General features: G+C 65.6%; 54 protein-coding genes (2 of these 54 only partly in view). 22 read left to right on the top strand and 32 right to left on the bottom strand.

What is annotated here, in order from left to right:
* Window positions 1-777 carry the 3' end of a GMC family oxidoreductase gene (locus tag WA237_RS15060; protein WP_336098628.1) on the top strand. Its footprint begins 882 nt before the window's first position, so the window shows 777 of its 1,659 coding nt (coding positions 883-1,659); the start codon falls outside the window, past its left edge; it ends in the stop codon at window positions 775-777.
* A 21-nt stretch (window positions 778-798) separates the two neighbouring features.
* Here WA237_RS15060 and WA237_RS15055 read toward each other — a convergent pair whose 3' ends face one another.
* Window positions 799-1,959, bottom strand: a complete 1,161-nt coding sequence (locus WA237_RS15055) for a mandelate racemase/muconate lactonizing enzyme family protein (RefSeq protein ID WP_336098626.1) — start codon at window positions 1,957-1,959, stop codon at window positions 799-801.
* Between the two features lie 309 nt (window positions 1,960-2,268).
* Between WA237_RS15055 and WA237_RS15050 the strand changes: the two genes are divergently transcribed.
* Complete coding sequence (locus WA237_RS15050) at window positions 2,269-2,772, top strand: hypothetical protein (RefSeq protein WP_336098625.1); 504 nt, start codon at window positions 2,269-2,271, stop codon at window positions 2,770-2,772.
* A gap of 68 nt (window positions 2,773-2,840) precedes the next feature.
* On the opposite strand, the gene WA237_RS15045 is transcribed toward WA237_RS15050, so the two are convergent.
* Window positions 2,841-4,403, bottom strand: a complete 1,563-nt coding sequence (locus tag WA237_RS15045; RefSeq protein WP_336098622.1) for a xanthine/uracil/vitamin C permease — start codon at window positions 4,401-4,403, stop codon at window positions 2,841-2,843.
* Window positions 4,404-4,672: 269 nt separating this feature from the next.
* Between WA237_RS15045 and WA237_RS15040 the strand changes: the two genes are divergently transcribed.
* Window positions 4,673-5,182 carry a c-type cytochrome gene (locus tag WA237_RS15040; protein ID WP_336098620.1) on the top strand — a complete coding sequence of 170 codons (510 nt, stop codon included), beginning with the start codon at window positions 4,673-4,675 and terminating at the stop codon, window positions 5,180-5,182.
* Between the two features lie 34 nt (window positions 5,183-5,216).
* On the opposite strand, the gene WA237_RS15035 is transcribed toward WA237_RS15040, so the two are convergent.
* Window positions 5,217-5,543, bottom strand: coding sequence for an AzlD domain-containing protein (locus WA237_RS15035; protein WP_009814654.1), 327 nt, complete (start codon window positions 5,541-5,543; stop codon window positions 5,217-5,219).
* Window positions 5,540-6,250, bottom strand: coding sequence for an AzlC family ABC transporter permease (locus WA237_RS15030; RefSeq protein WP_009814653.1), 711 nt, complete (start codon window positions 6,248-6,250; stop codon window positions 5,540-5,542). The genes WA237_RS15035 and WA237_RS15030 overlap by 4 nt, the downstream gene beginning before the upstream one ends.
* 76 nt (window positions 6,251-6,326) lie before the next feature.
* Between WA237_RS15030 and fdhD the strand changes: the two genes are divergently transcribed.
* From fdhD to WA237_RS15010, 4 genes are read left to right on the top strand one after another with little or no spacing between them, the layout of a single operon-like run.
* Window positions 6,327-7,214 (top strand): formate dehydrogenase accessory sulfurtransferase FdhD, encoded by an 888-nt coding sequence (gene fdhD / locus WA237_RS15025; protein WP_286905843.1) that lies wholly within the window; start codon window positions 6,327-6,329, stop codon window positions 7,212-7,214.
* On the top strand, window positions 7,211-7,813 hold the full coding sequence (mobA, locus tag WA237_RS15020; RefSeq protein ID WP_336098618.1) for a molybdenum cofactor guanylyltransferase MobA: 603 nt from the start codon (window positions 7,211-7,213) through the stop codon (window positions 7,811-7,813). Before fdhD ends, mobA begins: the two co-directional genes overlap by 4 nt.
* Window positions 7,810-8,313, top strand: coding sequence for a molybdopterin-guanine dinucleotide biosynthesis protein B (mobB, locus tag WA237_RS15015; protein ID WP_336098616.1), 504 nt, complete (start codon window positions 7,810-7,812; stop codon window positions 8,311-8,313). The genes mobA and mobB overlap by 4 nt, the downstream gene beginning before the upstream one ends.
* Complete coding sequence (locus WA237_RS15010; protein WP_336098615.1) at window positions 8,310-9,584, top strand: molybdopterin-binding protein; 1,275 nt, start codon at window positions 8,310-8,312, stop codon at window positions 9,582-9,584. The genes mobB and WA237_RS15010 overlap by 4 nt, the downstream gene beginning before the upstream one ends.
* A gap of 47 nt (window positions 9,585-9,631) precedes the next feature.
* On the opposite strand, the gene WA237_RS15005 is transcribed toward WA237_RS15010, so the two are convergent.
* A complete protein-coding gene (locus WA237_RS15005; RefSeq protein WP_336098613.1) occupies window positions 9,632-10,642 on the bottom strand; it encodes a hypothetical protein in 1,011 nt (336 codons plus the stop codon).
* A 10-nt stretch (window positions 10,643-10,652) separates the two neighbouring features.
* Window positions 10,653-11,123: a transcription elongation factor GreA gene (gene greA, locus WA237_RS15000; RefSeq protein WP_336098655.1), complete on the bottom strand. Its 471-nt coding sequence runs from the start codon at window positions 11,121-11,123 to the stop codon at window positions 10,653-10,655.
* 265 nt (window positions 11,124-11,388) lie between these two features.
* Between greA and WA237_RS14995 the strand changes: the two genes are divergently transcribed.
* The 3 genes from WA237_RS14995 (at window position 11,389) to WA237_RS14985 (ending at window position 15,711) form a co-directional block, all read left to right on the top strand.
* Window positions 11,389-13,035 (top strand): electron transfer flavoprotein-ubiquinone oxidoreductase, encoded by a 1,647-nt coding sequence (locus tag WA237_RS14995; protein ID WP_336098611.1) that lies wholly within the window; start codon window positions 11,389-11,391, stop codon window positions 13,033-13,035.
* A gap of 143 nt (window positions 13,036-13,178) precedes the next feature.
* A complete protein-coding gene (locus WA237_RS14990; protein WP_009814644.1) occupies window positions 13,179-14,894 on the top strand; it encodes a tetratricopeptide repeat protein in 1,716 nt (571 codons plus the stop codon).
* Window positions 14,887-15,711, top strand: a complete 825-nt coding sequence (locus WA237_RS14985) for a 4-(cytidine 5'-diphospho)-2-C-methyl-D-erythritol kinase (RefSeq protein WP_336098609.1) — start codon at window positions 14,887-14,889, stop codon at window positions 15,709-15,711. The genes WA237_RS14990 and WA237_RS14985 overlap by 8 nt, the downstream gene beginning before the upstream one ends.
* Window positions 15,712-15,756: 45 nt before the next feature.
* Here WA237_RS14985 and thyX read toward each other — a convergent pair whose 3' ends face one another.
* The gene (gene thyX, locus WA237_RS14980) at window positions 15,757-16,665 is read right to left on the bottom strand and encodes an FAD-dependent thymidylate synthase (protein WP_336098608.1); all 909 of its coding nucleotides are present in this window, start codon (window positions 16,663-16,665) and stop codon (window positions 15,757-15,759) included.
* Between the two features lie 150 nt (window positions 16,666-16,815).
* On the opposite strand from thyX, the gene WA237_RS14975 reads away from it, so the two are divergent.
* Window positions 16,816-17,244, top strand: coding sequence for a VOC family protein (locus WA237_RS14975; RefSeq protein ID WP_336098606.1), 429 nt, complete (start codon window positions 16,816-16,818; stop codon window positions 17,242-17,244).
* Between the two features lie 26 nt (window positions 17,245-17,270).
* Complete coding sequence (locus WA237_RS14970) at window positions 17,271-18,035, top strand: DUF1194 domain-containing protein (protein ID WP_336098603.1); 765 nt, start codon at window positions 17,271-17,273, stop codon at window positions 18,033-18,035.
* On the opposite strand, the gene WA237_RS14965 is transcribed toward WA237_RS14970, so the two are convergent.
* The 3 genes from WA237_RS14965 to WA237_RS14955 all read right to left on the bottom strand — a co-directional run bounded on the left by WA237_RS14965 (window position 18,029) and on the right by WA237_RS14955 (window position 19,342).
* Entirely contained in the window at window positions 18,029-18,541 is a 513-nt protein-coding gene (locus tag WA237_RS14965; RefSeq protein ID WP_009814639.1) for a MarR family winged helix-turn-helix transcriptional regulator, read from the bottom strand. The two genes, WA237_RS14970 and WA237_RS14965, sit on opposite strands and share 7 nt — an antisense overlap.
* A 142-nt stretch (window positions 18,542-18,683) precedes the next feature.
* A complete protein-coding gene (locus WA237_RS14960; RefSeq protein ID WP_009814638.1) occupies window positions 18,684-18,950 on the bottom strand; it encodes a succinate dehydrogenase assembly factor 2 in 267 nt (88 codons plus the stop codon).
* A complete protein-coding gene (locus WA237_RS14955; protein WP_286905829.1) occupies window positions 18,947-19,342 on the bottom strand; it encodes a helix-turn-helix domain-containing protein in 396 nt (131 codons plus the stop codon). Before WA237_RS14955 ends, WA237_RS14960 begins: the two co-directional genes overlap by 4 nt.
* An 85-nt stretch (window positions 19,343-19,427) precedes the next feature.
* Between WA237_RS14955 and WA237_RS14950 the strand changes: the two genes are divergently transcribed.
* Window positions 19,428-20,630: a pyridoxal phosphate-dependent aminotransferase gene (locus WA237_RS14950; RefSeq protein ID WP_336098602.1), complete on the top strand. Its 1,203-nt coding sequence runs from the start codon at window positions 19,428-19,430 to the stop codon at window positions 20,628-20,630.
* A gap of 133 nt (window positions 20,631-20,763) precedes the next feature.
* The gene (locus WA237_RS14945; protein WP_009814635.1) at window positions 20,764-21,195 is read left to right on the top strand and encodes a hypothetical protein; all 432 of its coding nucleotides are present in this window, start codon (window positions 20,764-20,766) and stop codon (window positions 21,193-21,195) included.
* A 39-nt stretch (window positions 21,196-21,234) separates the two neighbouring features.
* On the opposite strand, the gene WA237_RS14940 is transcribed toward WA237_RS14945, so the two are convergent.
* The 10 genes from WA237_RS14940 to WA237_RS14895 form a co-directional block, all read right to left on the bottom strand.
* The gene (locus WA237_RS14940) at window positions 21,235-22,596 is read right to left on the bottom strand and encodes an MATE family efflux transporter (protein ID WP_336098599.1); all 1,362 of its coding nucleotides are present in this window, start codon (window positions 22,594-22,596) and stop codon (window positions 21,235-21,237) included.
* A gap of 332 nt (window positions 22,597-22,928) precedes the next feature.
* Window positions 22,929-24,233, bottom strand: a complete 1,305-nt coding sequence (locus WA237_RS14935) for an amidase family protein (protein ID WP_336098598.1) — start codon at window positions 24,231-24,233, stop codon at window positions 22,929-22,931.
* Window positions 24,230-25,108, bottom strand: coding sequence for a LysR family transcriptional regulator (locus WA237_RS14930; RefSeq protein WP_336098597.1), 879 nt, complete (start codon window positions 25,106-25,108; stop codon window positions 24,230-24,232). Before WA237_RS14930 ends, WA237_RS14935 begins: the two co-directional genes overlap by 4 nt.
* A gap of 23 nt (window positions 25,109-25,131) precedes the next feature.
* The gene (locus WA237_RS14925) at window positions 25,132-25,785 is read right to left on the bottom strand and encodes a DUF2848 domain-containing protein (protein WP_216016389.1); all 654 of its coding nucleotides are present in this window, start codon (window positions 25,783-25,785) and stop codon (window positions 25,132-25,134) included.
* 21 nt (window positions 25,786-25,806) lie between these two features.
* Complete coding sequence (locus WA237_RS14920; protein WP_336098595.1) at window positions 25,807-27,087, bottom strand: TRAP transporter large permease; 1,281 nt, start codon at window positions 27,085-27,087, stop codon at window positions 25,807-25,809.
* A complete protein-coding gene (locus WA237_RS14915; protein WP_009814629.1) occupies window positions 27,084-27,617 on the bottom strand; it encodes a TRAP transporter small permease subunit in 534 nt (177 codons plus the stop codon). The genes WA237_RS14920 and WA237_RS14915 overlap by 4 nt, the downstream gene beginning before the upstream one ends.
* A 15-nt stretch (window positions 27,618-27,632) precedes the next feature.
* Window positions 27,633-28,670, bottom strand: coding sequence for a TRAP transporter substrate-binding protein (locus tag WA237_RS14910; RefSeq protein WP_336098594.1), 1,038 nt, complete (start codon window positions 28,668-28,670; stop codon window positions 27,633-27,635).
* 67 nt (window positions 28,671-28,737) lie between these two features.
* Entirely contained in the window at window positions 28,738-29,577 is an 840-nt protein-coding gene (locus tag WA237_RS14905; protein ID WP_336098593.1) for a putative hydro-lyase, read from the bottom strand.
* 210 nt (window positions 29,578-29,787) lie between these two features.
* The gene (locus WA237_RS14900; RefSeq protein ID WP_336098591.1) at window positions 29,788-30,705 is read right to left on the bottom strand and encodes an MYG1 family protein; all 918 of its coding nucleotides are present in this window, start codon (window positions 30,703-30,705) and stop codon (window positions 29,788-29,790) included.
* 135 nt (window positions 30,706-30,840) lie between these two features.
* Window positions 30,841-31,152 carry an ETC complex I subunit gene (locus WA237_RS14895; RefSeq protein ID WP_040618074.1) on the bottom strand — a complete coding sequence of 104 codons (312 nt, stop codon included), beginning with the start codon at window positions 31,150-31,152 and terminating at the stop codon, window positions 30,841-30,843.
* A 215-nt stretch (window positions 31,153-31,367) separates the two neighbouring features.
* Between WA237_RS14895 and WA237_RS14890 the strand changes: the two genes are divergently transcribed.
* From WA237_RS14890 to WA237_RS14870, 5 genes are all read left to right on the top strand, one after another.
* Complete coding sequence (locus WA237_RS14890) at window positions 31,368-32,306, top strand: LysR family transcriptional regulator (RefSeq protein WP_336098590.1); 939 nt, start codon at window positions 31,368-31,370, stop codon at window positions 32,304-32,306.
* Between the two features lie 125 nt (window positions 32,307-32,431).
* Window positions 32,432-33,883, top strand: coding sequence for an aldehyde dehydrogenase family protein (locus WA237_RS14885; RefSeq protein ID WP_336098588.1), 1,452 nt, complete (start codon window positions 32,432-32,434; stop codon window positions 33,881-33,883).
* Window positions 33,880-34,866, top strand: a complete 987-nt coding sequence (locus tag WA237_RS14880) for a membrane dipeptidase (RefSeq protein ID WP_009814622.1) — start codon at window positions 33,880-33,882, stop codon at window positions 34,864-34,866. The genes WA237_RS14885 and WA237_RS14880 overlap by 4 nt, the downstream gene beginning before the upstream one ends.
* A gap of 25 nt (window positions 34,867-34,891) precedes the next feature.
* A complete protein-coding gene (locus WA237_RS14875; RefSeq protein ID WP_336098586.1) occupies window positions 34,892-36,634 on the top strand; it encodes a hypothetical protein in 1,743 nt (580 codons plus the stop codon).
* Window positions 36,631-37,278 (top strand): DUF3726 domain-containing protein, encoded by a 648-nt coding sequence (locus tag WA237_RS14870; RefSeq protein ID WP_009814620.1) that lies wholly within the window; start codon window positions 36,631-36,633, stop codon window positions 37,276-37,278. The genes WA237_RS14875 and WA237_RS14870 overlap by 4 nt, the downstream gene beginning before the upstream one ends.
* A gap of 265 nt (window positions 37,279-37,543) precedes the next feature.
* On the opposite strand, the gene WA237_RS14865 is transcribed toward WA237_RS14870, so the two are convergent.
* Window positions 37,544-38,131: a riboflavin synthase gene (locus WA237_RS14865; RefSeq protein WP_009814619.1), complete on the bottom strand. Its 588-nt coding sequence runs from the start codon at window positions 38,129-38,131 to the stop codon at window positions 37,544-37,546.
* A gap of 148 nt (window positions 38,132-38,279) precedes the next feature.
* Between WA237_RS14865 and WA237_RS14860 the strand changes: the two genes are divergently transcribed.
* From WA237_RS14860 to WA237_RS14850, 3 genes are all read left to right on the top strand, one after another.
* Complete coding sequence (locus WA237_RS14860; RefSeq protein WP_009814618.1) at window positions 38,280-39,572, top strand: capsule biosynthesis protein; 1,293 nt, start codon at window positions 38,280-38,282, stop codon at window positions 39,570-39,572.
* Between the two features lie 174 nt (window positions 39,573-39,746).
* Window positions 39,747-40,844 carry a polysaccharide biosynthesis/export family protein gene (locus WA237_RS14855; RefSeq protein WP_009814617.1) on the top strand — a complete coding sequence of 366 codons (1,098 nt, stop codon included), beginning with the start codon at window positions 39,747-39,749 and terminating at the stop codon, window positions 40,842-40,844.
* Window positions 40,841-42,868: a capsular polysaccharide biosynthesis protein gene (locus tag WA237_RS14850; RefSeq protein ID WP_442970270.1), complete on the top strand. Its 2,028-nt coding sequence runs from the start codon at window positions 40,841-40,843 to the stop codon at window positions 42,866-42,868. Before WA237_RS14855 ends, WA237_RS14850 begins: the two co-directional genes overlap by 4 nt.
* 15 nt (window positions 42,869-42,883) lie before the next feature.
* On the opposite strand, the gene ribD is transcribed toward WA237_RS14850, so the two are convergent.
* The 11 genes from ribD to WA237_RS14795 form a co-directional block, all read right to left on the bottom strand.
* A complete protein-coding gene (gene ribD / locus WA237_RS14845) occupies window positions 42,884-43,978 on the bottom strand; it encodes a bifunctional diaminohydroxyphosphoribosylaminopyrimidine deaminase/5-amino-6-(5-phosphoribosylamino)uracil reductase RibD (protein ID WP_336098583.1) in 1,095 nt (364 codons plus the stop codon).
* The gene (gene nrdR / locus WA237_RS14840; RefSeq protein WP_009814614.1) at window positions 43,975-44,457 is read right to left on the bottom strand and encodes a transcriptional regulator NrdR; all 483 of its coding nucleotides are present in this window, start codon (window positions 44,455-44,457) and stop codon (window positions 43,975-43,977) included. The genes ribD and nrdR overlap by 4 nt, the downstream gene beginning before the upstream one ends.
* Before the next feature lie 147 nt (window positions 44,458-44,604).
* Window positions 44,605-46,104, bottom strand: a complete 1,500-nt coding sequence (locus tag WA237_RS14835; protein WP_336098582.1) for an amidohydrolase — start codon at window positions 46,102-46,104, stop codon at window positions 44,605-44,607.
* A gap of 54 nt (window positions 46,105-46,158) precedes the next feature.
* Window positions 46,159-46,581, bottom strand: a complete 423-nt coding sequence (locus WA237_RS14830) for a secondary thiamine-phosphate synthase enzyme YjbQ (protein ID WP_336098580.1) — start codon at window positions 46,579-46,581, stop codon at window positions 46,159-46,161.
* A 187-nt stretch (window positions 46,582-46,768) separates the two neighbouring features.
* Window positions 46,769-48,751, bottom strand: coding sequence for an RNA polymerase sigma factor RpoD (gene rpoD / locus WA237_RS14825; protein ID WP_009814611.1), 1,983 nt, complete (start codon window positions 48,749-48,751; stop codon window positions 46,769-46,771).
* A gap of 130 nt (window positions 48,752-48,881) precedes the next feature.
* The gene (gene dnaG, locus WA237_RS14820; RefSeq protein WP_336098578.1) at window positions 48,882-50,828 is read right to left on the bottom strand and encodes a DNA primase; all 1,947 of its coding nucleotides are present in this window, start codon (window positions 50,826-50,828) and stop codon (window positions 48,882-48,884) included.
* Between the two features lie 133 nt (window positions 50,829-50,961).
* Window positions 50,962-51,300, bottom strand: a complete 339-nt coding sequence (locus tag WA237_RS14815) for a DNA primase (protein ID WP_336098577.1) — start codon at window positions 51,298-51,300, stop codon at window positions 50,962-50,964.
* Between the two features lie 35 nt (window positions 51,301-51,335).
* On the bottom strand, window positions 51,336-51,887 hold the full coding sequence (locus tag WA237_RS14810) for a sarcosine oxidase subunit gamma (protein WP_336098576.1): 552 nt from the start codon (window positions 51,885-51,887) through the stop codon (window positions 51,336-51,338).
* On the bottom strand, window positions 51,880-54,804 hold the full coding sequence (locus tag WA237_RS14805) for a sarcosine oxidase subunit alpha family protein (protein ID WP_336098574.1): 2,925 nt from the start codon (window positions 54,802-54,804) through the stop codon (window positions 51,880-51,882). The genes WA237_RS14810 and WA237_RS14805 overlap by 8 nt, the downstream gene beginning before the upstream one ends.
* Window positions 54,801-55,073, bottom strand: coding sequence for a sarcosine oxidase subunit delta (locus tag WA237_RS14800; protein WP_216016375.1), 273 nt, complete (start codon window positions 55,071-55,073; stop codon window positions 54,801-54,803). Before WA237_RS14800 ends, WA237_RS14805 begins: the two co-directional genes overlap by 4 nt.
* Before the next feature lie 60 nt (window positions 55,074-55,133).
* A protein-coding gene (locus tag WA237_RS14795; protein ID WP_336098572.1) for a sarcosine oxidase subunit beta family protein crosses the window boundary here: on the bottom strand, window positions 55,134-56,288 show its 3' portion. Its footprint extends 99 nt past the window's final position; only the last 1,155 of its 1,254 coding nucleotides appear in the window; its start codon lies off the right edge, out of view — the gene reads right to left on this strand; its stop codon occupies window positions 55,134-55,136.

Genomic DNA, 56,288 nt, shown 5'->3' with positions numbered 1-56,288 from the left:
CAGCACGGCATCGAGGTGCAGCGCGACGCGCCGGTGGGCGAGAACCTGCAGGACCATCTGCAAATCCGCGCGGTGTTCAAGGTCAAGGGCACGGCGACGATGAACACGCTGGCCAATTCATGGCTCGGCAAGGCGAAGATCGGCGCAGAGTATCTGTTCAAGCGCTCCGGTCCGATGAGCATGGCGCCGAGCCAGCTCGGTGCCTTTACCCGCTCGGACCCGTCGCGGCCCCATGCCAATCTCGAATATCATGTGCAGCCGCTGAGCCTTGAGGCCTTTGGCGAGGATCTGCATGCGTTCCCGGCGATGACGGTGAGCGTGTGCAATCTCAACCCGACGAGCCGGGGCCATGTGCGGATTGGCTCTGGCAATTTCCGCGACGCGCCCAAGATCACGCCGAATTACCTCTCGACCGAGGAGGATCGCAAGGTCGCCGCCGACAGTCTGCGGCAGGCGCGCCATATCATGGCGCAGCCCGCGATGCAGGGCTACAGCCCCGAAGAGTTCAAACCGGGGCCGCAATATCAAAGCGATGACGAGCTGGCGCGGCTGGCGGGCGATATTGCCACGACGATCTTTCACCCGGTGGGCACGGTCAAGATGGGCCGGGAGGATGACCCGAGCGCAGTGCTTGACCCGAAGCTGCGGCTCAAGGGGGTGGCGGGGCTGCGGGTGGTGGATGCGAGCGTCATGCCCGAGATCACCAGCGGCAACACCAATTCGCCGACGGTGATGATCGCCGAGAAGGCGGCACGGTGGATGCTGGCCGAGGCGTAAATCCACCGCGCGGGCCTGACCTCAGAGCGTCAGGGTGAGCGTCCGCATCCGGCCAAACCCGTCGCAGGGGCTGTCGAGCCCGAGGCCCGCGCTGCTGCCTGTCCCGTCGCTCAGGCGGAAATCGCCCGCCTGCATCCGGGCGGCGAGCCAGTCGTCCTCGCCGCGCAGAGGGTTCGGATTGACGTCGATCTCGAGCCAGCCGGGGCCGCCCGCCGCCGCCAGAAGTCCTGCCGAAGCCTGCAGCCCGATGAGACCGCCGAGGAAATGCGGGCAATAGGTGGCCCCGGCCCCGAGCACATCGCGGGCGACGCGCAGACAGCCGGTCACCCCGCCCCATTTCGCCACGTCGGGCTGATAGAAGGTGAATTGCCGCCGTGCCAGCGCCTCGGCAAAACCGTCGAACCCGGCGAGGTTTTCGCCCCCGGCGAGCGGGATCTCTGACGCCTCGCGCAGCGCCTGCCAATCGGCCTCGGGCGCGTCGGCGGGGATCGGTTCCTCGATCCAGCCGATGCGCGGGTCGGCCACCGCGTTGATGAAGCGCAGGGCACGGGTGCGATCCCAGGCCTGATTGGCATCCATCATCAAGATCTCGTCCCCCTCGAGCATGTCGAGGCACTCGGCGAGGCGGGCGCGGTCGGCCTCGTCATCAAAGCCCACCTTGACCTTGAACCGATTAAAGCCGAGGGCGCGGGCCTCGGGGATCATCCGTTCGGCGTCGCGGATGGCGATGCCGCTGGCATAGGCCGGCACGGCGTCGGCGGCGCTGTCGGAGAGCATCTGCCGCAGGGGCCGCCCGGCGCGGCGCGCCACGAGATCATGGAGCGCGGTGTCGATCCCGGCGATGACCTGTCGGAACGGGCCCCATTCGCCCGATTGCAGGGCGCGGATATGGGTGGCGCGGGTGAGGCTTTCGAACGCGGCCTCGGGGCTGGCAAAGCTCTGCCCCTTGAGCAGATCGCCCATATCCTCGATCAGCAGGCGGGCGCGGTGTTCGGCCCCGGCGGCGGGCCAATTGGCGAAAATCTCGCCCCAGCCAAAGGCGCCATCCGCCGCCTCGAGCCGCAAAAACACCGCAGGCCGGTCGCGCATCACCCCAAAGGAGGTGGCAACCGGGTGCGAGACCGGGTGGCGATACACCTCGACCTGGGCCCCGGTGATGGTGATCTCTGTGTTGGCGGTCATGATTGGCTCTCTCCTCTTCCCCGGGGCGGAGTTTTGCGCAATCGCCCGGGCGCTGCAACCGGCGTTTCGCTGCGGGCTGTTTCCGATCTGATTTCGGCACATTTCGGAGAGCCATCAAAAATTTCCCTAAACTTTCAATAAAGTAGGGCTTTCGAGAAAATGCCGGGCCCTGCCGCGAAATCGACACAGCCGGGCGTTACCCTATAGGTGAGTAAGGGACGAAACATACAACCCAGGAGGTGACCTATGACCTATAGGACAACATCAAGACAGGGTACGATTTTCGCCAGTACGATTGCAGTATTTACAATGCTGGCCCTGCCAGCGAACGCCCTGGGCGGTGTCGGCGGCGGTGGTGTCGGCGGTGTCGGCGGTGGCAGCTCGGGTGAAAGCGCGGGCAGCGGTGGCAGCAGCGGCGGCAGCAGCGGCGGATCTGCCGGGTCCGGCGGCGTTGGCGGCGGTGTTGGCGCGGGCCTCGGGGTCAGCCATGACCATGGCACGACCAAGGGGCGCGATACCGCCGCCCCCACCACACCGGTGCGCGACACGGCGACGGTGAGCACCCGGTCGTCGACCGCGGCGGTGGCGCAGGCCCTCGTCGGGGTGGTGGTGATGACCCGCGACAACAAGGCGCTGGGCATTGTGCGCTCGGCCACGGCCAAGGCCAATGCGGTGCATGTCTCGATCGAGCTGAATCCCTCCTTCGGCTTCAAGAGCGAGACGGTGACCATGGCCCTGCCGGCGGTCGAGCCGACCAAGGGCATGGTGACCCTCGATGTGCCGATGCGCCGGTTCCGCAAGGATCTCGGCTAGGCTCGGGATAAAACGGGTGCGGCCCCGGGGGTGTCCCGGGGCCGCAGGCAGTGTTTTCTGAGCGAATGTCAGGCGGGGCTGTCCTCGCTGGTCCCCCGCTCGCCCGCCTTGGCATCGACCAGCGGGTAGAGATAGAGGAAGGCGGCGATGATCAGATAGCCCATCGCCACCCGATCGAGCGATGGCCAATGCAGGCTCGCGCCATGGATGATGCCGACCAGCGACATGGCCGAGGCGGCGAGCGCAAAGCCTGCGGCGCGGCGGAACTCGCCATCGATCAGGCTCGCCACGATGGCACCCCAGATCAGACCGGTGATGATCGCGCCCTGGCTCAGCGCCAGATGGCCGGTGTAATGCGCGCCTTGCTGCAGAAGCGCGGCGGTCAGCGCCTCGTCGCCGAGATTGGGCAGGCCCTCGACCCCGGTTTCGCGCAGCGCGTTGAGCAGCGAGCCCCATTTGATCATCAGGAAGGATGACACATGCGGGATCATCGCGATGGTCACGGCGGCGATATGGGCCGGGCGGACCGCGCCTGCGGTGCTGGTCACGAGGCTCAGCGCCACAAAGATCAGGATCGGTGCGGCGGCGGCCAGCGGGATCAGGTTGTTGAGGAAGGCCAGAAGCCCAAGGATCGCCGCCAGCGGGATCACCGCCCCCACCCCGATGATATAGCCGGAGCGCGCGCCCATGCCCTTATAGGCTGGGTGGCCGATATAGGCGGTGGTGGGAAAGGGCGAGCCGAAGAGCGCGCCGAGCATGGTCCCGGCGCCGTCGATCACCTGAGCGGTGGCCACCGGATAGCTGTCGCCCGCGGCTTCGGCGCTTTCCACATTGTTCATGGTCTCGATGAAATTGTAGATCTGCACCGGCACCAGCACGAGGAAAAGCTCGGGCGTTTGCCACAAATAGGCGATGCCGGTCATCAGGTCGCCGATCCACGGCAGCGGCAGGTAGAAGCCGACGCCCTCGGTGCTGATCCGGGCCTCGCCGATGGCCAGCGCCACCAGCGTGCCGACGATGAGCGCCAGCAGACCGGCGGGCATGTTGCCCGGCAGGCGGAAGCGGCCGACCAGCCCCCAGAGGATGATGATCAGCGAGGCAAAGCCGACATAGGGGCTCTCGAAGACTTCGGCCATGGGCACGGTGCCGATGAAGACGAGCGCGATGCCGCAGAGCGTGCCGAGCATGCCGGCGCGCGGTGTCACCCGCTTGAGCCAGGGGCCGATGATCGCGCCGAAGGCCGCGACGATGCCGCCGATAAAGCCCGCGGCGATCCCCACCTGCCAGGCCAGAAGCGCGTCGCCGGTGGACCAGAAGATCGGCCCGATCACGCCAAAGAGATAGACGAACATCACCGGGGTCGAGATGCCATAGGGCATGGCGGTGACCGGCCGGCCATGGGTCTTGGCCGCGCGTTTGGCGAGCCAGACATAGGCCGCGACGCCCGAGACGATGGCGATGGCCGCGCCGGGCAGGATGCGGCCGTAGACGATCTCGGCGGGCATCTGGAAGACGAACTGGCAGACACCGGCCAGCACCATCAGGTTGATCAAATTGTCGGTGAAGAGCGCCCAGAATGCGCTCAGATCCCCGCGCGCGAAAATGCGCTGGTCCATGGATTGGTCCCCCATCCGTCTCTCCTTCGAGCTTTGTCCTTGGAGCGCGGCCTTGAGATCGGGCCGCACCCTGTATCGCAGAGTAGAAGCGTTTTCCTTACACGATCAAGCGAGCTTGGGGAAAGGGCCGTTGCGTCACGGCACGGGGGTCAGGGGTTAGGGCGCGTTGCGCGGGGGTCGGCCCATCGGCGGGCGGCACCGTTGCGCGAGAAATGAGGGGGCGGTAAGCTCGGGCTGGTTGCAGAGGGGCCAGTTGCAAAGGGGCTGGTTGCAGAGGGGGCATGATGCAGAGGGCACGTCTTGTCACGTTTGGGATTGTCGGCCTTGCCGCCATCGGCGGTGCGCTGGTGCTGCGCGCCCTGGTCCCCCCCGGCACGGCGGCCCCTGCCCTGTTGCCCTATACTGATGCGGCGGTGGTGGCGCGCGGGCATGATCTCTACCAAAGGGATTGCGCGGGCTGTCACGGTGCGCTGGATGGCTCGGACGGCCCTCAGGAGGCCAGCGCCCCGCCCCATGATGCGCGGGGGCATACCTGGGAGCATCCCGATTACGCGCTATTTCAACTGACCAAGACCGGCGAAGTGGCCGAGCTCTGCCGGACATTGAACGCAGGTGGGAACGCAGATGGTGACGCGATGCCCCGCTTTGGCGCGGCGCTGAGCGATGGCGAGATTGTCGATGTGCTCTCTTACATCAAATCGACCTGGCCCGAAGAGCTGCGGGCCAAGCAGGAGGCGGTGAACGCGCTCTATGCGGCGCAGAACGCGGCCTATCGCGAGTTGATCCACCGCTAGGAGACGGGCCGGGACATCAGGCCAGAGACCCGGATCAGCCGAGCAGGTATAGCCCGAGATAGAGCATTGCCGCGCCCGCGACGATGGCGCCGATGACATTGCGGGTCCAGAGCCCCACGGCAATGGCTGCAAAAGCCGCCAAGAGCCGCGCCGGGTCCGTCTCGCCGCCCGTCGCCGGGGGCCAGAGCACCAAGGGCGCGATGAGCGCCGGCAGCACCGCCACCGCCGTATAGCGCAGATGCCGCAAGAGCCAGTCGGGCAAAGGCCGGTTGCCGACCACGCCGAGAAAGACAAAGCGCAGGGCGAAACTGCCCAGCCCCAGCGAAATGATCACGGTCCAGAGGGTCGATTGGTCGATCATGTCCAGGTTCCTTTCGCGACCATGCGGCGTTCGACCTCGGCCCCGGCGGCCATGCCGATGAAGCCCGCGACAATCACCCCGAGACTATAGGGCATCCAGGCCAGCGCCAGCGACATGGCGATGGCGACCAGCGCCGCCACCCGGTGCGCGCGGGTGCGCAGGATCGGCGCGACGAGCGCGATAAAGGTGATCGGGATGGCGAAATCCAAAGCCCAGCTTTCGGGGATCGTCGCGCCGACCAGCGAGCCAACGAGCGTAAAGCCGAGCCATGCGGGCAGGATCGGGGTGGCCACGCCAAAGAAATAGGCGAGTTTCTGGCGCAGCTGCCAGTCGGGATTGGCCTCATAGGCCGCGACCGAACAGGCATAGGTCTGATCCACGGTGAAATAGGCCACCAGCGCCCGCAGCCCGACCGGCGCCGCGCCCAGATGCGGCGTCAGCGAGGCGGAATACATCGCCATGCGCAGGTTCACGGTGAGCGCGGCGAGGATGACGATAAAGACCGGGACCTGTTCGCTCATCAATTGCACGGCGGTGAATTGCGCGGCCCCCGCCACCACCACCAGCGACATGGTCAGCGCCTCGAGCACGCTCAGCCCGGCCTCGGTGGCCACGACGCCGAAGAGGGTCGAAAACGGCACCAGAATCAGCACGAAGGGCGCGCCTGCGCCAAAACCTTGCCAGTAGGGTGATTTGGTGGTTTGCATGGGGTTCCCGCCGTACTAATCGAAACTTGAAAATCGAGCTGGCCCAAGGCCTAACCCGATCCCGGAGGTAACGCAATTGTCCGACACGCCGCAGCGCCCCGAATACCTCATCGCGCCCGATCCGGGGCGTGCGGGGCTGACCCGTGCGGTGCGCGGCGTCGATCATATGGGCCAGAGCGCCGAGATTTCGGTGGTCGAGGAACGCCCGCTGACCATTTTCCTCAACGGCCAAGAAATCGTCACCGCCATGACCATCGGCGATTACCCCGAGTATCTGGCGCTCGGGTTTCTGCGCAATCAGGGGATGCTCCGCGATGGCGAGACGGTGACCGGCGTCGATTATGACGAGGATCTCGAGACCGTGGTCGTGCGCACCGATGGGCAGACGAGCTATGAGGAAAAGCTCAGGAAAAAGACCCGGACGAGCGGCTGTGCCGTGGGCACGGTCTTTGGCGACATGATGGAAGGGCTCGAAGAGGTCACCCTGCCCGCGTTGCAGGTCAAGACATCCGATCTCTATCATCTCGCGCGGGTGATCAACACGACGCCCTCGCTCTATCTCGAGGCGGGGGCGATCCATGGCACGGTGCTCTGCCAGGGGGCGCGGCCGCTGGTCTATATGGAGGATGTGGGCCGGCACAACGCGGTGGACAAGATCGCGGGTTGGATGCTCTCGGAGAGGGTGAGCGCCGAGGACAAGATCCTCTACACCACCGGGCGGCTCACCTCGGAGATGGTGATCAAGACCGCGCTGATGGGCATTCCGGTGCTGGCGTCGCGCTCGGGCTTTACCGCCTGGGGGGTCGAGATCGCGCAGGAGGTGGGGCTCACGCTCATCGGGCGGATGCGCGGCAAGCGGTTCATTTGCCTGTCGGGCAACGAGCGGATCAGCCGCGACATCGACCCCGACAGCCTGCCCGATGAGGACCGCAAGCATCGCCGCAAGGGGGCGGAGGACGCATGAAACAGCCCTTTGGCATCATTCTCGCCGGTGGTCTCGCGACACGGATGGGCGGCGGCGACAAGACCATGCTGGCGCTTGGCGGCGTGCCGATCCTGAGCCGCATCATCGACCGGATCGCGCCGCAGGTGGCGGCGCTGGCGCTCAATGCCAATGGCGATGCGGCGCGGTTCGCGGGCCTGGGCCTGCCGGTGCTGGCCGACAGTATCGAGGGCTATGCCGGGCCGCTGGCGGGGGTTCTGGCGGGGCTCGACTGGGCGGCGGAACATGGCGCGGAAACGGTGGTCAGCGTGGCGGGCGACACGCCGTTTTTCCCCTGTGATCTGGTGCCGCGGCTATTGCTGGCGTCAGAAGGCATGGCGCATCCGCTGGTGCTCGCCCGGACGCCGGATGGGCGGCAGCCGACCTTTGGCCTCTGGCCGGTGGCGCTGCGCCATGATCTGCGGGCGGCGCTCGAGGGCGGGCTGCGCAAGGTGGTGATGTGGACCGATGACCATGGCGGGCGCGAGGCGCTGTTCGACGATCCCGGCACGCCGTTTTTCAACGTCAACACGCCCGAGGATCTGGCCCGCGCCCATGCCATGCTGGAGGGCGATGAATGAGGGTCTATGGTGTCACCGGTTGGAAAAACGCCGGCAAGACCGGGCTGATGGAGCGGCTGGTGGCCGAGTTCACCGCGCGGGGGATGAGCGTGTCGACGATCAAACATGCCCATCACGCGGTGGATGTGGATCAGAAGGGCACCGACAGCTATCGCCACCGGGAGGCAGGGGCGCGCGAGGTGGTGCTGGCCTCGGCCAAGCGCTTTGCGGTGATGCATGAGCTGCGCGACGCGGAAGAGCCGACGCTCGAGGCGTTGATCGCGCGGCTGGCGCCGGTCGATCTGGTGCTGGTCGAGGGGTATAAACGGGCCCCGCACCCCAAGATCGAGGCCTATCGCGCGGCGGCGGGCCACCCTCTTATTGCGCCGGAGAGTGCGAGCATCCGCGCCGTGGCTGCCGATTGCGAGGTCAAAGCGCCCTGCCCGGTGCTGCCGCTCGACGACACCGGGGCGATTGCCGATTTCATCCTCGCCGATCTTGGCCTACGGGAGGCGTCATGACCGAGAAGCTGCGCCCGCCACCCCTGCGCGACGATTGTTTTGCCCTGCCTGCCGGGGTCGATTGGACCCCGGTGGACGAGGCGCTGGGGCTGTTGCGGGACCGGTTGGGGCCGGTCTGTGCGGCCTCTCCTGCGCCTCTGAGCGCGGCGCTGGGCCGGGTTCTGGCCGCGCCTGTGGTGGCCGAGCGGGCCAACCCGCCGAGCCCCAATTCGGCGGTGGATGGCTATGGCTTTGCCCATGCGAGCCTTGGCGCGCCCGAGGCGGGAACGGAGATCACCCTGCCCCTGACAGAGGGGCGTGCGGCGGCGGGTGTGCCCTTTGCGGGCCATGTGCCGCCCGGTCAGGCGATCCGGGTGCTCACCGGCGCGGCGCTGCCCGAGGGGGTCGATACCGTGATCCTCGAAGAGGATGTGACAAAGGGCGAGATGGCGATTGCCTTTCGCGCCGGGATCAAGCCCGGGGCAAATACGCGGCGCGCGGGCGAGGATGTGCAGCCGGGGCAGGAAATCCTCTCCCAAGGCCGGGTGGTGACGCCCGCCGATCTGGCGCTGATGGCCTCGGCGGGGGTGTCGCGGCCTATGCTGCGCGACCGGCTGCGGGTGGCGGTGATTTCCACCGGAGATGAGCTTATCGAGCCCGGCATGCCGGCTGGGCCGGGGCAGATTTATGATGCGAACCGGCCGATGCTCTTGGGGCTGTTGCGCAGCTTCGGCTATGAGCCGGTGGATTTGGGCCGGGTGCCGGATGATCGCGAGACGCTGCGCGCCACGCTCGACCGGGCGGCGGAGCAAGCGGATGCGATCCTGACCTCGGGCGGGGCTTCGGCGGGGGATGAGGATCATGTCTCGGCCCTGTTGCAGGAGGCGGGCGCGATGACCCGCTGGCGGATCGCGGTCAAGCCGGGGCGGCCTCTGGCGCTGGCGCTTTGGGGCGGCGTGCCGGTCTTTGGCCTGCCGGGCAACCCGGTGGCGGCGCTGGTCTGCACGCTCATCTTTGCGCGGCCGGCGCTGCGGCTCTTGGCCGGGCAGAGCTGGCAGGCGCCGCAGGGGTTCGACCTGCCTGCCGGGTTTTCGAAACGCAAGAAACCGGGGCGGCGCGAATATCTGCGGGCGCGGATGCGCGATGGCCGGGCCGAGGTCTTTGCCTCGGAAGGCTCGGGCCGGATCAGCGGGCTGAGCTGGGCCGAGGGGCTTGTCGAGCTGCCCGATGGCGAGATCGAGATCGCCCCCGGCGATCCGGTGCGTTTTTACCCTTATGGCAGCTTTCTCTGAGCCCGTGGATCTGGGTATTTGACACCAGAAAGAGGCGCGGGCCGGCCCTAGTCGAAGGTGCCCGCGACCCGCCCCAGAAGCATGAAGGCGCGCGCCGTGCGGGTGTCGGCAAATTCGGTGATGTCGGCATCTTCGGCGATCCCGGCAAAGCGCGTCATCATCCGGTCGAAGAGCCGCAGGAAGTGATGCGCGGCGTCCCGGAAGATCGTGTCATTCTTCATCCGCGCCGCGGTCAGCGCCAGCGACGAGCGGTCGCGAATGCCGCCGAGCGCCGCGATGCTGCGGCCGCGTTCGCCCTCGGCAAAGCGGCGCCAGATTTCCGGGCGCGCCATGTCGGGGCGCAGATCGTCCATATAGATGCCGTCCTGGCTCAGCAGGGTGAGCACGTCCTGGGCCGCCTGAATGAGCTGGGCGGTGGAGCGGTCCTTGAGCGCCCGGCGCAGCGCGTCGAACCCGGCCTTGTCCTGGGCGTTTTCGGGAAAGTTCAGCGCCCGGATCATATCGGCCACCGGCAAGGGCGGCGCGATCTCTTCGGCGGTGGTGCCGAGCGGCAGCGAGACCTGATCATCCTGCCCCGCCGCGGCGGGGGCGGGCGGCGGCGCGAGGCGCGGCAGCGCCGGGCTTGCCTGACGGATGGTCGAGAAGGTGGCGAGCGCGGTTTCGGTCTTGCGCTGGGCGGCGGCGATCTCGTCGAGCTTGCGGCTCACGCTTTGTTCGCCGCCCAAGGCGTCCTGCAGCTTGGACTGGCTCACATAGGTCTTGCGGATGGCGTCGATGGCGGCCTGCAGACGGCGGCTTTCTTCGCGCATGACGCGGGTGGTGCGGGCCGACATGGCGGCGACCCAGATCATCGCCACCGGCAGGAAGATCGCCAGCACCGTCATCACGAAGCCAAAGGCGCCGCCGCCGATGGGACCGGTGCCCATCACCAGAAAGAACAGCGCCGAGGCCAAGAGCCACAGCACCGACAGCGCAATCGCCACGATCTCGATCGTGCTCAGCGTCTCGTGATGCGCCGGGGTCTTGTTCACCGACCGGATCTGTTTGCTGTCGGCCATGTCCAACCCGTTAGATATATTCGATTTTCAGCACTTCGTAAGAGCGTTCGCCGCCCGGCGTGCGGACCTCGACACTGTCGCCTTCGTCCTTGCCGATGAGGGCGCGGGCGATGGGCGATTTGATGTTGAGCAGGCCCTTTTCGATGCTGGCCTCATGTTCGCCGACGATCTGCCAGGTCTTTTCCTCGTCGGTGTCCTCATCGACCAGCGTCACCGTGGCGCCGAATTTGATCGGGCCCGAGAGCTTGGCCGGGTCGAAGACTTCGGCGAGGCTCAGCACGCCCTCGAGTTCCTTGATGCGGCCCTCGATAAAGCTCTGTTTTTCGCGGGCGGAATGATATTCGGCATTTTCCGACAGATCGCCATGTTCGCGCGCCTCGGCAATCGCCCGGATGATCGCCGGACGTTCCTCGGATTTCAGATGTTTCAGTTCTAACTCAAGCGCCTCGTGGCCCCTGCGGGTCATCGGGATTTTTTCCATCGGGTCGAATTCCGTCGTTTGCATGATCCGTGGCGGGCCCAAGCCGCGAGGGCCGCCGTCGAGTTCAGCGCAAATTGCCCCGAAGCCCGGGGCATTTGCAATGCCGAACTGCGGCGCGCCGGGCTTTGGCGGGGGCTTTGGTGGAAATTTGCCGCAAAAGATATGGTTTCACGTCGTGTTTCAATTGACGTTGACGCGCGGGGCGCGATAACCACGTGCGAAACTTTATGACCAGAATGCCACGCCTCGGGAAAGGATCGACTACATGTCCGGGATAGAACGCGAAGCCATGGAATATGATGTCGTGATCGTTGGTGCGGGCCCTGCCGGGCTCTCCGCTGCGATCCGTCTCAAGCAACTCGATGCCGATCTCAATGTTGTCGTGCTCGAAAAAGGGTCGGAAGTGGGGGCGCATATCCTCTCTGGCGCGGTGCTTGATCCCTGTGGTCTCGACAAGCTCATCCCCGACTGGAAAGCCAAGGGCGCGCCGCTCAACGTGCCGGTGAAGGAAGACAATTTCTACATGCTGGGCGAAGCGGGCAAGGTTCGCATCCCCAATTTCCCGATGCCGCCGCTGATGAACAACCACGGCAATTACATCGTGTCGATGGGCAATGTCTGCCGCTGGATGGCCGAACAGGCCGAGGCGCTGGGCGTCGAGATCTTCCCGGGCATGGCCTGTTCCGAGCTGGTCTATGGCGACAATGGCGAAGTCAAAGGCGTCGTCGCCGGGGTGTTTGGCCTCGAGGCCGATGGCTCGATCGGGGACGGCACCGAGCCGGGGATGGAGCTGCATGGCAAATATGTCTTCCTGTCGGAAGGCGTGCGCGGCTCGCTCGCCAAGGAAGTGATCGAGAAATACGATCTCGCCGCGGGCCATGAGCCGCAGAAATTCGGTCTCGGCATGAAAGAGATCTGGGAGATCGACCCGGCCAAGCACAAGGAAGGCTCTGTCACCCATACGATGGGCTGGCCCCTGGGCAGCAATGCCGGCGGCGGGTCGTTCATCTATCACCTCGAGAACAATCAGGTTTACGTGGGCTTCGTGGTCCACCTGAACTACAAGAACCCGCATCTCTTCCCCTATATGGAGTTCCAGCGCTTCAAGCATCACCCGATGGTGGCCGAGCTTCTCGAAGGCGGCAAGCGGGTCGCTTATGGCGCGCGGGCGATCTCTGAGGGGGGCTATCAGTCGATGCCCAAGATGGTCGCGCCGGGCGTGGCGCTGCTGGGCTGTTCGGTGGGCATGGTCAACGTGCCGCGCATCAAGGGCAACCACAACGCGATGCTGTCGGGCATGGCCGCCGCCGAGGCCGCCCATGCCGCCATCGCCGAGGGCCGCGCCAGCGACGAGCTCAGCGCCTATGAGACCGAAGTGCGTCAGGGCGACATCGGGCAGGACCTCAAGAAGGTGCGCAACGTCAAGCCGATGTGGTCGAAATGGGGCCTCGTGCCGAGCCTTGCCCTGGGCGGTCTCGACATGTGGACCAACACGCTCGGCTTTTCGCTCTTTGGCACGCTCAAGCATGGCAAGACCGATGCCAAGGCCACCGAAGAGGCCAGCAAGCACAAGGTGATCGACTATCCCAAGCCCGATGGCAAGCTGAGCTTTGACCGGCTGACCAATGTCAGCTTCTCGATGACCAACCACGAGGAAAGCCAGCCCTGTCACCTCAAGCTCAAGGATCCGAGCATTCCGATCCAGGTCAACCTGCCGAAATATGCCGAACCGGCGCAGCGCTACTGCCCGGCGGGGGTCTATGAGGTGGTCGAAAAGGACGGGCAGCCGGAATTTGTCATCAACTTCCAGAACTGCGTGCACTGCAAGACCTGTGACATCAAGGACCCCGAGCAGAACATCAACTGGACCACGCCGCAGGGCGGCGACGGGCCGAACTACCCCAATATGTAACCGCCCGTCGGCCGCACGCGGCCCATGACGGAATGGTGAAGAATTGCCGGGCGGGGCGGTCATTTGGCCGCCCCGCATTGCGTTGTGCGTCCCGCCGCATTACGTTCTGCCCAAAGACCAAAGACCCGAGGCATCAGCACCGCATGAAGAGATTGCTTTCCACCCTCGCCGCCGCCGCCCTGCTCTCTGGGTCGCTGGGGCTGCCTGCCCTGTCGGACGAGGCCGCCGGCGCCTATCTCGCGGCGCGTCAGGCCCGGTATGAAAGCGATTATGCCGCCGCCGCCGAATATCTGACGCAGGCGCTGATCAAGGACCCGTCAAACCCCGAGCTTCTCGATTTCACCGCCGCGGCCTTTGTGTCGCTGGGCCGGATCGACAAGGCGATTCCCGTGGCCCACCGGGTCGAGAGCATCACCGCAGGCAGCCAGATCGCCAATATGACGCTGGTGGCCGAAATGGTGCGTGAGGGCGATTTCGACGGCGTGCTGCAACGGGTGGCCGACAGCAGCGCGATCAGCCCGCTGGCCGATGGTCTGCTCGCTGCCTGGGCCAATCTCGGCAAAGGTGACATGACCCGCGCGCTCGAACTCTTCGACGCGGTGATGCAGGAGCCGGGGCTCACCGATTTCGCCGCCTATCACAAGGCGCTGGCGCTGGCCTCGGTCGGGGATTTCGAAAGCGCCGCCGCGATCTATTCCGGCGAGGCCAATGGCCCGGTGCAGACGACGCGGCGCGGCACCATCGCCTGGGCCGAGGCGCTGAGCCAGCTGGAGCGCAATGACGACGCGGTCAAGGTGATCGACGACACGTTCGGCGCCGGGCTCGACCCCGAGCTGGCCGATCTTCGGGCCCGGCTCGAGGCCGGGGAACGCCTGCCCTTCAGCATCGTGCGCAGCCCGCAGGATGGCGTGGCCGAGGTGCTCTATTCGCTGGGCCGGGCGCTCTTGCAGGAAACGAGCCCGGAATATGTGCTGATCTACACCCGCTTTGCCGAGTTCATCAGCCCCGATCATATCGACGCCCAGATCATGAGCGCCGAGCTTCTGGAAGAGCTCGACCGCCATGAGCTCGCGACCGAGGCCTATCGCCGGGTGCCGGCGGATCATCCGTCCTTCCACGTGGCGGAAATGGGCCGGGCCGAAGCGCTGCGCCGCTCGGGCAAGGAAGATGCCGCTGTTGAGGTGCTCAAGCAGCTGAGCAAGAGCCATGGCGATCAGCCCGTGGTGCTCGCCGCGACCGCCGATCTGCTGCGACAGCTCGAACGGTTCGACGAGGCGGTGAGCTTTTACGACCGCTCCATCGCGCTCTATGAAGAGCAGGACAGCCCGCGCTGGTACAGCTATTACACCCGCGCCATCGCCCATGAGCGGCTCGGCAACTGGCCCAAGGCCGAGGCCGATTTCCGCCGCGCGCTCGAGCTCAACCCGGATCAGCCGGAAGTGTTGAACTATCTGGGCTATTCCCTTGTGGAAAAACAACAAAATCTCGACGAGGCGCTCGAGATGATCGAACGCGCGGTGGCGGCACGCCCCGAGAGCGGCTTTATCGTCGACAGTCTCGGCTGGGTGCTCTACCGGCTTGGTCGCTATGAAGAGGCGGTCGAGCATATGGAACGCGCGGCCTCGCTCATGGCGGTCGATCCGGTGGTCAATGACCATCTGGGCGATGTGCTCTGGGCGGTTGGGCGCAAGACCGAGGCGCGGTTTCAATGGAAACGCGCGCTGAGCTTTATCACCGAGGACACGCCCGAGCAGGACATCAGCGGCGACCGCATCCGGCGCAAGCTCGAGGTCGGGCTCGACGTGGTTCTCGATGAAGAAGGCGCACCACCGCTCAAGGTGGCCAAGGAAGATGGTTGAGGTTCTTGCCCCGGCCAAGGTGAACCTGACCCTGCATGTCACCGGCCGCCGCGCCGATGGCTATCATCTGCTCGACAGTCTGGTGATGTTTGCCGATATGGGCGACCGTATCCGCGTCCGCGAGGCCGAAGAGAGCACGCTCACCGTGACCGGGCCGATGGCGCGCGGCGTGCCGGTGGACGAACGCAATCTTGTGCTGCAGGCCGCCGCCCTCATGGGCGCGACCGGGGCGTTCACCCTCGACAAACACCTGCCCCATGCGGCGGGGCTTGGCGGCGGCTCGTCCGACGCGGCGGCAACTCTGCGGGCCTTGTCGATGCTCACCGGGCGGCCCCTGCCGGAGGCGCCCGAGACGCTCGGCGCCGATGTGCCGGTATGCCTGTCGGGCGTGTCGGCCCGGATGCGCGGCGTCGGCGAAGAGCTCAGCCCCCTGCCCGGCCTGCCGCGGCTGCATGCGCTTTTGGTCAATCCGAACCTGCCGGTGCTCACCGCCGAAGTGTTCAAGCGGCTCACCAAGACCGACAATCCGCCGATGCCCGAAGAGATCCCGCAAGGGCTCGACCGGGCCGGGATGGTCGCTTGGCTCGCGCGTCAGCGCAATGATCTCGAAGCCGCGGCCATCGCCGCCGAGCCGGTGATTGCACAAGTTTTTCAGACACTTGAGGTGACGCCCGGCTGTCAGCTCACCCGCATGTCGGGCTCGGGCGGCACATGTTTCGGCCTCTATATGGATGCGGAAACCGCCCAGGCTGCCCAAGGCCGCCTGCGCCAGAGCCAGCCCGGCTGGTGGTCGAAAGCGGTGGTGCTGGGGGGCTGAACGCCCCCTGCCCGTTTGCTCTTTGGCAGTCTGCCGTCTGCCCGCTTAGCCCTTCAACGCCGCCTCGAACTCGCGCCATTCGCCCTTGGACATGCCCGAGTTTTCCTGCGTGACCTCTTCGCCCTTGATCATCCGGCGCACACAGTCGAGCGCGCCGGACGACAGGGTCGCACCGCCCATGCGGTAATCCTCGAAGGCCTTATAGGCAAAGGGCACCCAGTCGGCGACGATCTTGCACAGCTCTTCGGCATAGACGCGGATTTCATATTGCGCATGGGCATCGGCCCGCAGCCGCAGGAAATGCAGCAGATTGTGCAGATCGACCTTCCAATACCATTGCGTATAGATATTGGCGGGCAGGTTCATCCGCGCCAATTCGCGGGCAAGCCCCTGCTGGCCGTCCTGGCCGATCATTTCCTCGTAATGGTCATAGGCGCGCATCGCGTCGTCGCGCAGATAGCGCAGCACGCGCTCGGCCTCCTCGCCCTCGAGCGCCTCGCCCCGGCCTTGATTGTTGACCACCGATTGCGCCGCGAGATGTTCCGGCGCGGGGATGTAGAATTCCCGATCGAGGATCGAATAGCGGGCGGAATATTCGTTCACATTGGCGGTGCGGTGGCGGATCCATTGCCGCGCCACGAAGACCGGCAGTTTCACATGCAGCTTCACTTCGCACATCTCGAACGGGGTCGAATGCCAATGGCGCATCAGATAGCGGATCAGCCCCTCGTCATTCTGGACGCTTTTGGTGCCCTTGCCATAGCTGACCCGCGCCGCCTGGGTGATGGCGGCATCGTCGCCCATATAGTCCACCACCCGCACGAACCCGTGGTCGAGCACCGGATAGGCGGTGTAGAGATGCCCCTCCATCCCATCCGAGACGACCCGGCGGGTGGGCCGTGTCTCCGCACGTTGCGCGTCGATTTCGGATTGCTGTTCGGGGCTCAGGGGCATGGGGCATCCTTTCTCTGGGGCATGAATCGCTATCTACTACATCTTGCGGTCGGATGGGATAGTTTTCGCCATATGACGGCAAAATCGCCCCTCGACAGGCGCGATGCGCCCGCTATCCTTTAAGAGAACATCAGGAATAGAAAAGAGGCTTTGCCGGTGAAATATCTGCACACGATGGTCCGCGTGAAGGATCTCGAGGCGTCGATGCGCTTTTACGAATTGCTCGGGCTGCGCGAGACCCGCCGCTATGACAGCGAAGAGGGCCGGTTTTCGCTGATCTTCATGGCGCCGCCGGGACAGGAGGACTGCCCGGTCGAGCTCACTTATAACTGGGATGGCGATGACGCGCTGCCCTCGGACAGCCGCCATTTCGGCCATCTCGCCTATGAGGTCGAAAACATCTATGCCACCTGCCAGCAGCTGCTCGACAATGGGGTGGTGATCAACCGGCCGCCGCGCGATGGGCGGATGGCCTTTGTGCGCAGCCCCGACAATATCTCGATCGAGCTGTTGCAGGCGGGCGATCCGCTGCCCGCCGAGGCGCCGTGGTCGGCGATGGAGAACACCGGACATTGGTGAGGGCGTGGCGCGTCATAGGGCGCGCCTTGTGGCGCGGGCTGGCCGGGCGGGTTCTGCCCTCTGCCCTCGCGCTGGCGCTCGCGGCCTTGCCGCGGGCAGCCCAGGCTGACTGCCGGCTGGCGCTGGCGCTCGGGCTCGATGTCTCGGCCTCGGTCGATGCCGATGAATATGAGCTGCAGCGTCTCGGCCTCGCCGCCGCGCTCGATGCGCCGGATGTGCGCCACGCGATCCTGTCGGGCGCGCCGGGCGATGTGGCGCTGGCGGTGTTCGAATGGAGCGGGTTTTTCCAGCAGACCCTGCATCTCGACTGGACCTGGTTGCGCAGCCATGCCGATATCGACCGGGCGCGCGCCGCGCTGGCGGGCATGGAACGCGGTCATGATGATTTCCCCACCGCCATCGGTCAGGCGCTCGGCTATGGCGGGGCGCTCTTGGCGCGCAGCCCCGATTGTGCGCGCCGGGTGCTCGATCTGTCGGGCGACGGGGTGCATAATCACGGCTATGGGCCGGGGGCGGCCTATCGCAATTTCCCGCTGCGCGAGGTGACGGTGAACGGGCTGGTGATCGGCCCCGATCCCGAGCTGGAGGCCTATTACCGGCGCAATGTTCTCTTTGGGCCGGCCGCCTTCTTGATCCAGACCAGCGATTTCGCCGGGTTCGAGGCGGCCATGACCCGCAAGCTCTATCGCGAGATCAACGACACGATGGTGGGCGGGCTCAGCAGACCCGAACCGCGCCAACTGGCGCTGGCCATGGCGCGGGACCACCGCGCCAACCCGCATCTTCAGTAGATATAGCGGATCTGATCCGACCAGTAGCGTTCGACCCGGCGCAGCGCGGCGGCGATCTGATCGATGCCATCGGCGCCGAGCACGCCCTTGCCGCGCAGCCCCTCGGCATGGCGCGCGAAAAGCCCCGCCACCACATCGCGGATTTCCTTGCCCTTGGGCGTCAGGCGCACCCGCACCGAACGGCGGTCAATCTCGCAGCGCTGATGGTGCATATAGCCCATATCGACGAGCTTCTTGAGGTTGTAGCTCACGTTGCTGCCTTGGTAATAGCCGCGCGTCTTAAGCTCTCCGGCGGTGACTTCATTGTCGCCGATGTTGAACAAGAGCAGCGCCTGAACGGCGTTGATCTCGATCACGCCGACGCGTTCGAACTCATCCTTGATGACATCCAGCAGCAGCCGGTGAAGCCGTTCGACCAATGACAACGCGTCCAGATAGGCGGACATGAAGCCCTGGTCCGAGGCGGGCGGGCTCAGGGGGGTGTGCAAACTCATATCAATCTCCATGCGATCCTGCTCGGGGGGCAAGACTGCGCGAGATTGCCGAATAATCGGTTAAACCCACCCAATAGCTTGTAAAATGCGAGCTATTTTATCACCGCAGCGGGTGCGGAAGGCTTTCTTGCAAAGAAAGCCCTCCGAAATCCTGTCAGGATTTCGCCGCCTCTGACGGGGCGGCGATCTGCGCGATCAGCCCGGCAAAGGGCTCTGGCGCGGGGGTCTGCCCCGTCACCCAAGCATAGAGATCCTGATCGTTTTCCTCGAGCAGCCGATCATAGAGATCGAGCCCCTCTTGCGGCATCGACGCCAGTTCCGCCTCGGCAAAGCGGGTCAGGAGAATGTCCATCTCCTTGATCCCGCGCCGCATCGACCGCATGGTCAGCCGCTTGAGCCGGATATCGCGCGGCTCGCTCATGCGTCGAGCACCGCCGAAATCTGGGTCTCGAGCCGCTCGATCCGCGCCGCGCTGCGGGTGAGCACCGCCTGCACCTGCCGCAGCTCGCGCAACAGATCATCGAGCGTCGCCTCGGAGGCCGCGCTTTCGCCCGGCGCTTCGGGCGCATCGCCATCGCCAGAAATCAGCCACAGGATCGAGACATTGAGCAGCCCCGCCAGCATCGACAGCCGGTTGGCGCGCGGCTCGGAGAGGTCGTTTTCCCATTTCTCGATGGTCTTTTCCTTGACGCCAAGACGCCGCGCCAATTGCGTCTGGGTCATCCCCGAGGCCTCGCGCGCCCCTGCCAGGCGATCCCCGAATGTGGTGGCATCGGGGTCATACCAGGTCTGTTCGCTATCCGTCTCGGTCATGAAATCCTCATCTTTCGTTCTGGCTTGATCAATCATAGGCGCAAACCTATGACAGCGGGAGCGATCTTTCAAACCGGAGTCGATCATGAGCATCCTGTCGGACACACTCGCCCGCGTAAAACCCTCGCCCACCGTGGCGGTCACCACCCTCGCGAACGAGCTCAAGGCCGCCGGCAAGGATGTCATCGGCCTCGGCGCGGGCGAGCCGGATTTCGACACGCCCGAGCATATCCGCGCGGCCGGCAAACGCGCCATCGACGAGGGCAAGACGCGCTACACCGCCCCCGACGGCATTGCCGAGTTGAAACAGGCGATCTGCGACAAGTTCAAACGCGATAACGGGCTCGACTATATGCCGAAACAGGTGTCGGTCGGCACTGGCGGCAAACAGATCCTCTACAATGCGCTGATGGCGACGCTGAACCCCGGCGACGAGGTGGTGATCCCCGCCCCCTATTGGGTGAGCTATCCCGATATGGTGCTGCTCGCCGGTGGCACGCCGGTGGTGGCCGAGGCCTCGCTCGAGAGCCGGTTCAAGCTGACCCCGGACCAGCTCGAGGCGGCGATCACCCCCAAGACCAAATGGTTCATCTTCAACTCGCCGTCGAACCCGACCGGCGCGGGCTATAGCCGTGACGAGCTCAAGGCGCTGACCGATGTGCTCTTGCGGCACCCGCATGTCTGGGTGATGACCGACGACATGTATGAGCATCTCGCCTATGACGGGTTCGAATTCTGCACCCCCGCCGAGGTGGAACCGGCGCTCTATGACCGGACGCTGACCTGCAATGGCGTGTCCAAGGCTTATTGCATGACCGGCTGGCGCATCGGTTATGCCGCCGGGCCCGAGCCGCTCATCTCCGCCATGCGCAAGATCCAGTCGCAGAGCACCTCCAACCCCTGCACCATCTCGCAATGGGCGGCGGTCGAGGCGCTCAACGGCTCGCATGAGTTCATCGCCGCCAATAACGAGGTGTTCAAACGCCGCCGCAACATGGTGGTCGAGCGGCTCAACGCCATCGAGGGCATCACCTGCCCGACGCCCGAGGGCGCGTTCTATGTCTACCCGTCCATCGCCGGGCTGATCGGCAAGGTGACGCAGGGCGGCACCAAGATCGCCGATGACGAAACCTTCGCCAAGGCGCTGTTGGAGGACAAGGGCGTCGCGGTGGTCTTTGGCGCGGCCTTCGGTCTCTCGCCGAATTTCCGGGTGAGCTATGCGACCTCTGACGCGGCGCTCGCCGAGGCCTGCGACCGGATCGAAGCCTTCTGCAAGGGGCTCAGCTGAGCCCCGATCGGGGAGACAGGGTCACGCGTTTTTGACGCGGGGTTAATTTGTTTTTCAGATGCAAACTGCTACAGTTACCGCACCGGCCCCGGCGCGGCTGGACAAACGATGACCCGTCAAGAGGCAACATCACATGAGCGGTGATCTCCCCGAGTATTACTTTCGCGTGCGCGAAAACGGTGCCTTTGTCTATCGCATCGACACCGCAAACCGGCAGCGCCGCATCGACATGGATCAGATCGCCGTGGTCAATATCCGCAACGGCCAGGTCAAGCCGCATGGCGACCGCGAGCTGTCGGATGCGGATATGGCGGCGATCTCCGACTGGATCGAAGAGCGCACAGAGGTGCTCGCCTGGCGCGAGATCGACGACATTCACCGCGCGGTGGATTACCTCAACCTGACGACCCATTGGGCGCAGTCCAAGGCCAATGACGAACAGCTCGAGGCGGTGACTGACGCGCTTTTGCTGGCGATGCATGATCTGCGCGCGGTTCTGGTGCGCAAGAAGGCCGATCGGCTCTTGGCGGAAACCGGCACCGCAGAGGATGACGACGAGGATTAACCCTCTCGCCGACCCCGGCCCTGGCCCTGGCCCCGCCCCTCAGGCGCTGACGCCGCGCCCGGAATAGAGGAAAAAGCGCAAGAGCAGGAAACAGGCCGCCAGCAAGAGGCCCAGCGCCAGCCCGAGCCAGACACCCAAGCCGCCAAAGTCAAAGACAAAGCCCAGCACATAGCTCGCGCTGATCCCCACACCCCAGTAGCAGATGACCGCCAGCACCAGCGGCACCACCGTGTCCTGCACCCCGCGCAAGAGGCCGAGCGCCATGATCTGCGCGCCGTCCACCACCTGAAACAGCGCCGCCCCGAACATGAGCACCACCCCCGCCGCCAGCACCGCGCCGCGGTCCGGCACATCCGAGCCGAGAAAGAGCCCGACGAGCTGTTGCGGCAGGCTCAGAAACAGCGCCACCGCGCCCAGCGCCGCCACCCCGGAGAGCACGAGCGCCACAAGCCCGCCGCGCCGCAGCCCCGGCCCGTCCCGCCGGCCAAGCGCCTGCCCCGCCCGGATCGTCGCCGCATTGCTGAGGCCCACATGCACCATGAAGGTCACCGCCGATATCTGCAGCACGATGCCATGCGCCGCGAGCTGCACGGTCCCGAGCCAGCCCATCATCACCGTGGCGGCGGCAAAGAGCCCCGATTCCATCAGATTGGTGAGGCCGATCGGCGCGCCGATCCGCGCCACATCGCGCAGCGCCCCCCAATCGGGCCGCCAGAACCGGCCAAAGAGATCATGCCCCGCCTGCATCCCCGCCGCATAGAGCATGAGCGCCAGCGCCGAGGCCGCCGCCACCATCACCGAGGCCACCGCCGCGCCGCGCACCCCCAGCTCGGGAAAGCCGAGATTGCCAAAGATCAGCAGCCAGTTGATCGCGATATTGAGCGCCACCGCCGCCAGCGTCACCCAGAGCACGATCTGCGTCCGTTCCAGCGCCGAGAGATAGCTCTTGATCACCATCACCAAAAGCGCCGGGATCAGCCCCCAGCCCGCGAGGCGCAGATAGGCCCCGGCGACGCTGGCGACCGCATCGGTCTGCCCGATGGCGCGCAGGATGCTCTCTGACATGTAGAGCACGGGAATCAACACCGCCGCATAAGCCATTGAAATCCAAAGGCCCATCCGCGTCACCCGGCGCACTTGCAGGGGCTCGTGGCTGGCATGGGCGCGGGCCACCATCGGCATCACCGCCAGCGCAAAGCCCGAGCCCACGATAAAGATCACAAAGAACATCGTGCTGCCGAGCGCCTGCCCCGCCAGCGCCTCGACGCTATAGCGGCCAAGCATCACGGAATCGGTGAGGTGAATGGCGATCTGCGCCAGATGGCTGCCCACCAGAGGCAGCCCCAGCCGCAGCACCTGTGCCGCGTGGTCGCGGTCGCTCAGCGTCTCGATCTGGCTCATGTCCTGCTCCGTCCGGCCCAAATGGGGCGCGCGCCCGCGCGTCTGTGCCCGGCCCTCAATCTCGGGCGCGGGGTGTTACAAAATGAAAGACCCGCCAATGGCGGGCCATCGGACGGGGGGAAATGATCTGGCTGGCGCTGATAGTCTGCAGATGAGAGCTGCGCGTTCCCAAGGATCTCCTTGGGGCGGCGCAGGTGATCTGCCAGGCGGCCCGGATACGAGGCGCAGTTAAGGCCAGACATATTTCAAAGTAAAGACCCGGCCGCACAAATTTTGGGCGGCACGGGTCTCGCGGTCACAGCCGGGTCTCAAGACCGGTCTCAGCTCGGGCCTCAGCCCGCCAGCACCGCCTCGCAAGCTTCGGCCAGATCGAGCAGCGCGGTATCGCGGCCATGGCCTGCGATCATCATCACGCCGATCCAATCGCCCGCATGGGCATAGGGCAGCGAGATCGCACAGCCGTCCATCACATTGGCGATGGTCGGGTTGCGCAGCGCCTGCAGATTGACGCGGCCATAGGTTTCGTCATCTTCCATCGCGGCGAAGCTCGGCGGCAGGATCGGCACCGTCGGCATCAAAAGAACCCGACCGGCGAGCTCGGCCTCAAAGGCCTCGATCAGCGCCGCCCGCTGGTTGAGCGTCTGCCGATAGCCCACCGCGCTCGTCTCTTCGGCGCGCGCCATTCGGCTCGCCACGCGCGGATCGAACAGATCGCGCTGGCTCTGATAGGCGTCGTCATATTCGCCCCGGCATTCCACCGCCGAAAACTGCCAGACCGCCAGCGATTTCATCGCCTCAAGCGATGTGAGGCTGGCGCGGCTGACCTTATGCCCCGCCGCCTCGATCCGTGCCACGGCGGCAGCAAATCCTGTCGCCACCGCAGGTTCCAGATCCTCCATGCCGAAATTCTCGGGGATGACAAATTCACGGACGAGCGCATTGGGCGTGCATTTCGTCGGCTGTTTCAGCGCCTCATAGCCCAGCCGCACATGGGCCACGCTCCGCGCCATCGGCCCGACACTGTCGAGACTGCGCGACAGGGCGAGACAGCCGCGCCGCGACACGCTCGCTTGCGTCGGTTTGAACCCGACGATGCCGTTGAACGCCGCCGGAATGCGCAGCGAGCCGCCGGTATCGGTGCCAATGGCAATGTCGCACAGCCCCTGCGCCACGCTCACCGCGCCGCCCGAGCTCGACCCGCCTGGAATTGCCCCGGGATAGCGCGCGTTTTCCGGCGTGCCGTAATGCGGGTTGAGGCCGAGCCCGGAATAGGCGAGCTCGGTCATATTGGTATGGCCCATGATCACCGCCCCCGCCCGGCGCAGCCGCGCCACCGCCTCGGCATCCTCTTCGGCAGGCGCGTTTTCGGCCATGAACCGGGTGCCGGCGCGGGTCACATGGCCCGCCACATCAAAGAGATCCTTGATCGACACCAGCGCGCCGGCCAGCGGACCGGCCAGCGTACCGGCCTGCGGCCCGGAGGCCTGCGCCGCCGCGTGCGCCGCGTCGCGGGCATCTTCGGCAAAGGTCTGGGTAAAGACATGGCGGGTGTCCGGCCCGCCCGTCTCCACCCGCGCCAGCGCGGCATCAAGACGGGACAGCGCCGTGGCGGGCGACCAGGGGTTTTCTTGGCTCATAGTGTCTTCTCGCTGAGATAATTGGAGGCGCTGGCCACCGCGATATCGGCGGCACGGGCGCAAAGCTCGCTCCGGGGGTCCCCCAGAAACGAGGCGGTAAAATGCAGATCGTCAAGCTTCCAGCCGGGATCAAAGGGAACGATCCGCCCCTGCCGCACAAGCTGTTCGGCAAATTGATGCGGGAAGAGCCCGACCCCGATGCCCGAGGCCACCATCTCAAGCCCGGCATGGATCGAACTGGTGGGGAACATCTGGGTGGAATGGCCATAGCGGTCGATGAGCTGACGGCGCAGGTCGCGATAGGGGCGCGAATTGCGGTTATAGCTCACCACCGGCGTGCTGCGCAGGTCCGGCTCGGGCCGGTTGGCGGGCCGGAACCAGGTGAGCGCCACGGGCGGCAGATCGACATTGTCCACCGTGTGATCGGAAATCGGCCCCATCATCAACGCCAGATCGAGAGACCGCTCCATCAGTTGCTGGCGCAGGTTGACCGAGACATCGACGACGATCTCGACCCGGATGCGCGGATAGGCCTCATAGAGCGCCGACAGGAACTTGGGCAGCCAGAGCTGCACGATGGTCTCTGCCACCCCGATGCGCAGCAGGCTGTCCTCGGCCTCGGGCGGCACCACATCGGCCTTGATCCCTTCGACGAGGTCGACGATCTTTTCCACGTAATCGCGCAGCAACACGCCCTTCTTGGTCAGGGTCACGCCGCGCTGCGCCCGTTCAAAGAGCTGCAGCCCCAGCGATTGTTCGAGCGCCGCAATCCGCCCCGACACCGCCGGTTGCGAAATGTTCATCTCCTGCGCCGCCCGGCGCACCCCGCCAAGCCGCGACACCCATAGAAAGGTGATCAACTGGTCGAGCGTCATGGCGCGGTGCTCCTCTTTTGGGGTCAGGCGACGATTGGCAGCACCCGCACCGCATAGTCAAGGCGGATCGCCTCGCCGGTCTTCGGATCGCTGAGCGACATGCGATAGCGCGCCGCCGGACGCACCCCGCCGCGCGCCCCGAGCGTGCCACAGAGCATCGCCGCATTGCCGCCAAGCCCCGAGCCGCTCAAGAGCTCCGCCAATGGCCGGATCGCGGCCAGCGTGCCCTCCTGATAGGTGACCCATTCGCCACCCTCTTCGATCTCGCAGAGCAGCTGCAACTCATCGAGCCGGTCCTTCACCGCGTCAAACGCCCAGACCTCGCGCGCCATCGGCTTGGCACAGGCCTGTTTCGAGGCGGCCACGGAATAAACCTCGAGATCGCGGTCGGTATGGTCCGACGCCAGCCCGAGCCAGAGCGTGCCGTCTTGCTGGATGAGCAGCGGCTCGACCTCGCCGGAACTGCCCGCGCCCTGCACTTCGATCAGATCCGACTGCGTCAAGAGCCCGTTCGACACCCGGTAATAGAGCGGCACCTGCGACGGCGGCGCCACGCCGAGCGCGGCCAGCTCGTCAATGTGATGCTGCACCGCCGCCGCATCGCGCCCGGTCCAGCCCGCGACATAAAGGTGATCGACCGTCAGCGTGACGGGCTGGCCTGCATGGGTAACTTTCATTCGTTCGGTCCTAATCTGGTCTCAAAGAGTGTTGGGAAGAAACAGCGCAATCGCCGGAAAGAGGATCAGCAGCCCCACCATCACCAGCATCGCCAGCGCATAGGGGATGACGCCCAGCATCACATCGGTGAGCGGTCCCTTCTCGCGCGAGCCTTGCACCACATAGAGGTTGAGCCCCACCGGCGGCGTGATCAGCGCCATTTCGACGAGGATGATCATCAGAATGCCGAACCAGAGCTTGTCATAGCCAAGCTGCTCGACGATCGGCACCACGATCGGGATCGTCGCCACCATGAGCGACAGCGTCTCGATGAAGAAGCCGAGCACGATATAGATCACCACGATCACCAAGAGCGTGGCGAGCGCGCCCATCCCGAGATTGCCGAGGAAATCCTGCAAGGCCCGGCTCACCCCGGCGGCGGTCAGCACAAAGTTGAGCACATAGGCGCCGATCACCACCAGCATGATCATCGCGGTGGTGCGCACTGTGCCCAAGAGGCTCTCGCGCACCATCTCCCAGGTGATCCGCGTCTGGGTCGCGGCAATGGCAAAGGCCATGGCGACGCCGATGGCGGCGGCTTCGGTGGGCGTGGCCCAGCCGGCATAGATCACGCCGACGATGGTGCCAAACAGACCCAGGAGCGGCACGAGATCGACGAGCACCGCCATCCGCTTGCCCCAGGTGGCCGAGATGCCCGGCCCGCCGAGCGACGGTTTGATGACGCAGAAAATCACCGTCACCACCATGAACAAAAGCGCCAGCATCAGCCCCGGCACCAGCCCCGCCAGAAACAGCTTGGGGATCGAGGTCTCGGTCAGAAACCCATAGACGATGAGGTTGATCGAAGGCGGGATCATGATGCCAAGCGTGCCGCCCGCCGCAATCGCGCCCGAGAAAAGCTTGGGATCATAGCCGAGCTTGTCGGCCTGCGGCGTCGCCACCGAGGCCACCGTCGCGGCGGTCGCCACCGACGATCCCGAGGTCGCCGAAAACAGCGTCGCGGTGGCGATATTGGCATGGATCAGCCCACCGGGAAGCCAGGACACCCAGGCCTCGAGCGCCGCATAGGTGCGCCGCGCCACGCCGCTGCGGACAAGGATCTCGCCCAGAAGCACAAAGAAGGGAATGGCGATGAGCGTCGCGCTGTTGGACGACGACCAGACCACCTGCCCGAGCCCCCGCATCAGGGGAAAGGGGCTGAAAAACGCATCAATGCCAAAGGCGAGCAGAAAGAGAACGATGCCGACCGGGATCGACATGGCCAGCAGGGCAAACAGCCCCCCGGATGTAAACAGGATCATATCTCACCTCGCGTTCCGGCGAATTCATCAATTTCCGCATGTTTGCCGCCTGCCAGAAACACACAGACCACCACGGCCAGCACCACGCCCGAGAGCGCGAACCAGAGCCAGCCCGCCATCCAGAGCGACTGTGGAATCCACAGCGGCGTCTCCAGCGTGGTGTTGGCGGTCGAGCCGTTCTTGATCGACTTGGCCAGCACTGGCCAACCGCGATAGCCGATGGTCACCGCCACCGCCGCCAGCGACAGGATCGACACCGCGTCGAACCAGGCCCGCACCGGGGCCGAGCCCCGGGCGCGAACCAGGTCGATCCGCACATGCGTGAGGTTGGTCAGGGCATAGCTCATGCCCCAACTGGTCGCGATGGCCATGGCATAGCCCGACAATTCGTCGGTCCCGCCAAGCGACAGGCCAAGAGGCCTGGCGACGACATCAAACAGGGTGACCGAAACGCTCAGCAACAGCAGCAGACCCGCCGCCAGCGCCAGCCGTTCATTCACCCGCCCGAGCAGGATGAGAAGCTGTGTCATCGCCAGACCCGCCGCTTAGTTGAGCGGGATTTCGACGCCGGCGGTCTTGCCCACGGTGTCGTTCCAGCGTTGACCCCAATCGCCACCGGCGCGCTCGGCCCAGTCGGGCAGCACTTCAGTCACGAGGATGTTGCGCGCGGTCTCGGCATCGGCCGCGGAGGCCTCGACGAGGATCATGTCGCGCGCCTCGGTCGGGCAGTCGCCCTGCCCGGTGAGGCAGGCCACATCGGTGGCAAGCGCATCTTGCGCGCTGGCCCATGCGGGGGCTTCGAGCTCTTCACTCACGGCCTTTTGCACCAGCGCCTTGTCCTCATCGCTGAGCGAATTCCAGCGGTCCATGTTCATCGCGGTGACCACCGGGTCCCAGCCGCCAAGCGGGATGGGCATCAGATGGGTCGACACTTCCCACCAGCCGGCGCTATAGCCCGAACCCGCGCCGGTCACGGCACAATCGACCACGCCTTTTTGCAGCGCGCCCGGCACTTCGCCAAAGCCCACGCTCACCGCTTCGGCGCCCAGCGCCTCGAGAAGCTTGCCGGTCATCCGGCCCGAGGCGCGGATTTTCTTGCCCTTCAGGTCCTCGAGCGAGCCGATCTCGGCGTTGCAGAACACCACCTGCGGCGGATAGGGCGCGACGCCCAGAACCTTGGCGTTGAACACATCGGCATAGATGTCGTCGATCATCGGGCGCGCCGCCTCGACCATCGCCTGCGCCGCTTTGGCATCGGCGGCGATCAGCGGCACATCGAGCCCTTCGAGCGCCGGGGTGTCGGCCACCGCGTAATCGGCCACGGTCATGCCAACGTCGAACACGCCTTCGCCGAGCATCCGGTAGACGTCGCCGCCCTTGATGCCCATCTGGTCATGGGTGGTCAGGTTGGCGCTCATCCGGCCATCGCTCATCGCGGGCAGTTTCTCGGTCCAGAAGGGCTGTTCATATTGCTTGTGCAGCGGCAGGCCGCTCCAGCTGCCGACCACCGAAAATTCTTCGGCCATGGCGGTGCCGCCGGTGACGGCGAGGGTTGCGGCCATCAGGCCCAGTGTCTTTTTCATCTCGTTTCTCCTTGTTGAACCCGTGGTAAAGCGTCGTGTTGAACCGTCTTCGCACTCGCACGCATGGTCACTGTGCCGCCCGGCCCCAGCCCGGCGGCGCTATCTCATCGGCATCGGTGATCAGCATCGCACCGGGCGCATGGGTGATGGCGATCTCCGGCGCGGCCTGGGTCACCGCCATTTGCGAGGTGACGCCACAGCCCCAGAACACCGGCACTTCGCCGGGCTTGAGACTGACCGCATCGCCCCAATCGGGCCGCATCACGTCCTGGATGCCGATGGTGGCCGGATCGCCCGCATGAATGGGCGCGCCATGGGCATGGGGGAACTGACGGCAGATCTCGGCCACCCGGTCGACCTGATCCTCGCGCACCGGCCGCATGCTGACCACGGCCGGGCCGGAAAACACCCCCGACGGCACGGTCGCGATATCGGTGCGATACATCGGCACGGTCACATCTTCCTCGATATGGCGCATGCCGATCCCCTCGCGCATCAGCGCATGTTCAAAGGTGAAGGAACAGCCGATGGCAAAGGCCTGAAAATCGTCGCGCCAGAGCGCCGAAATATCTTGGCGCCGCTCGACCGTCTGACCGGGGCGATAGACGAAGAACAGCGGCAGATCATGGCGCAGGTCGATCTCGGCGCCCAAGGTAGGCAGATGCGGCTGCCCCGGCTCCGACACGCCCAGGAGCGGGCAGAACACCGGGTTTTCTTCGCAAAACGTCTGAAACTCCGCGCCATAAGAGGCGGGGAGGATCACCATATTGCACTGCAGCCGCCCGTCACACAGCCCCGCCGTCGGCCCCGCATAGCGGTTCTCGCGCATCGCGCGGCGCACCTCTGTCAGAGACAGTGGCGCGAGATCGGCATGGCGCAGCTTGGGCAGAGTGATCGGCGATTCCATTCGGGCCTCCTGATAGGTCCCGAAGCATGCCGAATTTCTGGTATAAGATAAAACTGTATTTTTCGATCAATTATGATCGCAATATCCGATCACTTGCCAAACAGCAAACCCCACCGCGTCCGCACCGCTATCCCGCGGCGCAGGCCCAATAGGCAAAAAATCCCGCTATGTAACAGGTTACAGCGCGACGCTCATCCGCCGCGCGGAGGGCTAGCCCGCCTCGGCCACCGCCAGATCGGCCAGCGCCATCACCGCCTCGCGCGTCGCCGCCACGGCAATGAATCGCCCGTTGTGACAGAATTTCGCGCCCGCGACCCCGCTCGCCTCTTCCAGCGCCGCATCGGTGAGCCCGGCCCAGGCCTCGGGCAGATCGGCCCGGTTCTCGAAACTGCCGCCCGATTTGCGAATGGTGGTGAGCGCCCAATCCTCGCCGCGCGGATGCACCACGAACATGAGATGATCCGCCCCCGCCTTCTCGACCGCCGAGCGAAACGGCATCCCCATCGGCAGCTCGAGCACCCGCGACGCCCCCGCCGCGACAATCGCCTCGCTGACCATCGCCTCGGCCCGGCGCTTGGCCGCGCGCGCCCGCACGCCCGCCTCGACAAAGGCCCGCGCCACCGGCAGCGCTTCGGCAAAGGCCCGGTCATCCGCCGCCTCGCCCCGGTCGTCAAACACCGGCTTCAGCGTCTCCAAGAGCTCAGGCAGGGTCATCCCCGCCAGCGCCCCGGCCTCCGAGGGATCAATCGCGCCATTGTCCAAAAGATCGACCGGCAGCACAAAGCCGCGATCAAAGGCGGCATGGACCTCTTCGATATCCGCCTCCGGCACCGCCAGCGCCCGCAGATAATCGCGCCCGTAATGATGCCAGATCAGCCCGAAAGAGCTATAGGGTTGGCCATCCTCGCGCAGCGGGTTGGGCCGCTGATGATGATCGAAGAGCCGCGCCGCGGCGTCATAGCCCCGACCCACGTCATAGATGATCCGCCCCGCCCCCGGCGTGATCCACTCGGCCTCGCGCGACCGAACGATCGTGGCCTCGGGATAGAGCCGGCTGAGCACCACCGAGGACAAGAGCTCATCGGCATGAAACCCGCCGGAATGGGTGACGAGATGGGTGATCTGCATGGCGCAGGCCTTTCGAGACAGGGGACCGCAGGGTGTGGCATCGGTCCCGCCAATGCCTGCGGCTCTGAGAGGGAAATCTTGAAAAGATTTCCATTCGCAGTCTTTTCAAGACTGCGGTGGGCCGGTTACCGGGGCTTAATGGGTCCAGACACCACGCCGGTTGGTGGCGAAATTTTCCCCATAGCCGCCGGGGCGGATGTTGGGCTTGCGCGTCTTGGGCTCTTGCACCACGGCGTCGATCCCATGCTCCTGGGCATAGTCGAGCGCGGCCTCCTTGGTGGGGAAATTGATCCGCACCTGGGCCTGCGTGTCCGCCGAAGAGGTCCAGCCCATGAGCGGGTCCACCGCCCGCGCCTGATCCGCCACATATTCCAGAACCCAATGTTTGGTCTTGGCCGTGCCCGACGACATCGCAGTGCGGGCCGGGCGGAAAATACGTGCAGACATGGCATACTCCTTGATCCAGTCCGGTTATTTCAAATTCCCCGGCCACGGGCAAGATGCGAAATCCCGCGCCGCCCCGGCTCTGACCCCCGGCGCAGTTCTTTTCCAACACGGCTTATGGCAAAGTAAAGGAAATGCCCTTAGCCTGCCCTGAAACCTGCCCAGAGGCCTGCCCCTAGCCTGCCCTGGCACATGCCGCCCCATCCAAGGAGAACGCGATGGCGATCAAGATCGAGATGCTGCGCTGTTTCCGGGCGGTTGCCGATCACGGCAGCCTTGCGGACGCGGCCGATATGCTGGGGCGCACGCCCTCGGCGGTCTCGATGATGCTGCGTCAGTTCGAGGATCACATCGGCGCGCCGCTGTTCGAATCCGCCCGCAAATCGCGGCTCACCCCTCTGGGCGAGCTGATCCGCGCCGAGGCCGAGCGCGAGCTTGATCATTTTGAACGCACCGTGCGCAGCATCGAGAGCCTGTCTCGCGCCGAACATGGCAATGTGCGTCTCTCGGCCACGCCTTCGGTGGCGCAGGTGATCCTGCCGCCGCTGCTCAAATCCTTCATGCAGGAGTTTCCCGGCGTCCGGGTCGAGATCAGCGATACCGATAGCGCCACGATTCAGCGCGACCTTGCCGCCGGGCGCGCCGACATTGCGCTCGCCTCCATCGGCCCGATGCAGGGGTTTGACCGCGAATTGGTGCTGACCGATGCCTTTGGAGTGGTCTGCCCCGTCGATCACCCGCTGGCGCAGAACTGGTCGCGGCTCGACTGGGCCGATCTCGCCGATCACCGCTTTATCGCCAATGGGCTCTGCCAGCATATCCCCGACCCGGGGTTTCAGCCGATCCTCGACGGCTCGACCCTCTTTGTGCGCAACACCGCTTCGATCCTGAGCATGGTGCGCGCCGGGGCGGGCATCTCGATCCTGCCGGAACTGTCGATCCTGCCGGAATTTCTCGATCTCGAATTTCTGCCGCTGCAACAATGCGAGACCCGGCGCGAGGTCTGGATGCTCACCCCGCCGCAGATGATGCAGACCCCGGCCACACGGGCGCTGGTCGCCGCCCTGCGCGCCGCCGATCTCGACCGCGCGACGCTCAAACCCGTGCGCCCGCGCAGCATGTCACCGCGCCCCGGCGGTGGCCCAACTATGGCCTGAGGCTAAAATTCAAATTAACTGAATATTTTTCAAGTTTTTTGCATTTGCCTTAACGGGTCTTTCCGGTCTTGATGTGGGCAACCGCCCTCTTGGGGCGTCTTTCCTTTCATATCGCGGGTGATGTCATGACCGAGCTTCAGAAAAACTATATTGCGGGCCAATGGGTCGCGGGCCAGGACGCGGTCGAGAATCGCAACCCCTCTGACCTGTCGGACCTCGTCGGCACCTATGCGCAGGCCAGCGCCGATCAGCTCGACGCAGCTCTCGACGCCGCCGCCAAGGCGCAGGCGGAATGGGCCGGCTACGGGCTCGAGCGCAAACAGGCGGTGCTCATGGCCATCGGCACCGAGATGATGCAACGCGCCGAAGAGCTCGGCACGCTCTTGAGCCGCGAAGAGGGCAAGCCGCTCGCCGAAGGCCGTGGCGAGGTCTATCGCGCCGGGCAGTTCTTTACCTATTACGCCCATGAAATCCTGCGCCAGATCGGCGAGAACGCCGACAGCGTCCGCCCCGGGGTCGAGGTCGATGTGCGCCGCGAACCGGTCGGCACCGTCGCGGTGATCAGCCCGTGGAACTTCCCCACCGCCACCGCCAGCTGGAAAATCGCCCCGGCGCTCGCCTATGGCAATGCGGTGATCTGGAAACCCGCCAATATCACCCCGGCCTCCGCCGTGGCGCTCACCGAAATCATCGCCCGTCAGGACATCCCCGCCGGTCTCTTCAACCTGGTGATGGGCGCGGGCCGCGATGTCGGCCAGCGCCTGGTGGAAAGCCCCCGCGTCGACGCCATCTCCTTCACCGGCTCGGTGCCGGTGGGCCGGGGCATCGCCTCGGCGGCGGTGGGCAATTTCACCCGCGTACAGATGGAAATGGGTTCGAAAAACGCGCTTGCCGTGATGGATGACGCCAATCTCGATCTGGCGGTGAGCCTGGCGCTCGGCGGCGCTTTTGGCGGCACCGGCCAGAAATGCACCGCCTCGTCGCGGCTCGTTGTCCATGCGGGCATCCATGACGCCTTTGTCGAGAAACTCATCGCCGGGGCCGAGGCGATGAAGGTGGGCCATGCGCTCGCCGAGGGCACGCAGATGGGCCCGGTGGTGAGCCAGCAGCAGCTCGACGAAAACCTCGCCTATGTCGAGCTTGGCCGCTCTGAAGGGGCCGAGCTGGCCTGCGGCGGTCTGCGGCTCGAGCGCGAGACCGAGGGCTATTACATGTCGCCCGGCGTCTTCCTCAACACCCGCAACGACATGCGCATCAACCGCGAGGAAATGTTCGCGCCGCTGACCAGCGTGATCCGCGTCGACAGCTATGACGAGGCGCTGGCCACCGTCAACGACACCAATTTCGGCCTCACCGCCGGGATCGTCACCCAAAGCCTCGCCCGCGCCACCCATTTCCGCCGCAACGTCCGCACCGGCGTGGTGACCGTCAACCTGCCCACCGCTGGCACCGATTACCACGTCCCCTTCGGCGGGCGCGGCGACAGCTCCTTTGGCCCGCGCGAACAGGGCGTGCATGCCCGCGACTTCTACACCGTGGTCAAAACCGCCTATATCGCCGCTGGAGAGCCCGCATGACCTATCGCATCGACTGCGTGCAATATGCCAATTGGTCCGAGAAAATCTTTCGCCAGATGCGCGAAGGCGGCGTCGATGCGGTCAACGCCACGATCTGCTATCACGAGAATTTCCGCGAAACCGTGCAGAACATGGCGCAGTGGAACCGCTGGTTCGAAACCTATCCCGATCTGATCTTCAAGGGCCGCTGGGCCAGCGATGTGAAACTGGCGCGCGACACCGGCCGCACCGCCATCTTCCTGAGCTTCCAGAACGCCTCGCCCATCGAGGATGACATCGGCCTCGTCGAGATCCTGCACGAGCTCGGCGGTCGTTTCATGCAGCTGAGCTACAACAACCAGTCGCTGCTCGCCACCGGCTGCTACGAGGCCGAGGACCCCGGCCTCACCCGCATGGGCAAACAGGTCATCCGCGAAATGAACCGCGTGGGCCTCGTCGTCGACATGAGCCACTCGGCCGACCGCTCGACCATCGAGGCGGCGGATCACTCGGAACGTCCGATCACCATCACCCATGCCAACCTGCACAGCTGGCAACCGGCCCTGCGCAACAAGCGCGACGATGTGGTGCGCGCGGTGACGCAAAACGGCGGCATGATGGGCTTTTCCATGTACCCCCATCACCTCAAGGGCAAAACCGACTGCACGCTCGAGGAGTTCTGCGCCATGATCGCCACCGCCGCCGACCGCTTCGGCGTCGAACATTTCGGCATCGGCTCGGATCTGTGCCAAGATCACCCCGACAGCGTCGTCGAATGGATGCGTGTCGGCCGCTGGTCCAAGGAGATCGACTATGGCGAAGGCTCCGCCGCCGCCCCCGGCTTCCCGGATCAGCCGCATTGGTTCCGCGACAACCGCGACTTTGGCAAGATCGAGGACGGGCTGCGCCAGATCGGCTTTGCCCCCGACGAGGTGGCCGGGCTGATGGGCGGCAATTGGTATCGTTTCTTTGACACCAACTTCACCCCCGCCAAGGCAGCGTAACGGGACATAGGGACAGGATCGCCAGATGACGGGCCAGACCATGACAGCGACAGCCGAGGCCACCCAGGTGCCCAAGCGCGCCCCGCGCGATGTCATGCGTCTCGCCCGGCTCGGGTCCTTCCATCAATCGCGCCTGTCCTTCATGCGCACGCTGCTGCGCCGGCTCCGGGCGGAAAACTGGCGGTTCGAGACCCGGGCCTTCGAGATCGACGCCCGTGGCACCGGCCATGCCATCTATACCGCCCATGGCCCGACCCATTCCTATTCCCTTGTGGCCTTCGCCCATGACCTGCCCGCGCATCTGCGCTCGGACCGGGTGATCGCCACCGCCTGGGACGCGACCTTTACCCTCTTCGACGGCATCCCCACCGAGGCCGACATCATCCGCCTCGCCCGCAATGTCCCGAAACAAGAGGCGGGCCGCATCTCGGATCGCGAATTGTCGCTGAGCCGGGCCAACCGTTCCGTGCGGCTGTGGGACTATGTGGTCGATTGCCTCGCCCAGGGCACGCAGCCCGATCCCGCCCGCATCCATGAGGTGGGCTATCTGATGCGCACCACCGCGGTCTATGGCTCGGGCAAATTCGGCGCCGCCGACCGCGAACAGAGCGCCGCACGTGACGAATGCCGCGGCCCGTTTCAGGTCGAGATGCTCTCGGTCTATCTGACCCGCGCCTTCATCATGGATCTGGTCGAACATATGGCGCGGACCCGGGCGCCCGACACCGCCGTGCCGCTGGCCCCGGCCCTGCGCCGCAGCTTTGGCATCGGCAATTCCACCGGGCTTGGCATGGCGCCCTTTCTCATCCATCACCCGGTGCTCATCCATCAATGGATCAACGCCCGCGAAACCGCGCTGGCGCGCATCCGCTCGCTGCCCGCCGCCGCCCCGGCCGAGGCCGCGGCCTTTCGCGACTATGCCTATCGCGCCCGCCGCCATGCGCAGGACTGGACGTCAGAGCATCCCGTGCAACTGGCGAAACTGGCCGAGCTGCGCGCCGATCTCGACCGGCTCTGCGACTGGCTGCCCGAGGCCGACCTGATCCACGACCGCCCCTGGGACCGGGTGTTTCGCTGGGCCGAAGAGAGCTGTTCGCTCGAAGGTCAGGAACAGATCGCCTCGCTGCTGCTCGAACCCTACGGGCTCTTGGTGGACGAACTGACCTCCACCATGTCCTGCGAGGAACAGGACTGCATGCGTATTCAGGGCGCGATGCCGCTCGCCCAGCTGCGCGCGCTGACCGAGGACATCTACGACTGGGCGCTCGCCATCGACTGGCGGGCGCAAGACCCCCGCGCCCGCGTCTGGTATGTCTCCGAAGCCAAGCTCGAGCCCCGGCTCGGCCAGCGTTTCGAAGAGGATCTCGACGAGTACGAACAGCCGCTCTGCCCGGGGCGCGACGCGGCGCGGCTCCATGCCGATCTCTTGCGCAGCGATGCCGCCACCGTGGCCGAATTCCTGCTCACCCATCCGCAGCACCGCCATATCATCCGCCGGGTGCAGATCACCGGCGATCACCCCTATGCCGAAATCCGCGACAACACGATCGACGCCGGAATGATGCCCATCGACATGCTGCGCGCCAAGCTGAGCTTTTTCGGCGCCTGCCATTTCGATCCGCGCTCCGACCGCTGGCTGCGCATCACCATGTTCCAACACGCCCCCTTCCCCGAAGAGCTCTCCGAGGGCAATGCCGACGATTGGACCTATCCGATGCTCGACGGCAGCACCGTCGACGGGGCCACCGACGCAGAGGATATGGCATGAGCTGGTCGCTGGGCGAAATCGAAGGGCTGGCCAAGAAGGCCACGCGCGGCGCGGGCTATAGCTGGGGCCTCGCCGAAGAGGCAGGCCGCGCCACCCGCTGGCTCTGCGCCATGGGGCTCGACGGGGCGGCGGCGCTGGCGCAGGTGCTCGCCGCCTGCGACCGGGCCGAGCCGTCGATGATCCGCCCCGCCCGGCTCGCCGCGCCCTGGGCCGCCCCCGGCGGGCGGCTCTGCCCGATCAGCGCCGGCGCGACGCTCTGCGATCTGGCCGAGACGCTGGCAGCGGGCGAGGTCATCACGCTTGAGGATGTGATCGAGCCGCTCCTGCTCTACCCTTTCGTGGCCGCCGCCGCCGAGATGACCGGCACCGGGCTGCGGCTGAGCTATGAGGGCGTGACCATCACCCGGTTCGAGCGGTGCTCTTACCTCTCCGCCGCCGATCCGCGCCGGCCCTTGGCGGCGCTGGCCGAGGTCGCGCGCGCGGACAGCGCGCCGCGCGGCCTGCCCGTCCGCCGCGCCTGGCGTGGCCATATCGAGCCGGGCGATGCGGCGCGGCTCGGCGCGATGGCGCATCGCACCTACGCCCCCGACACCGAGGCGAGCCGCCTCGCCGGGGCGGGCGCGGGGCTCACCGATAACGACTGATTTTGGGCGGGGTTTCGGCAGGGTTTCGGCGGGATTTCGGCAGGCATTCCGCCAAAACCCGCACTGTCGCTTTACCGACGCGATACTGACGTGTCACAGACCCGCCGTTTTCGGCGGGTTTGGCCCCGGGAGAAATCTCGCAAATAGGTTAACCCCCGCGCCCCGCGCGGCGCGGGGTCAGATCCCGTACCGTCGCTTTACCGTCGTTATACCGACGTCTCACCGACAGGGCATTTTTCCGGCTTAAGTTGAGTTTTGTAAAAGGTTAATCCGCCTCGTGCAGCCGCGCCACATAGCGCGCCAGCGTGTCGATCTCGAGGTTGACCCGGTCCCCCACCGCGACCCGGCCCCAGGTGGTCACTTCCTTGGTGTGCGGGATAAAATTGATCCCGAAATCGCAGCCCTCAACCTCGTTCACCGTGAGCGACGTACCATTGAGCGCGACCGATCCCTTGGGCGCGATGAACCGCGCCAGAGCCTTTGGCGCGCGCAGGGTCACACGGGTGCTATCCCCTTCATCTTTCACGGAAATCACCTCGGCCACGCCATCGACATGGCCCGATACGATATGCCCGCCAAGCTCGTCCCCGACCTTGAGCGCCCGTTCGAGATTGACCGTGCGGCCCTTGGCCCAGGTGTCGAGATTGGTCTTCGACACGGTCTCTGCCGAGACATCCACATCGAACCAATCCGCCCCCATGGCGACCACCGTCAGACAGACCCCGTCACAGGCAATCGACGCGCCCATATCGACCCCGTCCATGTCATAGTGACAGCCGATCCGCGCCCGCAGATCGCCGCGCTGCTCCAGATCTCTGATCTCGCCCTGATCCGTGATAATACCAGTGAACATCTCTCGCTCCCTCAGGCTTTTCCCTGACCTATCCGCCCCGCCGCGCCATGACAAGAAGCGAGGCGTTTTCACCTTAATTTTGCCTAAATTTCGATCTAGCTTTGCCCCCAGAGATTTGACCCAACCTGATCGGACGCACTTTCAGACAATGGCCTATTCCGCTGGCAAAAAACACGTTTTCCTGTTCCTGCAAGGGCCGCATGGCCCGTTTTTCGCACGGCTGGGCAAAATGCTGACACGCGCCGGCGCCGAGGTCTGGCGCGTGGGCTTCAACATGGGCGACCGGGTGTTCTGGCCGCAATCGGCGAGCTATATCCCCTATGCCGACACGCCCGAAGCCTGGTCCGACCGGCTGCGCGAGATCATCGCCGAGAAGGGCGTCACCGACATCGTTCTCTATGGCGACACCCGCCCGATCCATGCCGAAGCCGTGGCCCAGGCCCGCGCCGCCGGGATCACCATCCATGTCTTTGAAGAGGGCTATCTGCGCCCCTATTGGGTCACCTATGAGCGCGGCGGCAGCAATGGCAATTCGCGGCTGATGGAGATGAGCGTCGCCCAGATGCGCCGCGACCTCGAATTGTCCGATATGGACAGCGCCCTGCCCCCCGCCAGCTGGGGCGACATGCGCCACCACATCTTCTACGGCGCCCTATATCATTGGTTCGTGCTGTTCTGGAATCGCGGCTATCGCGGCTTCCGGCCTCATCGCACGCTCAGCGTCAGCGCCGAATTCGGTTTGTATCTCAAACGCTTGGCCCTGATGCCCTTTCAGGCCATCGACCGGCGCATCGCCACATGGCGCATCCGGCATGGCGGCTTTCCCTATCATCTGGCGCTGTTGCAGCTCGAACATGACAGCAGTTTCCAGATGCATTCGCCCTTCTCCACCATGACCGAATTTCTCGACACCGTGGTCTCCGGCTTTGCCCAAGGCGCCCCCCTGCACCACCACCTCGTCGTCAAGGCCCACCCCCTCGAAGACGGCCGCACCCCCGTCCGCCGCGACCTCCGCGCGCTGGCCCGCAAATACGGCATCAAGGACCGCGTCCACTATGTCCGCGGCGGCAAGCTCGCGGCCCTTCTCGACGAGGCCCGCAGCGCCGTCACGGTGAATTCCACCGCGGCGCAACAGGTACTCTGGCGCGGCATCCCGCTCAAGACCTTCGGCGCGGCGGTCTATGCCAAGCCGGAATTCGTCTCGACCAAACCGCTCGTCGATTTCTTTGCCGGGGCCGAACGCCCCGACCGCAAGGCCTATGCCGATTATCGCCGCTATCTTCTCGAAACGAGCCAGGTGGCGGGCGGGTTCTACTCGTCGCGCGGCCGCCGTCAGGTGCTGCGTCAGACCGTCGACATGATGCTCAGCCCCGACGATCCCTATGACGGGTTGCACAGTGGAAGCGCGGCCCCGAGGCAACAGTTGCGCGCGATCACCTGACCGCCCCCTAACCTAGCGCTGGATTTTCCGATCCTATTTCGGTAGGTTGGACAAAAAACCAAACCTATTCCTATGGGTTGGATAAAACTACTGAGGCAGAATTAATCAGGTCGAGGAGACCGGGCAGTGAAAATCAAGACAACCCGATGGGCGCGATCCGTCGCCCTTTTGGCCATGGTGGCGGTCGTTTCGTCCTGTGGCCTTCCGCGCGTTGGCCCCAACAAACGTGAGATTTATGCAGGGTCGGTGCAACGGTCCGGCGATGCCTTTGTCGTGGCGGTCAACGACCGTGTGACCCGCGCCACCGCCGTGCAGCCCAGCCTCGGCTTTACCGAAGCCTTCCGCAGCGCGGGCAAGCTCGGGTCGGACACGATCCAGCCGGGCGACACGCTCAGCCTGTCGATCTGGGAAAACGTCGATGACGGGCTTCTCGCTAGCGAAGGCACCAGCCAGACGCGGCTCGAAGAGGTGCAGGTCGACGGTTCTGGCCACATTTTCGTGCCCTATGCCGGTCGCATCAAGGCCGCAGGCAACACGCCCGAATCCATTCGCCGCATCATCACCCGCAAGCTCGAAGAGCAGACCCCTGACCCGCAGGTGCAGGTGGCGCGCGTGGCGGGCGATGGCTCGACCGTGACGCTCTCGGGGGCTGTCGGCGGCCAGGGCGTCTATCCGATCGAACGGCCCACCCGCACGCTCTCGGCCATGCTGGCGGCGGCAGGCGGCATCGCCATTTCGCCCGAAGTGGCCCAGATCACCATTCTGCGCGGCAATCAGCGTTCCAAGATCTGGTTCCAGGACCTCTATGAGCATCCCGAATATGACATCGCCCTGCGCGGTGGCGACCGGATCCTCGTGGAACAAGACACCCGCTCCTTCACCGCGCTCGGCGCGACCAACGGGCAAGCGCGCGTCGCCTTTGAAACCCAGACGCTCAGCGCCGTCGAGGCGATTGCGCAGGTCGGTGGCCTCAGCACCGTCAGCGCCGATCCCACCGGTGTTTTCGTGATGCGCAACGAACCTGCCGAGATTGCCAATCAGGTGCTCGGCCGCGACGATCTCGTGGGGGCACAGCGCATGGTTTATGTGCTTGACCTGACGCGGCCCAACGGCATGTTCATGGCGCGCGATTTCTCGATCCGCGACGATGACACGCTCTATGTGACCGAGGCGCCGTTTGCCCAATGGACCAAGGTGATTGCCGCGATGACCGGCACGCTGGGCGCGGTCGGGTCGGTCTCGACGGCCGGCGACACGCTTAGCGGTATATGATCACAGACCCAACGGCTGAACCCGCCGTTCCCTCCGGGGGGCGGCGGGTTCGCTATTTCAACGGCGGCTTTTTGCGGCAAAAACGCCTGCGCCGGATCATGGCGCTGGCGGGCTATCCGCTCTCGCTGGGGCGCGCTGGGCCTGAGGATCGCATCGCGGTCTGGGGCCGCTCGCCCTATGCCGCGCGGGGCGAGGCGGTGTCGGCCAAAACCGGCGCCGGGCTGTTGCGGGTCGAGGATGCGTTCCTGCGCTCGCTCTTTCCCGGCCGCGCGGGCGAGCCGCCGCTCGGTCTGGTGATCGACGAAAGCGGCATTTATTTTGACAGTGACAGCGCGTCCGATCTCGAAACCCTGCTGCGCGAGCATCCGCTCGACGACACGGCGCTGCTCGACCGCGCGCGCGCCGGGATCGCCCGGATGACCGAAGCGCATCTGAGCAAATACTCGGGCTTCGATCCCGACGCCCCCTGCCCCGATCCGGGCTATGTGCTGGTCATCGACCAGACCCGCGGCGACGCCTCCGTCACCCATGGCAAGGCCGATGCCAACAGCTTTCACGAGGCGCTCTACTATGCCCAAGAGGACCACCCCGGCGCGCGCATCCTGATCAAGACCCATCCCGAGACCGCCGCCGGCCACCGGCCCGGTTATTTCGGCCCCGAGGATGAAAGCGACCGGATTTCGCTGTTCTCCGAGGAGGTGAGCCCCTGGCATCTGCTCGAAGGCGCCATCGGCGTCTATGTGGTCACCTCGCAGCTCGGCTTTGAGGCCATTCTCGCCGGTCACCGCCCCCGCGTCTTTGGCCAGCCCTTCTATGCCGGCTGGGGGCTCACCGAGGACCGCCATCCGCTGTCTTTGCCGCGCCGGGGCCGCAACCTCACACGGGCACAGCTCTTTGCCGGGGCCATGCTGCTCTATCCGCATTGGTACGACCCCTGTCACGACCGGCTGTGCAGTTTCGAGGAGACGCTCGCCACGCTCGAGGCGCGGACCCGCGCCTGGCGCGAGGATCGCCGGGGCTGGTGCGCCCATGGCATGCGGCTGTGGAAACGGCCCGCGCTGCAGGGGTTCTTTGGCCGCGAACGCCGGGTGATCTTTGACCGGAGCGCGCCGGACCGCCGCGATATGGTCTGGGCGGGCAAGAGCGACCGCGCCCCCGACACCGCGCTGCGGCTCGAAGATGGGTTCCTGCGCTCACGCGGGCTTGGCGCGGCGCTGACCCCACCCTTGTCCTTGGCGCTCGACGATCTCGGCATCTATTACGACCCGTCACGCCCCTCGCGGCTCGAACGCTGGATCGCGCGGCGCTCGGACCTGCGCCGGGATCAGGCCCGCCGCGCCGAGGATCTGCGCCGCCGCCTGATTGATCTGGGCCTGTCGAAATACAATCAGGGCGAGGCCCCGGCGCTGCCCGAGGATCTGCCCCCCGGGCCGCGCATTCTCGTCCCCGGTCAGGTCGAAGACGATGCCTCGATCCGCCTTGGCGCGGGCGAGGTGCATACCAATCTCGGTCTCTTGGAGGCCGCCCGCGCCGCCCATCCCGAAGCGGTGATCCTCTACAAGCCGCATCCCGATGTGGAGGCCGGGCTGCGCCCCGGCAAGATCGAGGCCGAGGCGCTCACCGGGCTGGCCGATGCGGTGCTGGTCAATGCCGATCCCGCCGCCCTGCTCGGTCAGGTCGATGCGGTCTGGACGATGACCTCGCTCATGGGGTTCGAGGCGCTGCTGCGCGGGCTGCCTGTCACCTGCCTTGGCGCGCCCTTCTATGCGGGCTGGGGGCTCACCACCGATCTTGGGCCGGTGCCCGACCGCCGCGTCGCGCGCCCGACGCTCGACGGGCTGGTGCATGCGGCGCTGATTGATTACCCGCGCTATTGCGATCCGGTGACCGGCCTGCCCTGCCCGGTCGAAGTGGTGGTCGAACGGCTTGCCACAGGCGAGGGGCTCGGCCGTCGCCCGGCCTTGCGGGTGCTGAGCAAGCTACAGGGGGTGTTTGCCTCTTACGCCGGTCTCTGGCGGCGCTAAACCGGGGCTACGGCCTCAGGCGCGGTGCCAGCGGTGCATGATGTCGCCGCCCACCGCCGCCGCTTCGATCAGACGAAAGCGCGGCGCCTCTTCGAGCCGCGCCAGACCCATCGCGCCCACGCCGGGAAGCCCTTCGGCCCCAATCACGACGCCAGCGGTAAAGCCAATCAGCTCATCCACCAGCCCCGCCGACAGAAGCGACGCGGCCAGCGCCCCACCGCCTTCGCAGAAAACCCGCGTCAGCCCCCGTTCGCCCAGCGCCTGCAGCACCGATCCGATCTCGAGCTGTCGGCCATGCAGCCGACATTCGACCAGCTCGGCCCCAAGCCCCTGCCACGCCTCGCGCAGCGAGCGATCGGCATCCGGCCCGTGACACATCCAGACCGGCACTTCGCCCGCGGTGCGCGCCAGTTCCGACATCAGCGGCACATCGAGACGCCGGGATACCACGACCCGCACCGGCTGACGCGGGACATCGAGGCCCCGCACGGTGAGCATGGGATTGTCGGCCCGCGCCGTCCCCGCGCCGACCATGACCGCATCGTGACGGGCGCGGAACTCATGCACGCGCTGCCGCGCCTCAGGCCCGGTGATCCATTGGCTATGACCGCTGGCGGTGGCAATCCGGCCATCGAAACTGCTGGCAAGCTTGAGCGTGACCCAAGGCCGCCCCTCCTCGATCCGGAGGAAAAACCCGGCCAAATCCGTGCGCGCCTCATCCTCGAGAACGCCTTGCACGACCTCGATCCCGGCCTTGCGCAGCATCTCGAGGCCGCGCCCCGAAACCCGCGGATCACTGTCGCCCAAGGCCACCACGAGCCGCGCCACGCCCGCCTTGATCAGCGCCTCGGCGCAGGGCGGCGTCTTGCCGTGATGGGCGCAGGGCTCCAACGTGACATAGGCGGTCGCGCCCCGCGCCGCCGCGCCCGCCTCGGCCAGCGCCTGCGGCTCGGCATGGGGGCGCCCGCCCGGGGCCGTGGCGCCGCGCCCGACGATCTGATCGCCCGCCACGATGACACAACCCACCGCCGGGTTCGGCCAGGCCGATCCCATCGCGCTGCGCCCGAGGCGCAGCGCCTCGCGCATGTGGTGGATGTCTTGCTCGCTCACGCCTCGGTCTTGTCGTCCGTCACCGCATCGCCGGGGCGCAGTTCGCTCACGAATTTGTCGAAATCATCCGCCGCCTGGAAATTCTTGTAGACGCTGGCAAAGCGCACATAGGCCACGGTGTCGATCCGCGCGAGGCTCTCCATGACGATCTCGCCCACGGTTTTCGACGCGATATCCGTCTCGCCCATGCTCTCGAGCCGCCGCACGATGCCAGAGATCATCTGCTCGACGCGCTCGGGCTCTACGGGCCGTTTCTGAAGGGCAATCCGGATCGACCGTTCGAGCTTGTCACGGTCGAAATCCTCGCGCCGGCCGTTCGATTTCACCACCACCAGATCGCGCAGCTGCACGCGTTCATAGGTGGTGAAACGGCCACCACAGGCCGGGCAGAACCGCCGCCTGCGGATCGAGACATGCTCTTCCGCCGGACGCGAGTCCTTGACCTGAGTTTCGATATTTCCACAAAACGGACAGCGCATGGGCTTGCCCCCTCTTCTTCTCTGCCTCAACCGCCATGGGTCTGATGCCCAGTTATCCACAGCCACTATAGGTGGGCCGCAAGGTTTTGGGTAGAGGGGATTTCACGCCGCTAGATGATGCCGCGCGAAACCGTGGCTTCTGGGACTCTATCCGGACAAATGCCAATGCCGCCCGCGCCGCGTCTCGACATATTCGGGCCAGGCCAGATCGACAGGCGGCGCATAATCGCAAAGCGGCGCGATCCAGCGCTCGCCGCCCACGCCGCCGCCGGTGCGCGCCTCGAACTCGGCCCAGGCCGCCGCGCGCGCCCCCGCATCCTGCAAGAGCCGCAGCGCCGACCGCGCAAGAATGCGCGCCGCCGTGGTCACCATCGGATCGACCGTCTCGGGGATGCCGCCCAGCGCATTCATCGCCCAGGCCGGATAGGGCCCGCCACGCAGCGCCGGCCGCGCCACATAGAACCGCGCCAGCGGCGCGTGCCAGCTCATGTCGGTATAATCATCCGATGTCGCGTTCATCTGTTCGGGCGGCAAGGCCCGGCGCAAGATCGCTTCGGCCTCCTGCGGCGCGATGAGCTGCTCACAGGCCTCGAGCAGCGGATCGTCCTCCGAGGTCACGCCACAATTCCTCTGCACCTCGCGCAGGATCTCCCGCGCGCCCGCATCCCAGCTTGGCGCCCCGACCTGCGCCATCTCGTTCCAGACCAACGTCGCCATCGCATGATTGGTCAGCCCCGGGCGCGATTTGCTGACCCAGATCTTCTCGACCTCACAGCCATTGAGCGCCGCCGCCGCCTCGGCAATCCGGTCGAGATGGCCGCTCACCTGCTCGGCCATCTGCAGGTCGGCCACCCGGATCATATATTGCAGATCGGCCTGACGCGCCGGCAGATTGTCCGCCGTCGCCTGCCCCGCCCCAAGGATCGCCTCGGAAATCGACCAGCCGCCGCGATGGGGCAGCATCGCCTCGCGCTGCTGCCGCGCCATCTGATACATGGTCACCAGCGCATCATTGGCCCCCGGCGCGCGAATGTCCGAATGCGATTGCGGGATCGGTGTGCCATCGCGCGCACCCCATGTCTCGGGCCGCAGACAGCGGAAACGATAGACCATGGAATAGGCTGCACCGCATTGCGTGTCCCAGCGCACCGTGTTGCACAGCGGCAGCATGTAGAACGGGTGAAAGGACAGCATCGCCGCCAGCCCATCGTAATAGCCCGCCGCCGCGTGAATGGGCTTCGAGCCCCGCACCTTCTCCGCCGGCTCGCCGGTAAAGCGCAAACCGCCGGGAATGCCGTGACGCTCCATCGCCGCCTTGGTCGCCAAGAGCCCGCCAAGCCCCGCCATACCCAGCCCGGAATGCGGATCGGTATGCCCCGCCGCCAGAAACCCCAAGCCCTCGCGCGGCGCCTCCTGAGCCCCTGCCGCCTGACAATTGCCGGGCACCGCGTCATATTCGGCATACATGCCAATGACCGGCCCCGCCCCGTTCGACCAATTGGCACAAAACGCCGTGGGCATCCCGGCCGAGCCCGCCTCGACGGAAAACCCCTCCGCCCGCAGCCGCGCCACATACCATTCGGCCGAGCGGTATTCGCGCCACGCCGGTTCGCCAAACTCGAAAATCTCGCGACAGCCCGTCGACAAATCGCCCGATGTTCCGCGATCCAGCCCTCTGCCGTCTCCACCGCTGATCCCATGTCACCCTCCCGTCAGATGCGCCACCACCTCGCGGCGATGCGCAGCCTCCCGATGCTCAAACACATAAACGCCCTGCCATGTGCCAAGACACATCGCCCCATCCATCACCGGAATGCCGAGGCTCACCGGCAGTAGCGCCGCCTTGATATGCGCCGGCATATCGTCCGGCCCCTCATAGGTATGGGTGAGATAGCGCATCGACGGGTCGCTGCTCGGCGGCACCAGACGGGCGAAGAAATTGCGCAGATCGGTCCGCACCTCGGGATCGGCATTTTCCTGAATGGTGAGGCTCGCCGAGGTGTGGCGAATGAACAGGGTCAAAAGACCGCTGTCGATCCCCTGCCCGCGCACCCAGGCAGACAGCTCGCGGGTGATCTCATAGAGCCCCGGACCGCGCGTCGTGATCGTGAAAACCTGCTGCATGCCCTATCCGTGACGCAGCCCCGGTGATTTGGCAAGCACGGGCCTCTTTCTGGTGAGAAATACCCAAATCCCCCCGCGCCACCAGAGGCTGGCCTATCGTCGGCCTCACCAAAGCCCACCAAAGCCCCCAAAAGCCAAAGGGCGCGCCAAACTGGCACGCCCTCTCGTTTTGCTTGCGCCCGAGTGCTTACTGGTCGAGGAAACTGCGCAGCTTGCGCGACCGGCTCGGATGTTTGAGCTTGCGCAGCGCCTTGGCTTCGATCTGACGGATCCGTTCCCGGGTCACGCTGAACTGCTGACCGACTTCCTCCAGCGTGTGATCGGTGTTCATGCCAATGCCGAACCGCATCCGCAGAACCCGCTCCTCACGCGGGGTGAGCGACGACAGAACCCGCGTCGTGGTTTCCTTGAGATTGTCCTGAATGGCGCTGTCGAGGGGCAGAACCGCGTTCTTGTCCTCGATGAAATCGCCAAGCTGGCTGTCTTCCTCGTCGCCAATCGGCGTCTCGAGCGAAATCGGCTCCTTGGCGATTTTCATCACCTTGCGGACCTTCTCGAGCGGCATCTGCAGCTTCTCAGCGAGCTCTTCCGGCGTCGGCTCGCGGCCGATCTCATGCAGCATCTGACGACCGGTGCGCACCAGCTTGTTGATCGTCTCGATCATATGCACCGGGATACGGATGGTGCGCGCCTGATCGGCGATCGAACGGGTGATCGCTTGGCGGATCCACCAGGTCGCATAGGTCGAGAACTTATAGCCGCGACGGTATTCGAACTTGTCCACCGCCTTCATCAGGCCGATGTTGCCTTCCTGAATGAGATCGAGGAATTGCAGCCCGCGGTTGGTGTATTTCTTGGCGATCGAGATCACCAGACGCAGGTTCGCTTCGACCATTTCCTTCTTGGCCTGACGCGCCTCTTGCTCACCCTTCTGGACCTGACCCACGATGCGGCGGAATTCGCTGATGTCGAGACCGACATATTGCCCGACCTGGGCCATATCGGCGCGCAGCTCGGCCACTTTCTCGGGCGAGCGCTCCATGAACATCTGCCAGCCCCGGCCCGATTTCGACGCCATATCGTCGAGCCAATTGGGGTCGAGCTCGCGACCGCGATAGGCATCGATGAATTCGCGACGGTTGATGCGCGCCTGATCGGCGAGCTTCACCATCGCGCTGTCGATGGACATGATGCGCTGGTTGATCCCATAGAGCTGGTCGATCAGCGCCTCGATCCGGTTGTTGTGCAGGTGCAGCTCATTCACCAGCTCGACAATCTCCGAACGCAGCTTCTGATAGGTCGCTTCCTGCTTGGCCGAGAACGAGCCATCCTCATTGAGCGTCGCCGAAATCCGGCTGTCCTGCATCTCCGACAGCTTTTCATAATCATTGGCGATCCGGTCCAGCGTCTCGAGAACCCGCGGCTTGAGCGCGGCCTCCATCGCCGCGAGGCTCATATTGGCCTGATCATCCTCGTCCTCGTCATCATCCGACGAGATCGGGTTGCCATCGGCATCGAGCTCTTGGGTGGTCTCGGATTTCTTGCCCGGCGCTTCGCCCACATTGGCGGCGACCACGGGGGCCTCCTCATCCTCGTCATCGCCGAGCTGATTGCCAAAGGTCGCCTCGAGATCGATCACATCGCGCAGCAGAATGTCTTCGGTCAGAAGTTCGTCGCGCCAGATGGTGATCGCCTGAAAGGTCAGCGGGCTTTCGCAGAGCCCGAGGATCATCGTGTTGCGGCCCGCCTCGATGCGCTTGGCAATGGCGATCTCGCCCTCTCGGCTGAGCAGCTCGACCGAGCCCATCTCGCGCAGATACATGCGCACCGGGTCATCCGTCCGGTCGAGCTTTTCTTCCTTGCCGGACCCGAGCGTGACCTCGCCGCGCTTGCCCACCTCGGCGAGCGCCGTCACCCGCTGCTCTTCTTCCTCGACATCCTCGGCCTCGATGATGTTGATGCCCATCTCGCTGAGCATCGACATGACATCTTCGATCTGTTCCGACGACACCTGATCGGGCGGCAGCGCCTGGTTCAGCTGGTCATAGGTGATGTAGCCCTTCTCGCGCGCCTCGGCGATCATCTTCTTGATCGCCGTCTGGCTCAGATCCAGCGAAATCTCGGCATCCTGATCATCGGGTTTTTGATCATCGTTGTCCTTGGCGGCCATGAAATGCTCCTCAGCTGGGGCGCGACGGGTGATTCGCTTCCTACGAATCATCCGCGATGAGCGGTGATTCGCAACCCGTTTACCCTGATTCCTTTACCTTTTCCTCAGCAAAGCGACCAGAGGCCCACGTTCATTGCTTCTTGGAAAAGCCGATTCTGTCCAACAGCGCATCGAATGCGTCACGCTCATCCCGGCTGACACGGGCGCCGTTGGCCGCCGTATCATATTCGGTCTTGTCTTCCTGCTGGCTGCGCAGCGCCCGGTTGCGGGCCTCCGCCGCCTGCCCCAATCGCCAGGTCACCGCCTCATCGGCAACCCCGGCAAGGTCTTCCATCGCTTCGGAAATCTCGACCGCGATGCCCCGCGTCGCGGCGATCTTGGCCAACTCCTCTGCCACCGTCACCCGCGCCAGATCGACGTCGCCGGGGCGCCGCACGGCGGGCACCAATGCCACATGGGGCAGGCTCGTGAGGTTTTCAAGCCCCACCCCGCCGAGCGCATTTTCCGCCGCCTCGACCACCGCCTCGCGGCCCTTGTCGCAATGGCGCAAGATCACATCGCGCAGGAGGCCCAGATCGGGATCGCGACACTCCAGCCGCTCAAGCTGCGCCTCGAATTCGATGGCCACTTCCGGCGTCGCCAGAAGCACCGCAAGGATCGCCGCCTCGCGCAGCCGCTCCTGCGCCGCCACATCCGCCGCCAAGAGCGCCGAGGCCTTGGTGCTCGGCTTCGGCGCCATCTCCATCTGGCCGCGCGGGGTCCATTTGCCGCGCTCCGGCCGTGGCTTGCGCTGCGGCGAGAAAAGCTGCCAGCGCAGATCCTTGATCGCCTGCCCATAATGGCCCCGGATCGACGGATCGGCGATGCGCTTGATCACCTCGCGCAGCACCTTGTCGAGCGCCGCCTTGCGCTCGGGACTGTCGAAACTGCGCCCCTCGGTCTCGCGCCGCCACAACAGCTCCACCATCGGCAGCGCGCCCTCGACCTTCTCGCGCAGCGCCTCGATGCCGCCCTCGCGGATCAGATCATCCGGGTCCTTGCCCTCGGGCATGAGCGCGAACCGCAGGCTCTTGCCCGCCTCCAGAAGCGGCAGCGCCAGGTCGATCACGCGGTAAGCCGCCTGCACGCCCGCCCGGTCGCCATCAAGCGCGATCACCGGCTCATCCGCCACCCGCCAGAGCATCGCCAGCTGGGTCTCGGTCACCGCCGTCCCGAGCGGCGCCACCGCCGCCTCATGGCCCGCCTGCGCCAGCGCGATCACATCCATATAGCCCTCGGCCACCACCAGAGGCTGGCCCTTGCCCGCCGCCTCCCGCGCCGGCCCTAGGTTGAAAAGATTGCGCGACTTGTCAAACAACACCGTCTCCGGCGAGTTGAGGTATTTGGCGTTGTCATTCGGGTCCATCGCCCTCCCGCCAAAGGCGATGCACCGCCCGCGCGCGTCGCGGATCGGGAACATGATGCGGTTGCGGAACACGTCATAGGGCTGCTTGCCCTTGCTGCTTTCGCGCGCGAGCCCACAGTCGAGGATCATCTGCGCCTCGACCCCCTGCCCGCTCAGCGTATCCCACAGCCCCTGCCAGCCCTCGGGGACAAAGCCGATCTCGAACCGCTCCTGCGTCTCGGCGCTGAGCCCGCGCCGCGCCAGATATTCCCGCGCCGCCGCCCCCGCCCCGCCATGAAGCTGCATGCGGAAATAGCGCACCGCCTGCTCCATCACCTCGGCCAGAAGCGTGATCCGATCCGCCTTGGCCTGCGCCTGCGGGTCGCGCTCCGGCAAGGTCATCCCCGCCTCCTGCGCGAGAATGCGCACCGCCTCCATGAATTCGACATTCTCGGTCTCACGGACAAAGCCGATGGCATCGCCCTTCGCATGACAGCCAAAGCAATAGTAATAGCCCTTGCGGTCATCGACGTGAAAACTGGCGGTCTTTTCGTGGTGGAACGGGCATGGCGCCCAGAGATCGCCCTTGCCAGGGTTCGATTTCCGCTTGTCCCACATGACCTTGCGCCCCACGACCTGGGCGATCGAGGTGCGGTTGCGCAGTTCGTCAAGGAAACCGGGTGGCAGACTCATACTCTTCTATATGAGCATCGAGGCCCCAACGCCAAGAGCCACCATCACTCTGGGGCCCAGCCTGTGCCTCTTTCTGGTGTCAAATACCCCCGGACCGACGCCAGCCCGGGGCCGAAGGTTCAGCGTGTCGCGCTCAGGATTTGAATTCCAGGCACTGGGTTTCCATCGCCTTGGCCGCATCCTCGGTGAGATGCGCCTCGTCGAGCGTATAGACCCAGTCGACCAGCATCGGGATGGCGCTGTCGAACTTGTCATCGACCCCCGCCTCGTCAGACGTGAGATAGCCCTGCGCCTGTTCCGAGGATTGGCCCGCTACGCGCTGGGCCACGGCCTCGCGCACGATCTCGGCGGTGGCGGCGCAATTGGCGGCCTTGTCGGCCTCGCTCACGGCCCAGGCCGGCACGGCGCTCAGGCTCGTCGCCGCAACTAAGGCAACCACAGGGACGGCCACTCGGGCGGATCGGATCATCATCTGCAAACACTCCTTTGGAAAGGTCAGCCCATTCATCACGCGCCCGCCCGCGCCGCAACCCCGCGCATGGCGCTGTCGAGATCATGGGCAAGGGTCCGCGCAAAGCTGCGAAAGACCATGATCTGCCAGGCCTCCGACCCAACCCGCGTGATCGAACCCGCCATATGGGCCAGCTCGCTGCGCGCCGTATGGCCGCGCTTGAACACGCCCTCGCGCAGATCGAGCGGCGTCAGCCGGGCCAGCACATCGCGCGCCCCCACGCCCTCGAGCCGCACCACGATCCAGGCATCCGACTGATCGGTGAGCGCGGCATGACGCCCGAGCGCCGCATCGGCCCGTGGCCCGATCAAGAGCGCCGTATCCCGGCCAAACCACAGGGCGCGCGCACCGGCCTTGCCAGTGCTGCGCCCCGGCGCGGGCGGCGCCATGCCATGCGCCGCCTCAAGCGCCGCGCTGACCTCGGCCTCGCGGCCCTTGTAGGGCGCGATGGCGGTCATCGCCTCCGGCGTCTCTTCGCGGGCGGTGATCCCGCCGATCTCGAACGGGAAAATCCCCGCCCCCGGCGTCTTGGCTGTCAACTCAGTCACGCATCCGCCCTCCATCCGCATCGAACTGCACCGGGTCCTGCACCTCGCAGATCGTGTCGACCCCGCGCAGATGATCGACCAGCCTGACCCGCTCGCCATGGCGCGCCCGGCCATTTTTCAAAAAGCCCAGCGCCAGCACGCTCTCGCAGCTCGGCGAATAGCAGCTGCTGGTGACATAGCCCTGATCGTTCTCGGCCACCGCCTCGGCCCCCTCGTCAAAGAGATGCGCCCCTGCGGGAAGCTCCTTGATCTCGCCCAGAGGCCGCAGACCCACGAGCTCTTCGCGGAGATCTTCCGATAGTCCCGGACGCGCCGCCATGGTCTTGCCGACACAATCCTTCTTGGCGCTGACCATGCCGCCCATGCCGATATCCTTGGCGGTCACCCGGCCATGGATTTCCGCATGGGTGATGAAGCCTTTCTCGATGCGCAGCACATTGAGCGCCTCCATCCCATAGGGGCCACCGTCGCGCGCCTCGGCCATCTCGCAGAGCCGCTCAAACAGCGCCGCGCCATAGCGCGCCGGCACCGCGATCTCATAGCCCGCCTCGCCCGAGAACGAGATCCGGAAGAGCCGCGCGTCGATCTCGCCGATCCGCACCGCGCCACAGCCCATGAAGGGCAGATCGACCTGATCCGCGCCCAAAAGCTCGGTCAGAAGATCGCGCGCCTTGGGCCCTGCCACGGCAAACTGCGCCCATTGCTCGGTCACCGAGATGAATCGCACATCCATCTGCGGGCAGAGGCATTGATGCACGAAATCGAGATGCCGCATCACCTGCCCCGCGGCGGCGGTGGTGGTGGTCATCACATAGTGATCCGCGCCCATCCGCGCCGTGGTGCCGTCATCCATGACATAGCCATCTTCGCGCAGCATCAGCCCATAGCGCACCCGGCCCTCTTTGAGGGTCGAGAACATCCCGGTATAAACCATGTCGAGAAACGCGCCCGCATCCGGCCCCTGAATGTCGATCTTGCCGAGCGTGCTCACATCCGAGACACCCACCGCGCGGCGCACCATCTGCACCTCGCGGTCACAGCTCTGCCGCCAATGGGTCTCGCCCGCTTGCGGAAAATAGCTCGGCCGATACCAGAGCCCCGCCTCGATCATCGGCGCGCCCCGCGCCACGCTCGCTTCATGCGAGGTGGTGAAACGCTGCGGCGCAAAGCCCTTGCCCTGCGCGCCCGCCCCCAGCGCCGCGATGCTCACCGGCACGAACGGCGGGCGGAAGGTGGTGGTGCCGGTCTCGGGAATGCCCCGCCCCGTCGCATCCGCCAGCACCGCCAGCGCCGCCACGTTCGAGTTCTTGCCCTGATCGGTCGCCATGCCTTGCGTGGTGTAGCGCTTCATATGCTCGACCGAGCGGAAGTTCTCCACCGCCGCCTGCCGCACATCCTTGACCGTCACATCGTTCTGAAAATCGAGCCAGGCGCGGCCCTTGCCGGGCACCGCCCAGACCGGCCAGATGTCATAGCGCGCGGTCTCCGCCTCGGGCAGATCGACCTCCACCGCTTTGCGCCCCAGCGCCTCAAGGGCCGCGCGCGCCGCGCGACGGCCATCGGCGAGGCAGCCAGCCGTGTCAAAGACACCGCGCGCCGCGCCCGCCACATGCAGCCCCGGCACCGCGCCCGACTGCGGCACAAAGGCGGCAATGTCGCGGTCCCAAACGGGCCGCCCGCCCATATGGCAGGTGAGATGCACATTCGGGTTCCAGCCGCCCGACATGGCCAGACATTCGGCGCGGATCTTCTCGACCCCCTTGGCGGTGCGGATCTCCACCGCCTCGAGCGCCTGACGCCCCTCGGCATTGCTGACCTCGGCGCCTGCGAAGAACGGCACGTCGAGATCACAGGTCGCATGCGGCCGCGCATCGATGAGCGCACTCACATGCAGCCCCGCCGCCTGCAGGTCACGCACCGTGCGATGCGCCTCATCGGTGTTGCCATAGACCGCGATATTGCGCCCCGCCGCCACGTTCCAGCGGTTGAGATAGGCGCGCACCGCCCCCGCCGTCATGATGCCGGGCCGGTCATTGTTGCGAAACGCCACCGGACGCTCGATTGCGCCCGCGGCCAGCACCGCCTGCCCCGCCGTGATGCGCCAGAAACATTCGCGCGCCGCGCCCGGACGCTGTGCCACCTCCGGCGCCAGACGCTCGATCGCGCCATAGGTGCCGCCGTCATAGGCCCCGATCACTGCCGTGCGCGTCATGATCCGCACATTGCCCATGGCGCGCAGCTCTGCCACCTGCGACGCGACCCACTCGGCCCCCGCCATGCCGCCGACAGTCTCGGTCTCGGCATTGAGCCGCCCGCCGGGCTGCGTGTCCTCGTCGCAGAGGATCACATCGAGCCCCGCCCGCGCGCCCTCCATGGCGGCCCAGAGCCCCGCAGGCCCCGCGCCGATCACCAGCAGGTCACAATGGACAAACGCCTTCTCGTATTTGTCGCTATTGGCCTCGCCCGACAGCGCGCCGAGACCGGCGGCATTGCGGATGACCGGCTCATAGATCTTTTCCCAAAACGCCTTGGGCCACATGAAGGTCTTGTAATAGAACCCCGCCCCGAGAAAGGGCGCGGCGAGATCATTGACCGCCATCAGGTCAAAGCCCAGCGACGGCCAGCGGTTCTGGCTCCGCGCCATCAACCCTTCGTAGAGCTCGAGCGTGGTGGCCCGCACATTGGGCTCCTGCGCCGGACCAAGCCCCGTGGTCACCAGCGCATTCGGCTCTTCGCTCCCCGCCGTGAGCACCCCACGCGGACGGTGATATTTGAACGACCGCCCCATGAGCCGGATGTCATTGGCCAAAAGCGCCGAGGCCAGCGTATCGCCCGCAAACCCGTCATAGCGCTGCCCGTCAAAGCGAAAGCTGATGGGCTTCTTGCGGTCGATCAATCCCTTGCCGTCAATCCTCATGCGCCCCGTCCCTTTTCATCGCGGGCGAGCGCGGTGCCGATCACCTCATGGCTCACCGTGTTGCGCGTCACCACCACCCAAGAGCCACAGCCCATCTCGTGATACCACATGTCCCGCGTCACCCCGGCCGGGTTGTCGCGGTTGTGCAGGTAGTCATCCCAGACCTCGGCCCCGGCCTCTGGCGCCGGCCGGTCGAGCGCCACCGCCGCCCCGGAATAGTAAAACTCGCGCCGGTCGCGCGCGCCACATAGCGGACAGGTGATCCTCATGCTGCGCCCCTCGCTGTCATCATGCTCTTCATGCTCATGTCCAAACCTCTGCCCCGCAGATCAATGCAGGTTGTGCTGCGCCCCGGTGCCCTCTTCATCCATCAGCCCGCGCCCGGTGCGGAACCGGTCGAGCCGATAGCGCGCGGCGGGGGCGTGATGGGTCTCGGTCGCGATCAGATGCGCGGTGGAATAGCCCGAGCCCGGCACCGCCTTGAACCCGCCATAACACCAGCCGCAATTGAGAAAGAGCCCCTCGGTGTCGGTCTTGTCGATGATCGGGCTGCCATCGGGGCTCATATCCATGATGCCGCCCCAGCTGCGCAACAGCTTGGCCTTGCCGATCATCGGCATCAGGGTCATCCCCGCCTCCATCACATGCTCGACGATGGGCAGGTTGCCGCGCTGCGCATAAGAGGCATACATATCGAGATCGCCGCCAAAGACGAGCCCGCCCTTGTCCGACTGGCTGATATAGAAATGCCCCATGCCGAAACTCACCACATGGTCGATCACCGGCTTGAGGCCTTCGGTCACAAAGGCCTGAAGCACATGGCTCTCGATGGGCAGGCGCATCCCTGCCATCGCCGCCACCTGGCTCGACCGGCCGGCGACGATGATCGCGACCTTCTTGGCCCGGATCGCGCCACGGCTGGTCTGCACCCCGGTGACGCGGCCGCCCTCGCGGTCGATGCCGGTCACTTCGCAATTCTGGATGAGATCGACGCCGCGCTCGCTCGCGCCCCGTGCATAGCCCCAGGCCACCGCGTCATGCCGCGCCGTGCCCGCCCGGCGCTGCATCAGCCCGCCATAGATCGGGAACCGCGTCTGCTCGTAATCGAGATAGGGCAGCATCCGCTTGAGCGCCCCGACCGACAAGATCTCGGCATCATCGCCTTGATTGCGGATCGCATTGCCGCGCCGCGCCATGGCGTCGCGCTGCCCGTCGGAATGAAAGAGCATGATCTGGCCGCGCTGCGACAGCATCACGTTGTAATTCAGATCCTGCTCGAGATTTTCCCAAAGCTTGAGCGAATGGGAATAGAACTCGGAATTGCCCGGCAGGAAATAATTGGCCCGCACGATGGTGGTGTTGCGGCCCACATTGCCACCGCCGAGATAGCCCTTCTCGAGCACCGCCACATTGGTGATTCCGTGATTCTTGGCGAGGTAATAGGCGGTCGAAAGACCATGCCCGCCGCCGCCGATGATCACCAC

Origin of the sequence: Roseovarius sp. CH_XMU1461 (assembly GCF_037027165.1) — a bacterium.
GTDB classification, from domain to species: domain Bacteria; phylum Pseudomonadota; class Alphaproteobacteria; order Rhodobacterales; family Rhodobacteraceae; genus Roseovarius; species Roseovarius nubinhibens.
The sequence above is the reverse complement of the archived record's forward strand: the minus strand, read 5'-3'. Positions and strand labels throughout refer to the sequence as shown.

Excerpts from the sequence above, each read along its gene's own strand:
- WA237_RS14850 (WP_442970270.1), top strand. The coding sequence starts at position 40,841 with ATGATCACAGACCCAACGGCTGAACCCGCCGTTCCCTCCGGGGGGCGG.
- WA237_RS14815 (WP_336098577.1), bottom strand. The coding sequence starts at position 51,300 with ATGATGATCCGATCCGCCCGAGTGGCCGTCCCTGTGGTTGCCTTAGTT.
- WA237_RS14860 (WP_009814618.1), top strand. The coding sequence starts at position 38,280 with ATGGCCTATTCCGCTGGCAAAAAACACGTTTTCCTGTTCCTGCAAGGG.
- WA237_RS14800 (WP_216016375.1), bottom strand. The coding sequence starts at position 55,073 with ATGAGGATCACCTGTCCGCTATGTGGCGCGCGCGACCGGCGCGAGTTT.
- WA237_RS14865 (WP_009814619.1), bottom strand. The coding sequence starts at position 38,131 with ATGTTCACTGGTATTATCACGGATCAGGGCGAGATCAGAGATCTGGAG.
- WA237_RS14945 (WP_009814635.1), top strand. The coding sequence starts at position 20,764 with ATGAGCGGTGATCTCCCCGAGTATTACTTTCGCGTGCGCGAAAACGGT.
- WA237_RS14915 (WP_009814629.1), bottom strand. The coding sequence starts at position 27,617 with ATGACACAGCTTCTCATCCTGCTCGGGCGGGTGAATGAACGGCTGGCG.
- WA237_RS14905 (WP_336098593.1), bottom strand. The coding sequence starts at position 29,577 with ATGGAATCGCCGATCACTCTGCCCAAGCTGCGCCATGCCGATCTCGCG.
- WA237_RS15050 (WP_336098625.1), top strand. The coding sequence starts at position 2,269 with ATGCTGGCCCTGCCAGCGAACGCCCTGGGCGGTGTCGGCGGCGGTGGT.
- WA237_RS14880 (WP_009814622.1), top strand. The coding sequence starts at position 33,880 with ATGACCTATCGCATCGACTGCGTGCAATATGCCAATTGGTCCGAGAAA.
- WA237_RS14995 (WP_336098611.1), top strand. The coding sequence starts at position 11,389 with ATGTCCGGGATAGAACGCGAAGCCATGGAATATGATGTCGTGATCGTT.
- WA237_RS14855 (WP_009814617.1), top strand. The coding sequence starts at position 39,747 with ATGGTGGCGGTCGTTTCGTCCTGTGGCCTTCCGCGCGTTGGCCCCAAC.
- WA237_RS15005 (WP_336098613.1), bottom strand. The coding sequence starts at position 10,642 with ATGGCCGACAGCAAACAGATCCGGTCGGTGAACAAGACCCCGGCGCAT.
- WA237_RS14950 (WP_336098602.1), top strand. The coding sequence starts at position 19,428 with ATGAGCATCCTGTCGGACACACTCGCCCGCGTAAAACCCTCGCCCACC.
- WA237_RS14935 (WP_336098598.1), bottom strand. The coding sequence starts at position 24,233 with ATGAGCCAAGAAAACCCCTGGTCGCCCGCCACGGCGCTGTCCCGTCTT.
- WA237_RS15045 (WP_336098622.1), bottom strand. The coding sequence starts at position 4,403 with ATGGGGGACCAATCCATGGACCAGCGCATTTTCGCGCGCGGGGATCTG.
- WA237_RS14895 (WP_040618074.1), bottom strand. The coding sequence starts at position 31,152 with ATGTCTGCACGTATTTTCCGCCCGGCCCGCACTGCGATGTCGTCGGGC.
- WA237_RS14920 (WP_336098595.1), bottom strand. The coding sequence starts at position 27,087 with ATGATCCTGTTTACATCCGGGGGGCTGTTTGCCCTGCTGGCCATGTCG.
- thyX (WP_336098608.1), bottom strand. The coding sequence starts at position 16,665 with ATGCCCCTGAGCCCCGAACAGCAATCCGAAATCGACGCGCAACGTGCG.
- nrdR (WP_009814614.1), bottom strand. The coding sequence starts at position 44,457 with ATGCGCTGTCCGTTTTGTGGAAATATCGAAACTCAGGTCAAGGACTCG.
- WA237_RS14890 (WP_336098590.1), top strand. The coding sequence starts at position 31,368 with ATGGCGATCAAGATCGAGATGCTGCGCTGTTTCCGGGCGGTTGCCGAT.
- dnaG (WP_336098578.1), bottom strand. The coding sequence starts at position 50,828 with ATGAGTCTGCCACCCGGTTTCCTTGACGAACTGCGCAACCGCACCTCG.
- WA237_RS15035 (WP_009814654.1), bottom strand. The coding sequence starts at position 5,543 with ATGATCGACCAATCGACCCTCTGGACCGTGATCATTTCGCTGGGGCTG.
- WA237_RS15040 (WP_336098620.1), top strand. The coding sequence starts at position 4,673 with ATGCAGAGGGCACGTCTTGTCACGTTTGGGATTGTCGGCCTTGCCGCC.
- WA237_RS14885 (WP_336098588.1), top strand. The coding sequence starts at position 32,432 with ATGACCGAGCTTCAGAAAAACTATATTGCGGGCCAATGGGTCGCGGGC.
- WA237_RS14925 (WP_216016389.1), bottom strand. The coding sequence starts at position 25,785 with ATGAAAGTTACCCATGCAGGCCAGCCCGTCACGCTGACGGTCGATCAC.
- WA237_RS14955 (WP_286905829.1), bottom strand. The coding sequence starts at position 19,342 with ATGACCGAGACGGATAGCGAACAGACCTGGTATGACCCCGATGCCACC.
- mobA (WP_336098618.1), top strand. The coding sequence starts at position 7,211 with ATGAAACAGCCCTTTGGCATCATTCTCGCCGGTGGTCTCGCGACACGG.
- WA237_RS14965 (WP_009814639.1), bottom strand. The coding sequence starts at position 18,541 with ATGGAGATTGATATGAGTTTGCACACCCCCCTGAGCCCGCCCGCCTCG.
- WA237_RS14940 (WP_336098599.1), bottom strand. The coding sequence starts at position 22,596 with ATGAGCCAGATCGAGACGCTGAGCGACCGCGACCACGCGGCACAGGTG.
- WA237_RS14910 (WP_336098594.1), bottom strand. The coding sequence starts at position 28,670 with ATGAAAAAGACACTGGGCCTGATGGCCGCAACCCTCGCCGTCACCGGC.
- WA237_RS14960 (WP_009814638.1), bottom strand. The coding sequence starts at position 18,950 with ATGAGCGAGCCGCGCGATATCCGGCTCAAGCGGCTGACCATGCGGTCG.
- WA237_RS14875 (WP_336098586.1), top strand. The coding sequence starts at position 34,892 with ATGACGGGCCAGACCATGACAGCGACAGCCGAGGCCACCCAGGTGCCC.
- greA (WP_336098655.1), bottom strand. The coding sequence starts at position 11,123 with ATGGAAAAAATCCCGATGACCCGCAGGGGCCACGAGGCGCTTGAGTTA.
- WA237_RS14870 (WP_009814620.1), top strand. The coding sequence starts at position 36,631 with ATGAGCTGGTCGCTGGGCGAAATCGAAGGGCTGGCCAAGAAGGCCACG.
- mobB (WP_336098616.1), top strand. The coding sequence starts at position 7,810 with ATGAGGGTCTATGGTGTCACCGGTTGGAAAAACGCCGGCAAGACCGGG.
- WA237_RS14985 (WP_336098609.1), top strand. The coding sequence starts at position 14,887 with ATGGTTGAGGTTCTTGCCCCGGCCAAGGTGAACCTGACCCTGCATGTC.
- WA237_RS14900 (WP_336098591.1), bottom strand. The coding sequence starts at position 30,705 with ATGCAGATCACCCATCTCGTCACCCATTCCGGCGGGTTTCATGCCGAT.
- WA237_RS14805 (WP_336098574.1), bottom strand. The coding sequence starts at position 54,804 with ATGAGGATTGACGGCAAGGGATTGATCGACCGCAAGAAGCCCATCAGC.
- rpoD (WP_009814611.1), bottom strand. The coding sequence starts at position 48,751 with ATGGCCGCCAAGGACAACGATGATCAAAAACCCGATGATCAGGATGCC.
- WA237_RS15030 (WP_009814653.1), bottom strand. The coding sequence starts at position 6,250 with ATGCAAACCACCAAATCACCCTACTGGCAAGGTTTTGGCGCAGGCGCG.
- WA237_RS14990 (WP_009814644.1), top strand. The coding sequence starts at position 13,179 with ATGAAGAGATTGCTTTCCACCCTCGCCGCCGCCGCCCTGCTCTCTGGG.
- WA237_RS14930 (WP_336098597.1), bottom strand. The coding sequence starts at position 25,108 with ATGACGCTCGACCAGTTGATCACCTTTCTATGGGTGTCGCGGCTTGGC.
- WA237_RS15055 (WP_336098626.1), bottom strand. The coding sequence starts at position 1,959 with ATGACCGCCAACACAGAGATCACCATCACCGGGGCCCAGGTCGAGGTG.
- WA237_RS15010 (WP_336098615.1), top strand. The coding sequence starts at position 8,310 with ATGACCGAGAAGCTGCGCCCGCCACCCCTGCGCGACGATTGTTTTGCC.
- WA237_RS14830 (WP_336098580.1), bottom strand. The coding sequence starts at position 46,581 with ATGCAGCAGGTTTTCACGATCACGACGCGCGGTCCGGGGCTCTATGAG.